A 56,441-nucleotide genomic window follows, 5' to 3' on the forward strand; every position below is an offset into this window, starting at 1 on the left:
GACGACGCGGACCTCGGCAAGGCGGTGGACGGGGCGGTCCGCGCCTGCTTCTCGTCAGCGGGACAGCTCTGCATCGCCATCGAACGACTCCTCGTGCACGAGTCGGTCGCCGACGAGTTCACCAGCAGGTTCGTCGCGGCCGTGGAGGAGATGCGGCTGGGGGCCGAGCTGGCCTACGGCAGCGACATGGGTTCGCTCGTCTCGGCGCAGCAGCTCGAGCGAGTGGCCGCCCACGTCGACGACGCCCGCGCCAAGGGGGCCCGCGTGCTCACCGGCGGGCGGGCGCGCCCCGACGTGGGTCCGTACTTCTACGAGCCCACCGTGATCGAGGGCGTCACCGCCGCGATGCAGCTGCGCGACGACGAGACGTTCGGCCCCGTCGTGTCGATCTACCGCGTGCACAGTGACGAGGAGGCGATCCGGCTCGCCAACGACACCGACTACGGCCTCAACGCCGCGGTCTTCACCCGCGACGTGGCGCGCGGACGCCGCATCGCGACGGCGATCCAGACCGGCACCGTCAACATCAACGAGGGGTATGCCGTCGCGTGGGGGAGCATCGCGTCCCCGATGGGTGGGATGAAGCAGTCGGGCGTGGGTCGCCGTCACGGCAGCGAGGGCATCCTGAAGTACACCGAGTCGCAGAACGTCACGGCGCAGTACGTCCTGCCGATCGCACCGGTCGGCGGCATGGGCGAGGAGACCTACGCCCGACTGATGACGAGTGCGCTCACGGTGCTCAAGGCCCTGGGTCGTCGATGAGGCATGGTCGTCGATGAGGCGGGGTCGTCGATGACCCCGAGCGCGCCGGGCAGCGACTACGACGTCGTGGTCGTCGGGTCGGGCTTCGGTGGCTCTGTCGCCGCGCTGCGACTGGCAGAGAAGGGCTACCGGGTCCACGTCATCGAGTCGGGCCGGCGGTTCCGTGACGAGGACTTCGCCAAGACGTCGTGGGACGTGCGCAAGTACCTGTGGGCGCCCAAGCTGAAATGCTTCGGGGTGCAACGGATCCACCGACTGCCGGACGTGATGGTCCTGGCCGGCGCCGGTGTCGGTGGCGGCTCCCTGAACTATGCGAACACGCTCTATGTCCCGCCGGCGTCGTTCTTCGCCGACCAGCAGTGGAGCGACCTCACCGACTGGGAGACCGAGCTCGCGCCCCACTACGACCTGGCCTCGACGATGCTGGGCGTGGTCACCACCCCGTGCCACGGCGTCGTCGACGACGTGATGCGGCTGGCCGCCCGCGACATGGGCGTCGAGGACACCTTCCGCAAGACGCCCACCGGAGTCTTCTACGGCATGCCCGGCAAGCGCGTCCCCGATCCCTACTTCGGCGGCGCGGGACCAGATCGCACGGGGTGCACGGAGTGCGGCAACTGCATGGTCGGCTGCCGCGTCGGCGCCAAGAACACCCTGGTCAAGAACTACCTCGCCCTCGCGGAGCGGCTCGGGGTCACCATCGAGCCGATGCGCACCGTCGTCCGCGTGGCACCGCGCCGCGGAGGCGGGTATGCCGTGACGCACGAGGCGAGCGGCGCGTGGGTCCGGCGGGCGCGGCATACCGTCACTGCGGACCAGGTGGTCCTCGCCGGTGGCACGTGGGGCACCCAGAAGCTCCTGCACGCCATGCGGCAGACCGGAGTGCTGCCGCGGCTGTCCGGCCGGCTGGGGCAGCTGACGCGGACGAACTCCGAGGCCGTCAACGGGGTGATGATGACGAAGGTCAAGCCGGGGATGGACTTGTCCAAGGGGGTGGCCATCACGTCGTCGTTCCACCCGGCTGCAGACACGCACGTCGAGAACGTGCGCTATGGCAGGGGCTCCAACGCGATGGGACTGATGGCGACGGTGCTCGTCCCGGGAGGGCAGCTGCCGCGGCCCGTCCAGTTCGTCGTCGAGGTGGTCAGGCATCCCGTGACGTTCCTGAGGTCGCTGTCGCAGTACCGCTGGAGCGAGCGGACGGTCATTGGCCTGATCATGCAGACCCGCGACAACTCGCTGCACGTCAACGGCACCTCGAGGCCCTTCGGCGGCCGGGGGCTGACCTCCCGCCAGGGACACGGTGAGCCCAACCCGACCTACATCCCGGCCGGACAGGAGGCGATGAAGGCGATCGCCGTCCGGCTCAGCGAGGCCAGCGGGTTGCGCGCCTTCCCCGGCAGCAGCCTCGGCGAGATCGTCAACATCCCGCTGACCGCGCACTTCCTCGGAGGCGTGACGATCGGCTCCAGCCCGGAGCGTGGCGTGATCGACGGCTACCACCGGGTCTGGGGCTACCCCGACCTGCACGTCGTCGACGGCTCGGCGGTGTCGGCGAACCTCGGGGTCAACCCGTCGCTGACCATCACGGCGCAGGCCGAGCGCGCGATGTCGCTGTGGCCCAACAAGGGCGAGGCCGACCCGCGTCCCGCGCAGGGTGAGGGCTACCGCCGGCTCGAGGCCGTGAAGGCGGCCAACCCCGCCGTGACCCGCTACAGCCACGAGAGCGCCGCGATCTGACGGCAGCTCCGGCTGGGCGGCGCTGGCTGACCGATGCGACTCACCAGCTCTGGGGACCGCTAAGACGGCGGGCGACACAAACCCCTGCCTTGTGCCGACCACCGTCTCAGGTGGTGTGGCTGGAGACGAGCCGGGGGGTGGGTCTCCAGCCACACCACCCAGACAACGACCCCGCTGAGCAGGGGTTACGCGGCGCCGAAAGATTTCTCCGGCCGGTGTCCTTGGTCACACTGAGTCCTCGTTCGGTCGCCGCCCGATGACGCGCGCGGGGGCCCCGACGCGGAGGGCAGATCCACCCGCGTCGACCTCGTCAGCGGGTGTTTGCGGATGGTCGAGTGCATTTGGGGCCGTCCGCCCCACGCTGCTGTCTGGACTCCTGAGGGGCGCAAGACCCGGCTGGAGGCAGGACGATCTGTTGCTTCACGCCCGCCTCGACGGGAAATCTGCCACGCCCGGTCCGGAGCCAGAACCGTTGTCGAGGGTGCGGTCAAACGCCGAGAGGGCAGACCAGAACCCGCTCGGATCGGCCTCGAAATCGTCTCGCGCGTACACCACCCACGGGGACAAGTCCACGGGTTCCCAGGTCTCGGACGGTGACTTGCCGGGCAGGTCTGCGCTGTGAGCAACCTATGCCTCGTCGGATCCACCCAGCCGGGTGGTGGATAACTCCCGGGGGGGAAATGACCATGTCCTTTCTGCGCACTGAGCGCGCCGTGCTCGACCACTACCTGCCAGGGCTCGATGGGTTCCTCGAGGGCCAGGAGCTGAGGGACCTCGAAGCGCCGGGGAGCAAGGCGATCGCCGCCTTCCGCCACCACGGCGGGCCAGGGCTGCTGGTGCCGGCGGAGCACAAGGGGCTCGGCGTCACGGCCCTCGAGGCCGTGCGCATCCAACGAGCGATTGGCTCGCGATCTCCGTCACTGGCCGTGGCCACGACGATGCACCACTTCTCCGTCGCCAGTCTCGTCGCACTCTCCGAGACGTCGGCCGGATTGGAGTGGATGGTCCTGGAGGCCATCGCGACGAACTCCCTCATCGTGGCCAGCGGCTTCGCCGAGGGCCGGACCGACGGAGGCATCCTCAGCCCGACCATGCAGGCCCGCCAGGACAGCGACGGCATCCACATCAGCGGGATCAAGCGCCCCTGCAGCCTGGCCCACTCGATGGACCTGCTCACTGCCAGCGTCCGCGTCCCGCGCACCACGGGAAGCGGCGACCAGCTCGCGGTGGCCCTGATCCCCGTGCCGTCGCCGGGACTCGAGGTCTCACCGTTCTGGAGCACGTTCGCCCTCGCCGGGGCGGAGAGCGACCAGGTCGCGCTGACCGACGTCCTGGTGCGCGAGGAGATGCTCGTGCGCACCGAGGTCGAGCCCGGGCAGCTGCTCGACGATGTCCAGACCAGCTCGTTCATCTGGTTCGAGCTGCTGATGATGGGCTCCTACCTCGGAGCGGCTTCGGCGCTCGTGGAACGCGTCCTGGACAACGAGCGCATTCCCGAAGCCGAGCGGCTGCGGCTCTACGTCGACATCGGTGGGGCAGCGCAGGCGGTCGAGAACATCGCCCGCCAGCTGCCCGAGCGTCAGACCAGTCGAGACCTCCTGGCCGAGTCCCTCATCGCCCGGTATGCCGTGCAGGCAGCCATCGCTCGTGTGGTGCCCACTGCGGTGGAGCTGCTCGGAGGGATGAGCTTCATCAGCTCTGACGACGTGGCCTATCTCAGCGCCGCCGTCAACGGACTGGGTTTCCACCCGCCATCGCGAGCAAAGATGGCCGGCCCGCTGCTTGCGCACCTTGCCGGCGCCCCCCTCGAGATCGTCTAAAGGAGCAGCACATGTTGGTTCACCGGAAAACCGTCCTGCTCACCGGCGCCACCGGCGTGGTGGGCCGCGCCCTCATCGACGAGCTCAGCATCGATCACCGGGTCATCTGCCTTCGGCACCGGACGCCGGTCGCGGACTGGCGGGTGCGCGAGGTGCACGGCGCCGTGGGTGCCGACCTCCTCGGCCTCAGCCCCGCGATCTATGCCAACCTCTCCGGCCGCGTGGACCTGGTCCTGCATGCTGCCGCCACCACCAACTGGAAGGTGGAACCGGAGCAGATCCGCCAGGCAAACGTGTCGGGCACGGCCAACGTGGCGCAGTTCGCCCACGATGCCGCCGCACCGCTGATGTTCGTGAGCACCGCGTTCGTCGCCGACCCGCCCTCCGACACCGACGAGCGGTTCGCGGGTGCGCGGACCTACATCCGGTCCAAGATCGAGGCCGAGCGGATAGTTCGTGACGCGAGTGGCGTCATCATCCGCCCGTCGGTGGTGATCGGTGACACCCGCACCGGGCGGATGAGCGCCTTCCAGGGGCTGCATCGCGTGGCCGGTCAGATCGCCCGCGGGATGGTGCCGATCATCCCGTGCTCCGCGACCTCCCTGACGGACGTCGTTCCGCTCGACGTGCTGGGCGAGGCGATCGGTCGACTGGTCCGCGGTGGAGTGCACAGCGGGGAGTACTGGATCACCGCAGGCGACCAGGCACTGACCGCCGGCGACATGGTCGCGGCCAGCGTGCAGCTGGGCAACGCCCTGGGCGCCGCGCCGCCCACCCCCCGCTTCATCGATGCCGAGGCGGTTGACCGATTGCTGCTGCCCTTGCTCGACGAGGCCCTGACTCCGGCTCTTCGCAAGGTGTTCCTCGAGATGCTCGAGAACACCTGGCTCCTGCAGGCGCCGAGGCCGCTGCCGTCCTCGATGGCGGAACTCGGGATGGCCGACCGGATGGACCACGGCGTGCTGCTCAGGGCCTTCTCCCGCTCGATCGCCTACTGGGCCAAGGCCAAGGGGCTGGACCCCGAGCCGGCTGACTTCACGCTCGAAGAGGAACGCGCATCGTGACCGCAGTCGCGGCGCCCCCAACCCTCGAGGAAACCGTGCTGCGGCAGTACCGGGACCACCTTGGCTCCGGTCGGGCAGCCGTGGGGCAGTTCCTCGGCGGGATGGCGGAGGAGCTGTCCGAGGGCGCATGGATCACCGACACGACTGGTAGGCGCTACCTCGACATGGGTGGGTACGGCGTCTTCATCCTCGGGCACCGCCACCCTGGCGTGGTTGCGGCGGTCGAACGCCAGCTCCACCGGCACCCGCTTGCCACCCGGACCCTGTTCGACCCGGTGACCGCGCAGGCAGCGGAGCTCCTGGCCAGCGTGACCCCTGACGGCCTGGACCTGGTCCACTTCGTCAACTCGGGCGCGGAGGCGACCGAAGCCGCCATCAAGCTCGCCAGGGCGTCCGGTCGCAGCAAGCTCGTCACGACGACTCGCGGATTCCACGGCAAGACGATGGGTGCCCTCAGCCTCACCGCGAACGACGTCTTCCAGGCGCCGTTCCGACCGCTGTTGGATGCGTCGGTGGTGCCTTACGGCGAGGTGGACCCGCTGCGGGCCATCCTGAGCGAGCACCCCGGCGAGGCGGTCGTCATCCTCGAGCCGGTGCAAGGCGAGGCCGGTGTGATCGTGCCGCCAGCCGGCTACCTGCGTGCGGTTGCAGAGGCCTGCCGGCTCCATGACGCGATGCTGGTCGTCGACGAGATCCAGACGGGGCTCTGCCGGCTCGGGACCTGGTGGGGCTGCGACGCCGAGGAGGTCGTCCCCGACGTCCTCCTGGTCGGCAAGGGGCTGTCAGGGGGCGTCATGCCGGTCGCGGCAATGGTGGCCACCCGCGAGGCCTACGCCCCGTTTGCCAAGGACCCTTACCTGCACACGTCAACCTTCGCCGGCTCACCGCTGGCCAGCGCAGCCGCCGCCGCGGCGGTCACCGCCATGATCGAGGAACGCACGGCTGACCGCGCCCGAGACCTCGGCGCCAGGCTGCTTTCCGCGATCCGGGACGCCTGCGAGGTCGCCATTCCGGGGCTGGCGACCGTGCGAGGGCGCGGGCTGCTCATCGGCGTGGAGTTCGCTGATCCCGGCCTGGTGGGCGAGGTTGCCCTCCAGCTGATCGAGAACGGTGTCATTGCCTGCCACTCGCTCAACTCCTCACACGTCCTTCGCTTCACACCACCGGCGCTGCTCGATGACGCGCAGATCGCCTACTTCCAGCACGCGTGGACCACATCACTCGCCGAACTCACCAAGGGGACCTGACCGATGCGATCAATCACACTGCACCTGCACGCACCGCACGTCGCGCCAGATGACGCGTTCGCGCGTCTCGCGGACTTCGAGCGATATCCAGAACTGGCCGACACGGTCCAGAGGGTCGCCATCACGGAGCGCAAAGCCGACGGCACGGTGCTCTCCGAGTGGCTGGTCCGGTTTCGCAACGGGTTGCTCGCCTGGAGGGAGGAGGACACCATCGACCCCGAGTCCCGGACGATCTCGTTCGTGCAGACCGCCGGGGACTTCGACGACTTCCGGGGGAGGTGGGAGGTGCGGCCCGACGACGAGTCCGGCTCTGTGGCGACCTTCGAGGCGACGTTCGACCTGGGCATGGCCAGCCTCGAGGCAATCCTCGATCCCATCGCCGAGGCCGCGCTCCGGTCCAACATCACCCTGATCGCCCAGGGCCTGCTCGGTGGACCCTCGGTGGTGGAGCTCGACCCGCGATGATCGCCGTCGATGAGGCGGCTGCTGAGGCGAGCAGCTGCCTGCGCCTCTACCGCCGGCTGGCGTCCGGGGTGAGCGTGATCTCGGTCGCCGACGGCGGGCAGGCCCGGGGCATGACGGCGTCGTCGGTGACCTCGGTGTCCCTGGACCCGCCGCTCCTGCTCGTGGCGATCGCCAGCACCTCGGCGACCCTGACCCACATCCTGCGTCAGAAGTCCTTCGGGGTGAACCTGCTGAACCAGGACAGCCGGTCGGTGGCCGAACGCTTCGCGACCCGTCGTGCCACCGAGCTGGACTTCCTGCCGCGCCCGGTGCTCGGGGTGCCGGTGCTGGCGGATCCGCTTGCCTGGGCGGTGTGCCTGCTGGAGGACGAACGCCCTTGCGGTGACCACCACCTCGTCATCGGCCGCATCGTGGCGGCCCACACCAGCCCGGGCCGGCCGTTGGTCTGGCACGACAGCGCCTTCGCCGAGCTGCTCGGCTAGGACCGGCCCGCGACGCCCGTCGCGGCGTTGGGCTGGTCGCGCCACGAAGCCCACAGCGCGGCATACGGGCCATCGGCGGCGACCAGCTCGTCGTGCGTGCCGATCTCGCTGACCACACCGTCCTCGACCACGGCGACGCGGTCCGCGTCGTGCGCGGTGTGCAGCCGGTGGGCGATCGCCACCACCGTGCGGCCCTCGACCACGGCCGCCAGCGAGCGTTCGAGGTGGCGGGCAGCGCGCGGGTCGAGCAGCGACGTCGCCTCGTCCAGCACGAGCGTATGCGGGTCGGCGAGGACGAGCCGGGCCAGGGCCACCTGTTGCGACTGGGCCTCCCCGAGGGTGTGCCCACCGCTGCCCACGACGGTGTCGAGGCCCTCGGGCAGGTCGGCGGCCCACTCGTGGGCGTCGACGGCGCGCAGGGCCTCGTCGAGCTCGTCGCGGGAGGCGCCCGGCCGGGCCAGCAGGAGGTTGTCGGCGAGGGTGCCGACGAACACGTGGTGCTCCTGGGTCACCAGCGCGACCTCGCCGCGGAGCCGGCCGAGGGTGAGGTCGACCAGCGGCACGCCGCCCACCGCGACGCTGCCCTCGCGCGGACCGTCGATGCCGGCCATCAGGCGGCCGAGCGTCGACTTGCCGGCGCCCGACGGGCCCACGATGGCGAGGCGTTCGCCCGGTCGCAGGTCGAGCGACACCCCGCGCAGCACGTCGTGACCGGGACGGTAGGCGTAGCGCACGTCGTCGACGGCCAGGTCGGAACCTGACGGCTCCTCGCCGGTGGCGACGCGGTCGGGCGGCACGTCGCCCACTCCGATCACCCGGGCCAGGGACGTCGCGCCCACCTGGATCTCGTCGAGCCAGCCCAGCACCTCGTCGAGCGGGTTGGTCATCTGGTGGATGTAGAGCGTCACGGCCGTCGCCGCCCCGGCCGTGATGTGGCCGTCGATGGCCAGCCAGCCGCCCCAGAGCACCGCCCCGGCGGTGGGGACGTAGTAGCCGAAGACCACCGCCGGGAACCAGTGCAGCCGCAGGCCCAGGGTGTAGCGCTCGGCGTTGAAGCACTCGCGCAGCGCCTCGTGGAACCGCGCCCGCCGCGTGTCGGTGAGCGACAGCGCGTCGATGGTGCGGGCTCCGTCGACGGTCTCTGCGACGACGCCGTTGAGCTGGGCGTAGGTCGCCCGCTCCCACAGGTAGCCGTCCGAGGCGTGGCGCAGGTAGCGCCTGGTCGAGAACCAGTAGAACGGCAGGCCGAGCAGGATCGGCAGGGTCGCCAGCGGCGAGGTGAAGAGCGCTGCCACCGTCGTCATGAGCACCGTCATCGACGCGACGAACAGCGACGGGATGCCGAACCGCACGACGTGTGACAGCGCCTCGACGTCGTTGGTCGTGCGCGCGACGAGGTCGCCCGTGCCGGCCCGCTCGACGGTGGACAGGGGCAGGTTGACCGCGCGCCCGACGAACTGCTCGCGCAGCTGGGCGAAGATCGTCTCACCGAGGATGAACGACCAGCGCCGGGCGGCCCACGTCAGCGCCGTCTGGGCGACGACCGCCGCGGCGAGGCCGATCGCGATCCTGTCGACGGTGCCGGTGTCGCCACGGCCACCGCCGACGACGTCGACGAGCCGTCCGACCAGCCAAGGGGCGGCGAGGGCGGCGAGCGCGGCCAGGGCGTGCAGCCCGAGGACGCGCGTGACCAGGCCTCGGTGCTCGCGCACCAGGCCGCGGGTGTGCTGCCAGACCCCGGCCATGTCGGCGATGGGCAGCGTGCGACGGGCATGGTCGGTGATCACTGGTCGTCCTCCTCTCCGCGGATCACGATGTGTCGGTATGCCGGGTGGGCCAGCAGCTCGCGGTGCGTGCCGGTGGCGATGGCGAGGCCGTCCTCGAGGAGCACGACCTCGTCGGCCTGCCCGAGCAGCAGCGGGCTGACGGTCGTGAGCACCGTCGTGCGTCCGCGACGGCGGGCCGCGAGGCGTCCGGCGATCCTGGCCTCGGTGTGCGCGTCGACCGCGCTGGTCGGCTCGACCAGGACGAGGACCGGCGCGTCGGTGAGCAGCGCCCTCGACAGGGCGAGCCGCTGACGCTGCCCGCCGGAGTAGGAGCGGCCGCGCTCCTCGACGGTGCCGTCGAGCCCGTCGGCCACCGCGTCGAGCACGTCGAGCGCGCTGGCGGTGGTGAGGGCCGCCATCACCGCGCGGTCGGAGTCACCGCCGAGCTGCTCGCGCAGGACACCGGTGAACAGTCGCGGGTCGGGCTCGCTGACGACGATGTGGCGGCGCACGTCGGCGATCGACAGGTCGTCGAGCCGGGTGCCACCCCAGGTCGTCTGGTGCGGGCCGGGACCGTGCCGACCGAGCCGGTCGGCCAGGGCGGACGACTCCTCGGGCCGGGCCGAGACGATGGCCGTCAGCAACCCGCCGCGGATCACGGTGCCGGAGAGCGGATCCACGAGGTCGGCGTCGTCCGCGGGCACGGCGGCGGTGCCGGGCCGAGAGGCGTCGTGGTCGGGCTGGACCGCCATGACCCGCAGCATCTTGCCGGCCGCGATCTGCGCCCGGATGCCGCGGTCGACCACTTCGATCGCTGTCTGCAGCGGCATGGTGAGGAAGGCGGTGTAGCCGTAGAAGGCGACGAGCTGACCGGCCGTGATGTCGCCGGTGACCGCCTCGCGGGCGCCCAGCCAGGTCACGAGGACCACGAAGATGCCGGGGATGAGGACCTCGGCCGAGTCGAGGGCCGCCTGGATGCCCGCCACCTGGAAGCCGCGCTCGCGGACCTTGGCGGACTGCTGCTCGTAGCGGCGCAGGAAGGTCTGCTCGCCACCGATGCCGCGCAGCACGCGCAGTCCGGCGACCGTGTCGGCGCCGAGCGTGGTCAGTCGTCCGGCCTCCTCGCGCTGCCGGGCCTGACGGCGCTGGAGGGGGCGCACGATGAGACTGAGGCTGGCCAGCATGACCGGGCCGCCCAGCAGCACCAGCCAGCCGAGGGCGGGGGAGGCCGCGAGCAGGATCGCGCCGACGACGGCATAGCTGACGACCGCGCCGGAGAACCGTCCCATCACGTCGTAGAGCCCACCCAGGCGCATCACGTCGTTGGCGAAGACCGCGACCACCTCGCCGGAGGGCATGGTGCGGGTCAACGCAGGCCCCGCGCGCTCGGCTCCCTGCGCCGTGAGCTGGGCGCCACGGTAGGACGCGAACAACCAGTTGTAGACGGCGAAGTAGTGCCGGATCGCCGCCGTGACCGCGCAGATCGCTCCGAGTCCGATCAGCACCAGCGACCAGCGGACCAGGCCACCGAGGTCACCCGGGACGATGCCGTCGTCGACGCCCTTGCCGACCGCGGCGGGCACCAGCGCGATCGCCAGCATCCACGCCATGCCCGCCAGCATCCCGAGCACCTGGGTGCGCCACTGCTGCCGACCGACCCAGAGCATGAACCGCGCGGTGCTGCGGGTGTCGGGTCGGCCGGGGTCGGGAAACGGGATCGTCTGCATCAGGGTCCCCACGGTAGGGCGCACCCCCGACGCTCCGACACCGATTTTCCGTCCGCCCGGTCAGTGCTCCTCCAGGCGTCCCGTAGCCTGACCCGGTGCTGCGAACCGCCCTCAAGCCCCGGTGGCTGGGCCTGTTCGCCCTCCTGCTCGTCATCATCGCCGCCTGCACCCAGCTCGGGCTCTGGCAGCTGCACGTCGCCCAGGACAAGGGCCTCGCCGACGCCCTCCGCGAGGCCCACGAGGCACGCCCGGCCCTCATCGACAGCGTCGTCCACCCGCACGAGGCCTTCCCGAACCCCCAGTCCAACCGTGCCGTTACCGCGATCGGCACGTATGCCGCGTCCGACCAGTTCCTCGTCGGTCCCCGGCGGCTCGGGGGACGGACCGGCTACTGGGTCGTGACCCCGCTCGACGTGACCGAGACCGGTGCCCGGCTTGCGGTGGTGCGGGGCTTCGTCACCGACGTGACCCGACCGCTCGAGCCACCGGCCGGCCCGGTCGCCGTCGACGGCTCGCTGGCGCCGGGGGAGGCCCCCGCCGCGGCGCCGACCGGAGTGCCGCCCTGGCCGCGTCCGGCGCGCGGCTCGATCGACTTCTCGCTGCTCGTCAACGAATGGCCCGGCGAGCTCTACAACGCCTTCGTCTTCGCCCAGACGGAGAGGAGCGCCACCGGCGTCGCCATCCCTGCCCCGGCGGGCCTCGGACGGGTGCCACCACCCGAGGTGACGGGCGGGCTGAAGTGGCGCAACGCGGCATACGCGCTGCAGTGGTGGATCTTTGGCGGCTTTGCCGCGTTCATGTGGTTCAGGATGGTGCGAGAGGATGCCCAGCATGACCCAGCCCTCGAAGGAGACCCAGAGCGTGAGTGAGCCAGCCAGCGGGAGCGGCATCAAGGACGTCGAGGCGGCCCGCAAGGCGCTGGGCTTCTTCAAGGTGATGGCGTTCGTCGTCGGCACGGGGTTGTTGATCCTCGTCGCCGAGATGGTGCTGCGCTACGGCTTCGACAACCACGTGCTCGACTGGTGGCCGCAGCCGCACGGGTTCATCTACATCGTCTACCTGGTCGCCACGGCAAACCTGGGTTTCAAGGTGGGCTGGTCGCTCGGCCGGATGGTGCTGGTCATGCTCGCCGGAGTCGTGCCGTTCCTGTCCTTCTGGGCCGAGCGCGTGGTCGCGAGTGAGACCGAGGCGCGGCTGGCAGCAGCCCGCCGGTAACCTGTGCGCGTGAGCGACCCCGCAGCCGCCGACGTGGTGACCCAGGCCCAGGACGACGACCGCGTCGAGGCCCCCGACGCCGAACGGTCGGAGGAGCCGGCCACGCCCCTGCAGGCGCGTCCGGTGCTCGTCGTCGACTTCGGCGCGCAGTACGCGCAGCTGATCGCGCGGCGCGTCCGTGAGGCGAAGATCTACAGCGAGGTCGTGCCGCACACCATGAGCACGGCAGAGCTGCTGGCCAAGGACCCGGCGGCCATCGTGCTCTCGGGTGGTCCTTCTTCGGTGTATGCCGATGGCGCACCTGAGCTCGACCGCGCCGTCCTCGAGGCCGGGGTGCCGGTGTTCGGCATGTGCTACGGCTTCCAGGCGATGTCCCAGGCGCTCGGCGGCACCGTGGCCCACACGGGGCTGGGGGAGTACGGCGCGACCCCGGCCGAGATCTCCGACACCGAGTCGACGCTCTTCAACGGCCAGCCCCTGGAGCAGTCGGTCTGGATGAGCCACGGCGACTCGGTCACCGAGGCGCCCGCCGGCATGGCGGTCACCGCCTCGACCGCCGGTGCTCCTGTCGCGGCCATCGAGGACGACCGGCGCAAGCTCTACGGCGTGCAGTGGCACCCCGAGGTGATGCACTCGACCTTCGGCCAGCGGGTGCTCGAGAACTTCCTCTATCGCGGCGCGGGGCTCTCCGGTGACTGGACCGCCGCGAACGTCGTCGAGGAGCTCGTCGAGTCGATCCGCGACAAGGTCGGCGACTCGCGCGTGCTCTGCGCCCTGTCCGGTGGCGTCGACTCGTCGGTCGCCGCGGCCCTCGTGCAGAAGGCTGTGGGCGACCAGCTCACCTGCGTCTTCGTCGACCACGGCCTGCTGCGCTCCGGTGAGGCCGAGCAGGTCGAGAAGGAGTTCGTGGCTGCCACGGGCGTCGACCTGGTCGTCGTGGACGCGCGCGAGCGGTTCCTGTCGGCGCTCGCCGGGGTGTCCGACCCGGAGGAGAAGCGCAAGATCATCGGGCGCGAGTTCATCCGCGTGTTCGAGCAGGCTGCGCGTGACGTCGTCGGCACGCGCGGCGACTCCGACCACCCGGTGGAGTTCCTCGTGCAGGGCACTCTGTACCCCGATGTCGTGGAGTCCGGTGGTGGCACCGGCGCGGCCAACATCAAGTCGCACCACAACGTGGGCGGGCTCCCTGACGACCTGCAGTTCAAGCTCGTCGAGCCGCTGAGGTCGCTGTTCAAGGACGAGGTCCGCCAGGTCGGGCTCGAGCTCGGGGTGCCCGAGGCGATCGTTTGGCGCCAGCCGTTCCCGGGCCCCGGGCTCGGCATCCGGATCGTCGGCGAGGTCACCGGCGAGCGCCTCGACATCCTGCGCGCGGCAGATGCCATCGCCCGTGAGGAGCTCTCGGCGGCAGGTCTCGACCGTGACATCTGGCAGTGTCCCGTGGTGCTGCTCGCCGACGTTCGCTCGGTGGGCGTGCAGGGCGATGGCCGCACCTATGGCCACCCCGTCGTGCTCCGTCCGGTGTCCTCCGAAGATGCCATGACCGCAGACTGGACCCGAGTGCCCTACGACGTGCTGGCCAAGATCTCGACCCGGATCACCAACGAGGTCCGCGAGGTCAACCGCGTCGTGCTCGACGTCACGAGCAAGCCGCCGGGCACCATCGAGTGGGAGTAGTGCGTGCGGCCAGGTAAGGCGCGCGGCCTGAGCACGGCCAGCGTCAACGACGCTGTGAGCCGGGCTGTGATGCGCTACGTCCTCATCGGGCCGCCGCTCAAGCTGCTGACCGGCCTGCACGTCGAGGGTCGCGAGAACGTGCCGCGCGACGGCAGCCTCATCGTCGCGTCGAACCACCTGTCGTTCATCGACTCCATCGTCATCCCGCTGGCCTCGGGTCGGCAGGTGCACTTCCTCGGCAAGGCGGAGTACTTCCAGGGCTCCGGGTTGCGGGGCGCGGCCGTGCGGTGGTTCCACTCGACGGCTGGGACCATCCCCGTCGACCGATCCGACCCGCGCGCTGCTGCCGCGTCGCTGGAGATGTCCGAGGACGTGCTGCGCCAGGGGGAGGCGTTCGGCGTCTATCCCGAAGGCACTCGCTCACCCGACGGCCGCCTGCACCGCGGCCGCACCGGTGTCGCACGAATGGCCCTCTCGACCGGGGCAACGTTGTTGCCGTGCGCCGTTATCGGCACCGACCACGTCCAGCCGTCCGGCTCCAACGGCTTCCGCCCGGCGAAGGTCACGGTCAAGTTCGGTATGCCGGTCGACGTGGCCGGATTGTCCGCTCGCTTCCAGAAGGCAGCTCTGCTGCGCGCGATCACGGACGCCACGATGGACGCGATCGGTGAGCTGTCCGGACAGGAGCGCTCAGGCCTCTACGCCTCCGACGTCAAGGCGGCCATGGGCGGCTGAGCCCTCCGGCCGGGACGGATGCCGTGGCACCGGCCCCGGTCGGAGGACACCTCGCACCCAGGTGGGTGTCAGAGGCCGAAGGCGTACAGCTTGTTGTTCGGCGTGCTGAAGCCGAAGTTGCTGTAGCCCGAGCCCCAGAACACCTGGCCGTTCGAGATGGAAGCACCCGAGAGGCAGCCGCCCCCGCTCTTGAACGTCCACTTGATCTGGCCGGTCGCTGCGTCCATGGCGTACATCCAGCCCTCGGGGTCGAGGGAGCAACCGAACACCACGCCGTTGGCCGTCGTCACGGGGCCGGACGTGCCGCCACCGTGTGTGGGTCGGGTCTCCCAGAGAACCTGGCCAGTTGTGGCGTCGAGCCCGGTCCACACGCCGTCAGTGGAGCCGTGCCACGGGACCAGGTTGCTGTTGGCGTTGGCCGTGTAGACCCGCTTGCCGTCGACCGCCGAGCCCCACTGGAGCCCGCCGGCGGTGCCGCCGGGGCCGGCCTGGGTCACCCACAGCACCTCACCGGTGTCGGCCTTGACTGTCCAGTACTGGCCGCTCTTCTGGCCAGCGCCCACGACGTCGAGGTTCTTGCCGCGGGCGTCCTTGACAGTGAACAGCGCCGGTGCCTGGCCGAAGTCGTAGTCGGGGCCCGCAGGCTCGGGACAGTTGACCCCGTCACCGAAGAACGGGATGCACCCGACCGTCCAGGCGTCGAAGTCGATCGCCCGGGTGCGCCACTTGATCAGCCCGGTGTTCAGGTCGAGGGCCAGAATCGAGTCGAAGTAGTCATCCGGTGGGAGGCAGGCGGCACGCTGCTCGGACGTCGAGGCGGCCTCGACGCACTGGAGGACGGAATCCGGCACGTCGTAGTTGTTGCCGGTCGCGATGTAGACCGAGTTGCGCTTGGTGTCGATCGCTGGCGAGCTGCCCCACACCGCGTTGCCGGGGTAGCCCACGGGTGCTGTGTAGGTCTTCCAGAGCAGCGCCCCGGTCTGGAGGTTGAGCGCCGCCATGCTGCCGCGGAACGAGCAGCAGGGATAGGTGCCGCTCGCGGAGAGGGCCTCCTCCTGCGAGGCGACACCGACGTAGACGACGCCGTTGTAGATCGTCGCCGACTGGGTGATGATCGCGGCGAAGTGGCTCTCCACCTGGGTCTTCCACAGGAGGGTGCCGGTGTCCTTGTCGATGCCCATGACGGCACCGCCGCCGCCGAACGGTCCCTGGTTGCCGATGACGAGGATGCCCTCGGAGATGGCGGGCGTCGCTCGCGCCTTGTCGCCGGGGATGCCGGTGTACGAGGAGATGGTCTTGGCCCACACCTGCTTGCCGGTCGCGCGGTCCACGGCGTACAGGTTGCCGGCCCAGTCGGGTACGTAGACCCGGCCGCCCTCGACCGCCGGTGTGGCCGACACGTCGCCCCCGGTGGTGAACTGCCAGACCTGCTTGAGGTTTGCCACGTTGGCTGCCGAGATCTTGCTCTCGCTCGCCGCGAACCTCGTGTTCTGCCGGTCGCCGCCGGCGGAGCTCCAGGTATTACCACCCGGCGAGGCGACTGCCGTTCCTCCAACCATGAGGCCTGCCACGGAGGCCAGGGTGACCAGGACCTGCATTCGGCGTCTTCTCATCGGATGTCCTTTCCGGGTGGTGACCCGGGCGCCGTCGACCGGGCCAATCCATCAACGCTAGACGCCTGGGCACGGGCGGTCCATGGCACGAATGGGTCAGCCGCACATCAGGAACACGTCACTGGAGCCACGGGAATGCTCTTCAGCACCAAGGACATTCGCGGTACTGCGCTGTTTGCATCTGCTGTTGGACGGATCAGGGTGGCATGGTGTCTGCGTGAGCGGACCGTTGGGAGCGGGCGACCCGCAAGCCTCGGGCGGATTGCTGGGCAAGCCGCGTGGGGAACTGGGCCGGGCCCTGGTCCTCGCCATGGTGACGTTGCTCGTGTGTGACGTGGTCGGTGGCTTCATTGCCGTCGCAACGGGCGTCGACACGTGGGACCACGCGTGGGGCTTCGACACCGAGTCCACGGTGCCGCTCCCGGTCGGCGTGGTTCAGCTCGCCCTGGCCTGGTTGGCCGGCCGCGAGGTGCGGCCTCCCGTTGGTCTCATCGCGGCCGTGCTACTCAGCACGTTCTGCCTGGCCAGCCTGTTGTTCGGGTCGTTGGATGGTGACCTCAAGGGCAACATCGCGTCGGCTGGGTGGTGGTCCTGGGGGGTGGTCTGGGGATTTGTGCTGCTTTTCGTCACTGGCGGGGTCGGTGTGCTCGCCACAGCCCAGGCGAGGCGGCTTCGCCGGCATCGCTGATGGTCCGAAAATGCACGTTGGCGGCTCAGGTGTCACGCCGTTGGGGAGCTCAACCGTCTTGAGGACAGCTGCCATGGCGACCACCTCCACTCGCCCACCGCGGGCAGCTGTCAGCTGCCCGCGGAGTCCACCAGCTGCAGGTACTGATGCACCTGCTGGATCGCGACGGACCCTTCCCCGGCGGCAGATGCCACGCGCTTCACCGAACCCGAACGCACGTCGCCCACCGCGAAGACTCCCGGCATCGACGACTCGAACACGAAGGGCGCCCGGGCCAGCGACCAGCCGTTGCTCGCGGCCCCGGTCACGACGAAGCCGTAGCGGTCGCGGGCGACCTTTTCGGGCAGCCAGTCGGTGTGCGGCTTCGCGCCGATCAGGATGAACACCGCGTCGGCAGGCAGAGTCTCGCTGGTGCCTCGCCCGGAGTCGTGCAGGGTGAGGCTCTCGAGCTCTCCGTCGCCCGTTCCGTCGACGATCTCGGTTCGGTACCGGACGTCGATGTTGAGCTGTCCCTCGATCTCCTCGATGAGATAGCGCGACATCGTCTCGGCGAGCGTGGTGCGTCGCACCAGGATCGTCACCTTGCGTGCGTGCGCGGCCAAGTGGACAGCCGCCTGTCCGGCCGAGTTGCCGGCCCCGACGACGAAGACCGTGCGTCCGGTGAACCGTTCCGCCTCCGAGGCGGAGGCGCCGTAGAAGACACCTCGTCCGACCAGCTCGTCGAGGGAGGGGATGCCGAGGCGGCGGTAGCTGACCCCCATGGCGAGGACGACGGCGCCAGTCGCGATCTCCGCACAGCTCGACGTGGTCAGGTACAGCCGGTCGGCGTCGCTGCGGATCGCCTGGGTCTGGCACATCTGCAGGAACGTTGTCCCGAACACCCACGCCTGCTGGTGCGCCCGGGTGGCGAGGTCGGCACCGGTCACTCCGCGCTGGAAGCCCAGGTAGTTGCGGATGAGCGAGCTCGACCCGGCCTGCCCGCCGATCGTCTCGCGTTCGATCACCAGGGTGCGCAGCCCTTCCGAGGAGGCGTACACCGCCGCGGCGAGCCCGGAAGGCCCGGCGCCCACAACGGTGACGTCGTACTCGCGGGAGCCCTGCAGGCGGGTGCGCGCGCCGTACGCTTCGGCGATCTCGACGTTGGTCGGGTCGACCAGAACCCGCCCGTTGCGCTGGACGACGACGGGAACGCCTGCGTCGGCCTCGCGGACCTCGTCCAGGATCTGCCTTCCCGCTGGCGAACCTGTGGGGTGGAAGACGAAGGGCACCCGGTTGCGGCTGAGCAGGCTGCGCAGCTCAGAGGCGCGGGCGTTGCCCGCCTCGGCGACGATCGTCAGCTCCCTCGACAGCGACGCGTCTGAGCCGACCCACTCGTGGAGGTTCTCGGTCACCGTCCGGTGGAACAGCTCGTCGGCTGCCCGCCAGGGCTTGATCAGGTAGTAGTCGATCTGCCCGAGGCCGATGCCCTGGCGCAGCGGGTGGGCGGTGGCATCCATCGCCCACTCGCCCCACGAGATCAGGAGGAGCCGTCGTGAGTGGGGGAACAGCTCCCTTGCCTGGGCCAGGAGCTCGCACCCCGTGCCGTCGGGTAGCCACTGGTCGGACAGGACCAGGGCCACCCGCTCGCCTGCCTCCCGAAGGGCGGTCAGCTGGTCCAGCGCCGAGGTGGCCGCCCGGGCGGTCCGGATCTGGTAGGCCCGGCCGTATCGGTCATTCAGCTCCCTGCCCAGGAGCTCGATGGCGTCCGGGTCGTCGTCGACAGCCAGGATGACCGGACGTCGCTCGGGTGGGTCGACGTCGCGCGGAGCCGGAAAGAGGGCCACGGCCCCATTGTGACGTCATGGATTCGTTAGAGACGAGCCCCGGCTTTCTTGGGACACTGAGTTCATGACCGAGTCCTTGACGCTGCCCGAGGCCAGCGAGGCGGTTTCGCGCTACGCGTGGGGCGAGGCGTTCCAGATCTTCGCGGCGGCCGACGCTGTCGCGCCGCTGGGTCCCGATGAGCTCGACCAGATGGCCGAATGCGCCTGGTGGATCGGCAAGATGCGCCACTGCATGGCCCTTCGTGAGCGCGCCTACGAGACACACCGGAAGCAGGGCAACCCGCGCCGGGCTGCTCACGTGGCGATCGACCTTGCCCAGCACTACGGCGACCTCGGTGAGCGCGGCACGGCCACGGCGTGGCTGCAGAACGCCACCCGGCTGCTCGAGGGAGAGCCCGAGAACGCCGAGCACGGGTGGCTCAGCTTCGCGCGCAGCATCGCGGCCCGCGACGATGGCGACCTCGATGCGGCGGTCAAGTGTGCCGAGGAGGCTGAGGCCCTGGGCGCACGTCATGGCGACAAGGACCTGTTCGCACTGGGACACGCTTTCCGGGGCATCGGCCTGGTGTACACCGACGACCCCGACCGAGGCCTGTCCATGGTGGAGGAGGCGACAGAGGGCGCCGTGGCCGGGGACCTCGGTGCCCGGGCGACCGGAATGATCTACTGCATGATGATCGCGGTCAACGCCCAGGTTGCAGACTGGCAGGCGGCGGGTCGCTGGACCGAGGCGGCCACGCGATGGTGCGATCGGCAGGCGATCAACGGCTTCCCCGGTGTCTGCAGGGTCCACCGCGCCGAGATCCTGCGCTTGCGAGGGTTCCTGTTCGAGGCCGAGGAAGAAGCTCTGACAGCCACGACAGAGCTGGGCTCCTTCAACCTGATGTTCTCCGCGCTCGCCTTCCGGGAGCTGGGCGAGGTCAGGCTCAAGATGGGTCAGATCGACGCCGCTGAGGAGGCCTTCCGACAGTCCGAGGAGATGGGCGTGACCCCGCAGCCGGGTCTTGCCCGGGCCCTCGTCCAGCGGGGTCGCCCGGGGGCGGCCGCCACGGGCCTGCGGCGGATCCTCGGCAGCAAGGGCATGGGTGCACTGGAGCGAGCAAAGCTTCTGCCCACTCAGCTCGAGGTCGCCCTGATGCTTGACGATCTCTCGACGGCGCGGACGGCCGCGATCGAGCTGGCCGAGATCGCCGCGAACCACCGGACGCCCGCCTTGCGGGCGATCGCCGACGCCGGCGAGGCCGCGGTCCTCCTCGCCCAGGGCGAGCTCGCCGAGGCCGAGAGGGTGGCACGCAACGCGCACCGGCTCTTCACCGAGATCGACCTGACCTACGAGGCCGCCCGGGTTTCCTCCCTGCTCGGTCGCATCCACGAGTCAGGGGGCGACCTGGGTCGTGCCCGGGCACAGCACGAAGCCGCACTGGAGACGTACGCCAGGATCGGTGCCGTGGTGGACGCCGCGGATGAACGGGCGGTCCTCTCCACCTACGACGTCGCCTAGGTGCTTCAGTTTCACTCGGCACGGGCGGCTTGGATTGGCACGGGCGGCTTGGATTGGCACGGCGGCGGCGTGGTACCGGGACCTACCCAAGGTCGGCCAGCGCCAGGTTCTCGTCGGCTCGACGCTGCAGCACTGCCCGCTCTGCCTCGTTCCTGGTGCGGGAGGCCGCTTCGGTGAAGGCCTCCGCTGCCTCGGCCTGCCGACCGGCCCGCTCGAGCAGGTCGCCGCGCACGCTCGGCACGAGCGGCGAGTCGCCGAGCTGGTCGGCAGGCACGTCCCCGAGCACGGCGAGTCCGGCTCCCGGGCCGAACGCCCGGCCGTGGGCCACCGCGCGGTTGACCTCGACGACCGGTCCCGGGGCCGCCTCGGCGAGGATGTCGTAGAGCCTCGCGATCCCACGCCAGTCGGTGTCCTTGGCCGTCTTGGCCCGGGCGTGCTGCGCGGCGATCGACGCCTGGAGGAAGTACTTCCCGACCGGCTTCCCCCGCGCGGCGAGCACCTCGGCCTTCTGCAGCGCGGCCAGACCACGCCGGATCAGCAGCTGGTCCCACCGGCTCCGGTCCTGAGACTCCAGGAGCACCGGCACGCCGTGCTCGTCCAGCCGCGCGCCCATCCGGGAGCCCTGGATCTCCAGCAGCGCCTGCAGTCCGAGCGCCTCGGGCTCGTGGGGGGTGAGGTCAGCCAGCATCCGGGCCAGTCGGATGCCCTCCGTCGCGAGGTCCGGCCGCATCCACTGCTCGCCGGCGGCGGCGGCATACCCCTCGTTGAAGATGAGGTAGATGACGGCCATGACGTCGTCGAGGCGCTTTTCGCGGTCCGGCCCGGTCGGCAGCTCGAAGTCCACGCGGGCTTCGTAAAGCGTCTTCTTCGCTCGCGAGATCCGTTGGCCCATGGCGGATTCGGCGACCAGGAAGCCCCGGGCGATCTCCCCGGTGGTGAGGCCGCCCACCAGACGGAGGGTCAGCGCCGCCCTCGATTCCGGGGTGAGGGAGGGGTGGCAGGACAGGAAGATGAGGCGCAGCACATCGTCCTCGATGTAGTCGGCCTGGGCGTCGAGGTCGGGCACCTGCTCCTCCTCTCCCGCGACGTGGGCATGCTCGAGTTCCTGGGTCTTGCGGCGCAGGTTGTCGGCGCGACGGAAGTGGTCGATCCCGCGACGCTTAGCGGTGGTCATCAGCCACGCAGCGGGATTGGTCGGCACGCCCGCGGTCGGCCACTGCTCCAGGGCGGCCACGAGCGCGTCCTGGGCGAGGTCCTCGGCGAGCTCGACATCGCGCGTCATCCGGGTGAGCGCGCCGACGAGTCGGGCCGACTCCGCGCGCCACGCGGTGACGACTGCCTCCGCGGTCGTGGTCTCGGCTGACACGTGCCGAGCCTACGAGACCGGGCGCCGCGCTTCGGGTGGCGCCCGGTCTCATGAAGCCCTTGGTATGCCGCGGGGGTCAGGCGTCGGCCGCCTCCGGCGGCGCCTCCGAGATCTGGCGCAGGGTGGCGACCATGCTGCACTCGGGCCAGTACTTCGCGTGCAGGTCGGCGAACTCCTGCTGGCCTGCGATGGCCTCCTCGAGGGTGTCGTACTGCAGGAGGGCCCACCCGCCGACGACCTCCTTGGCCTCGGCGTACGGGCCGTCGACGCGCGAGGTCTCGCCCTTGCGGACGACGAAGTTGACCGCGTCCTCCGTGCCGTACAGGCCGCCCCCGTCGAGGAAGGCACCCTTGGCGGCCTGCTCGCCGATGTAGCCGTCCATCGCGTCGAACAGCGCCTGCGGCGGCGCGCCGATTCCTTCTTCCATCCTCACGAATCCCATGAAACGCGGCATCTGACCTGGTCCTTTCGGGGTGGGTTGTTGCTCTGTCGCACGTACGTCGAACGGCGAACGGCCTCTTCGACATCGGCTCACGAATGTTTCTGTTCACGAATACTGCTTGAACCCGGTACGCCTACAGGGTGGCAGGCCCCCGAGGATCTCGATCGGCTGCAGACCTCGCCCGAGTGCGTCTACTTGATTGCGGTTGGTGGGTTTCCGCGGGACCATCGGGGTGAAGGCGCTGTTGGACGACGAGGCATCCGCCGGCGCCGGGGGAGGGGATCATGGGCGATGGGGACCCAAGCACCACTCGCGAATACATGCGTGGAGACGCGGCTGCCTGGTTGGTCGATGCCGCGGACGGCACGTCGTGGACGCTGCCGGAGGACCTGACGGAGTTGTCCGTGGGTCGGGAGGAAACCGCTGACCTCTGGGTCGACGACCCGAATGTCTCGCGGCGACACGCGACGCTGCGCCGCTACGGCGGGTCGTACGTCTTGGCAGACGAGCGATCGCGCAACGGGACGTTCGTCAACGATCACCAGATCCAGGCCGCGACGTCCTTGCAGGACGGCGACCGCGTGAGGGTCGGAGCGACCACGCTCGTCTTCCGACAACCCGGGGCCAGTGGGGGTCGACAACCCGCGGCCAGTGGGGGTCGTCAACCCGCGGCCAGTGGGGGTCGTCAACCCGCGGGCAGCGAGTTCCGCCAACCGCCTCCGTCCACGGCGCCGCGGGCGAGGCCACGACGCCGAAGAATGGGGAAGGTGCTGGCCATCTCGGCGGTGGTCAGCGTCCTTGGCATCGTCGCGAACTCACTGACCACGATCTTCTCGCACAGCGGCAACCAGTGGTTCCGCTGGCTTCTGGCCCCGGCGGCGACTGTTGTCTTCGGCATGGCAAGCGCCGTGGTGGGCGAGTGGGGTAGCGCGGCGGACGAGACCCAGACTCTCGGCGAAGAGCCCTCCGAGGGATGGCGTCCACCTCCGGCGCCACGGCGTAGCGGCGGTCGGGCCATGGCGGGTGTCCTCACCGTCTTGTTGGTGCTCGGAGTCGGCGGGGTGGCGGTGACCGCAGGTGTCCGCGCCGTCGTCGGACAGTTCAGCAGCGTGAACCGACTCTCGGGAGCCCCCGTGGTGGGAGGGAACAGCAAGGTTCGGCTCACCGTCAGCCAGGTGCTTCAGGGCACCCGCAGCACCTCGGTCGAGCTCACCGGACTCGGCTCGGGCACCCAGGTGGTCCAGCTGCCCGCGGGCTTTGCACATCTCACCGCCGCGGATGGCACCACCCTGGAGGTCGATGTCCTGGGAAGTCACTGGTCGCCCACGCTCACGCCGGGCGTCCCCCAACGTGGAACGCTCAAGTTCGATGGTCGTTTCGACGACACGGTCTCGTCCGTCACGCTGAGCTTCACGTTCGGTGACGCAGTGTCGGTGAAGAAGATCCCGCTCGTCCCTCCGCCGTCCTGACCCGCGGGCGGTCGGGCGGTGCGGGCCTAGCGGACTCAGCGGGTCGTGCCGGCTCAGCGGGCGCTGCGCCAGATGCTCGGTGCCAGCTCGTGGTCGCGTTTGAAGGCGCGGCTGAACGCCTCCTCCGACTCGTACCCCACCCGCGGTGCGATCGCAGCGACGGGCAAGGTCGTCGTTCGCAGCAGGTCCTCCGCGACGTGCATCCGCCAGCCGGTGAGGTAGCGGATCGGAGCGAGCCCGAGCACCGAGCGGAAGCGTTCGTCGAGCACGGTGGACGAGACGGTGGCCTCGCGCGCGAGGTCGGCGAGCGTCCACTTGCGGCCCGGGTCGCCGTGGATGGCCGCCATGGCGGGCGCGACGACGGGGTCGCGCAGGGCGGCGAGCCAGCCGGTGTCGGTCGCGGGCGCGTTGGCCAGGTGCAGCTTGAGCACCTCGCGCAGCAGGAGCTGCGGGATGTCGGTCGGCGCGGCGATGCGGTCGTGGGCGACCTGGCTCGTCTGCTGGAGGACGAGGTCGCTGCTGGCCTTGACCCACTTGCGAATCGGTCCCTCCGGTGGGGTGACGACGAACACCGGCGGAAAGACACCCAGGCTCGGGTCGAACAGCCGGTCGTCACACGCGAGGAAGCCACACACGAGCTCGCTCCGGGCACCCCCGAGGCCATGGACTATGTGTGGCAACGCATTCCACGGCGGCGGGTCGATGAGCTGCATGACCGGCACGATCTCGGCCGTCTCGTGCCCGCCCATCCGGTGCTGGTCGTTGTAGGGCAGCACGATGACGTCGCCCTCGTGCGCCCAGACCCTGTGCGACCCGGCCTCGATCCAGCAGCTCCCCGAGACGACGACGTGGAAGATCACGATCTGCGCGGCACCGGGAGCCAAGACCGCGGCCAGGTCCTGCGACGCCATCGACTCGTACGCCCACGCCTCGGTGTACTCGCTGTGCAGGAAGATCGCGCCCGACAGCTGGACCTTGGCCAGGGCAACGGAAAGGGCGGCGGATCGATCAGCTCCCGCGGCATCCCGGTCATGGTCGGCGCGCCCGATCGTCATGAGACTGAGTGTGTCAGCACGAAGTGCAAAGAAGCCTGAAGGAGATGGCCATGCAGCTCGACCAGCTGGAGGTGGTGAGGTCCCGAGCCGACCGGTTCAACGCGACCACGTTCTCGCAGTGGATCAACGGACCGAGCGGACGCGTGTTCCGGTTCGTCGCCGGCGTCGCGTGGCTCGCCTTCGCGGTGACGTTCCGCGAACACTGGTGGGGGATCGCGGCAGGGGCGTTCGGCCTCCTCCCGCTCACGGCAGGCAGCTTCGACATCTGCTGGATCAGCGCTGCCCTGGGCGGGCCGCTCCAGGGCAAGACCATCCGCCGGAACGCCGCGTTCAGGGGCCGTTGACGGCCTCGAAAAGCGGCGGGAGACTGGGGCTCTGGGGCAAGGAGGGTCCAATGTCGTGGAACCTGACCGGTAGCTATGTCGAGACGTGTTCGTGCGAGCTCATGTGCCCGTGCAACCTGTCCCTGGATCACGGAGCCACCTACGACTTCTGTCGCGTGACTCTCGTCTTCAACGTCAAACAGGGAGCGGTCGACAGCACCGACATCTCAGGGTGCAAGGTCGCCCTGATCGCGGATACGCCCAAGGTGATGACTGAAGGCAACTGGCGCGTAGGGGTGTTCGTCGACGCCGCGTCGGACGCGCAGTTCGAACAGCTCGTGCAGGTCTTCAGCGGCCAGCTCGGTGGGCCGATGGCGGGACTCGCGCCGCTGATCGGTGAGATGTTGGGCGTCGAGCGGGCCACCATCGACATCGAGGACGACGGGCTGCGGCACAGCGTCCGCGTCGGCGACGTCATCGACTTCGAGATCGGGGACATCGTGCCGTTCGGGGTTGAGTCCGGCGAGCCGGTGAAGTTCTCCGGGATGTTCCACCCCGCTGGTTCCGACCTGACCATGGCCGAGGCAAAGCGGTCGAGGATCAACGCCTTTGGCATCGAGTACGAAGGGAAGACCGGGCTCTCGAAGTCCGACTTCGCCTGGACCGCCTGAGCGCATGACCGACTTCGGGTCGGCGACACCGGCAGCCTCCGCGACATTCGCCGCCTCGGCGGCCACCTCCACCCGCGGTGACCTCCGTCCAGCGCTCGCGGCCAGCCGCACCCACTGGGGGTTGGTCGTCGTCCTCTTCGCCCTCGCCGGCGCCGCCTGGTGGTGGACGGTCCAGCAGATGAGCGGCATGGACAACGGCCCCTGGACCGGCCTCGGCACCTTCGGCTGGTTCCTCGGCGTCTGGGTGGTCATGATGGCGGCGATGATGTTCCCGTCGGTCGCCCCGACGATCGCGCTCTACGCCCGCATGAGCGGGAAGTCGCGGCTCAAGCCCCTCGTCTTCACGACCGGCTACCTCCTGACCTGGCTCGGTGCCGGCGTCGTCGCCTTCCTCATCGGGATGGCGGCAAGCCGGGCCGCCGGGGGCGAGCTGGCGTGGGATCACGCCGGGCGCTTCGTCGCGGGAGCCATGCTGATCGTCGCGGCGGGCTACGAGCTCACCCCGCTCAAGAACGTCTGCCTCGGCAAGTGCCGCAGCCCGCTCGGCACCCTCCTCGGCTCCTGGCGCGGCGGCTGGTCGGGGGCGCTGCGCATGGGAGCAAAGAACGGCGCGTGGTGCGTCGGCTGCTGCTGGGCCCTGATGGCGTCGCTCTTCGCGTTGGGCGTCATGAGCGTGACCTGGATGGCGATCGTCGCCGGGTTCATCGCCGTCGAGAAGATCCTGCCGTGGCGCCGCACCGCCACCTACGGCACAGCCCTCGTCCTCCTCACCCTGGGCGTCCTCGTCCTCACCGCCCCCGACGCGCTCCCCGGCCTCACCGTTCCCGCGCCCGCGATGACCACGATGGGCTCCTGAACGCCAAGGCGACGGCGCGGACGTGACCTGCCGCGCGGCATACCTCAAAGCCCTGGGTATGCCGCGTGCTCGCGGCCGCGCCGCGGGCGGTTAGGGTTTGGGGCGTGCTGAGGACTACGGCGGCGGTGGTCGCGGGCAAGGCGGCGCGGGCGGCTTCCCGCCTGCGCGGCGGTGGCTCGGCGCTCCCGGGCCTGGTGGCCGAGCGGATCGACCCCGGGTTCCTCGCGCACGCTCTGGCCGGTGTGCCCGGCGGGATCGTCGTCGTCACCGGCACCAACGGCAAGACCACGACCACGAAGATGCTCGTCGCGGTGCTGCGTGCCCACGGACGCACCGTCTTCACCAACCCGACCGGCTCGAACTTCACCCGCGGGGTGATCTCCTCGATGCTCGGCGAGCTGCCCGTCCGCGGCCGGCTCAAGGCCGACATGGCGGTGCTCGAGCTCGACGAGGCGCACGCGCTGAAGTTCGCTGCCGCCGTCCGGCCGACCCATGCCTTGCTGCTCAACGTCGCTCGTGACCAGCTCGACCGCTTCGCCGAGATCGACCACACCGCCAAGCTGCTCGCGTCGCTCGCCGAGCAGGCCACGGTGGGGGTGGTGCTCAACCTCGACGACTCGTTCGTCTCACGGATCCGTGACCGGGTGGCCGACGGGGTGGCGGTGCACTACTTCGGGGTCGACGCGTCGATCGCCGACCGGCTGCCGGAGCTGCAGGAGCAGGACGTCCGGTTCGACGACGACTTCGTGGCGCCGGTGGCCGGGCCGCAGGACGGGCTGCTCAAACCCTCGGACGAACGCACTTTCGAGGTCGTGTTCGGTGCTGGCGGCGCAGGGGGTGCTGGCCACGGCAGCGTCGGGCCGCTGGAGCTCCAGCAGCGCGGGCTGGCGGCGATGATCAACGCCACGGCTGCCACGGCGACGGCCCGGATGCTGCTCCGCGACGCCTTCGACCCTGCCGTTGCGGCCGAGGCGTTGCGGGCGGTGACGCCACCGTTCGGTCGCGGCGAGGTCGTCATGGTCGACGGCCAGCCCCTCGAGCTGGTCCTGGTCAAGAACCCGGCCGGCTTCACGGTGGCGCTCGGCACCTACGGCTCGACCCCGGTCGCGACGATGATCGCGATCAACGACAACTACGCCGACGGTCGCGACGTGTCCTGGCTCTATGACGTGAGCTTCGAGAGCCTGCGGACCCGCGGCGTCACGATCACCAGCGGCGTGCGTGGCTACGACATGGCGCTGCGGCTGCAGTACGACGACGTGCCCGTGGCGGGCGTGGAGCCCGACCTCGACGGAGCGCTCGACGTGTTCCTCGCCAGGCACCCCGACGGGCCCAAGCGGATCTTCTGCACCTACACCGCGATGATGGCGCTGCGCCGCACCCTGGCCTCCCGCTACGACCTGCCCGACATCGGCGAGGAGGCGTCATGACCACCTCGGGGGACTCCGCGGCATACCCGCAGGACGTGCACATCCCCGGCGAGCCGGCGGGTTCGGCGCGGGTGCCGGACGCCGACCGTGCGGGCAAGGGCGCGATCCACGTGGTGCACCTCTATCCGCGCGAGATGAGCATCTACGGCGACCTCGGCAACACACGGACGCTGGCGGCGCGGATCCGACGCCACGGGTACAGCCCCGTCGTGCACCAGCACCACCCGGGCGGCGAGTTCCCCGAGGTCGCCCATCTCGTGGTCGGAGGCGGTGGTCAGGACTCCGGTCAGGTGCGGGTCGAGGCGGACCTCGAGCAGATCACCTCTCGGCTGCGAGCGCTCGCCGATGCCGGGACGCCGATGCTGATGATCTGCGGGATGTACCAGCTGCTCGGGAACGCGTTCATCACCGTCGACGGCAAGCGGCTGCCCGGGCTGGGCATCCTCGACGTCACCACGCAGGGCAATGCCAAGCGGATGATCGGGCCGGTCGTGCTGACGACCGAGTTCGGTGACGTCGTGGGCTACGAGAACCACTCAGGGTCGACGACTCTCGGTGCGGGGCAGGCGCCGTTCGGGACGGTGCGATCCGGGTTCGGCAACAACGGCACCGACGGCACGGAAGGTGCACGGACGGCCAACGTGTTCGGCTCCTACCTGCACGGACCGATCCTGCCCGCCAACCCGGTCTTCGCCGACGCGTTGATCGGGCTCGCCGCCGAGCAGGCGACCGGCCGCCCCTTCGAGCCGCAGGCCCAGGACGACGTCATCGCCGACGAGGCACGCAACCGACAGGTCCGAAGGCTCGTCAAGCGCTGATCGGGCACCCTTCCAGCTGCGACGTGTTGCCGGCAGGTCGTCACCGGACCCCCCAAACCGGCCCTCCGTGACCACCAGGTGGCAACAAGTCTGAGGCCTCTGCGACGTGTTGCCGGGAGGTCGTCAGCCGACCCGCCAAACGGGGGTCCCGTGACCACCGGGTGGCAACAAGTCGGGAGGGGAGGCGCGGCATGCGGCCCGAGCCCGGTCAGGACGAGAAGTCGTCGCCGGCCTCGAGCCGCAGCCGGATCAGCTCGGACAGCGCGATCGACTCGCCGTCGCGAGCGCCCTCGCCCACCTGCAGGGGTGGGTCGCTCGGGTCGACCTCGACGCCGCGGAACCGGGCCAGCGGGCGTGGGGGCACCAGCAGCACGTAGTAGCGGCCGTCGGAGTCGACGGCGATCGAGCGGTCGATGCGGAGGTACCAGCCACGCACCCCTGTGCTGTAGCGGCGGGGACCGCGCCAGGTGCGCGCCGACAGCTCAGTGGTGGCCAGGCCCCGGTCGCGGGCGGTGCGGACGAACTCGTCGAGCAGCACCTGCGCCTTGGCCGATTCGCGGGCCCGCCGTTGCTTCTGCATGCGCACGTGGTAGTCGGCGCGCTCGCCGGCGTCGTTGGCCTTGCTCACGTCGGCTCCCCGGCGGGCAGACTCGTCGTCCACCGGCCCACCCTCGTCATCCACCGGCCCACCCTCGTCAGCCACCGGCACCATCCCCGACCTTGTCCGCGGCGGCAGACCCGGCAGCCGAGTCCTCGACGTGCGTGCTCTTCGGGCTGACCGTCCAGGCCGCCCACCCGATGGCCCCCAGCGGGATCTCCATGAGGTGAGTGAAGCACGAGAAGAGGACCACGCCGGCGAGAGCATCGGCGGGGTGGGCGCCCCAGGCCACGAGGGCCGCAACGGTGCCGCTCTCGGTGATCCCGAGGCCGCCAGGGGTCAGGCCGACTGCCGTGAGCAGCCGGCCGATGGCATAGGCGGCGAAGAGCTGACCGTAGAAGAGGTCGACGTGCGTCGTGTGCATGCAGACCAGGAACAGGAGGTAGTAGACGCCGAAGAAGCCGACGAGCCCCAGCGTCATGCTGAGCCATCCGGTGCGCACCACGTCGTTGATCCGCAGGCGCAGGTCGATGACGAGCGACTTCACGCTCATCGTGCGGCGTCGCCAGAGCCGGCCGATGACCTTGTCGATGCCCTGCCCGATCGCGATGGCGGCGCGCTCCGAGGCCAGGATCGACACGAACACCGCCAGGATCGCGCCACCGGTCAGGCCCCCCGCCAGGGCGGCGTCGCCCAGCGCGCGCGGCACGTCGGCGTCGCGCCCGGCGAACAACGCGAAGATCGCGATCAGCGGCAGCGCCACGCGGGACAGGACGTTCCAGACGCCGGTGACGATGGCGGACGTCGAGATGTCGCGTCGCGAGAAGCCCCACGAGCGGCAGATCGTGTAGGTCGCCGCCAGACCGGCCGCGCCGCCGCCCGGCAGCAGGTTGCCGACCGAGGAGCCGGCGACGTTGACGATGAGCGCCTGCCAGTGCTTCAGGCCGGGCAACGAACCAGTGAGGGTGAACGTGTAGCAGTAGAGCCCGACGATCACCCCGGCGAGCAGCAGGGCGAACGTCGTCGGCGGCACCTCCGACAGGACCGCCCACACGTCGGACCAGTTGGTCTTGGCCAGGCGCGGCAGGACGTAGACCAGCAGCAGCGCGGCCAGGGCCAGGCCGACCCCCGCCTGCACGACCGTTCGCACCCGCGACCGGGGCTTGCGGGGCTTGGCTGCCGCGTCACTGCGGGCTTCCACCGGCTCGCTCGTCACGACAGCCCCTCGAAGATGTCGTGCGACATCGGCAGCCCGGCAGGTCGGGCCGGGTCGATGAACCACTCGCGCCCGAACACCAGGTCATAGAGCGGCCGCGGGATCCGCAGGAACGCCGCCAGCGTCCGGTCCGCCCCGCCCTCCGCGCTCGACTGGGAGGCGTGGGCGCGCATCGAAGCCCGCTTCGCCACGGCATACCGGCGCACGTCGATGCGGTGCGTGATCGCGGACCGGGCGCTGAACGCACGGGTGAACGCCGCCAGGTCGAAGTCCGGCGGGAATCGGTAGACCTTGGCCGCGAGGCGGACGGCGCGCGCGATCGTGTCACGCGGGACCGTCGCCTCGAGCACGCGTGGCGTGCCCGCGAGGTATGCCGCCCGCTCGCCGACCTCGTGCACGCGGACGTGGTCGCGGTGTCCGTAGCCGCCGTTGCGGTCGTAGGTGGTCAGCACCGAGGCGTCCTCCTCGCGGAGCACCTCGGCCAGCCGGGAGGCGGCCTCCTCGAGCGGCGCCTGGATGAAACGGACCCGCTCAGGCGGGTCGGGGAGCAGCTCGGGACCCATGCCGCTGTCGGCGTAGCCGAGGTAGACCACGCGGGCGACCCCCAGCGCCGAGGCCGAGCGGCGCAGCTCTTCGAGTCGGCGCGCAGCCAACCCGCCGTCGGCAACGAAGGTGTCGGCGGCGAGCCCGAGGGCGCCGTCCGTGGCCACGACGACGACCACTCGGTGTCCCTCCGCAGCCGCCCGCGCCAAGGTGCCCGAGGTGAGCAGTGCCTCGTCGTCGGGGTGGGCGTGGAAGGCCACGAGCGTGTGGCTCCGGGTGTGGGTCATCACGGGCCATCCTGACGCATGGCAGGCTCAGGTCCGTGAAGGTGGCCCTGCTGACGGACTGTTACCTGCCCAGGCTGGGCGGGATCGAGGTCCAGACCCACGACCTCGCGGCCCAGCTGCGCGACCGCGGGCACGAGGTCGAGGTCTTCACGGCGACGGTCGGTGAGCACGGCCAGCGGCACGGTTTCGTCGAGGACGTCGACGACGTGCCGGTGCACCGGATGGCCATTCGGCTGCCGTGGGAGCTGCCCGTCAACCCGTTCGCACCGCCCGAGGTGCGGCGACGGCTGCAGGCCGGTGGGTTCGACGTGGCCCATGTCCACATGGGGGTGGTGAGCCCGTTCGCCACCGATCTGGCCGGGGTCGCGCTGGGGCTGGGGATGCCGACCGCGATCACCTGGCACTGCCTGATGGAGCGTTCGCAGCCTGTCTTCCGCGCCTTGGGCCACGCCCGGCGGTGGGGCGGCCGGGGTGCGGCCCTCTCCGCGGTCTCCGGTGTCGCGGCTGCGTCCGTGCAGCGGGTGGTCGGTCGGGCCAACGAGGTGCGGGTGTTCCCCAACGGCATCGACACGAGTGCGTGGGCGCCGCCACCGCGCGCTGCCCGCGCGGCCGACGCCCCCATCGAGGTGGTGGCGGCCATGCGGTTCGCCGCGCGCAAGCGCCCCCTGGCCGTCCTCGAGGTCGCGGCCCGGGCCAAGGAGCTCGTCACTGCGGCGGGCGGAGGCGGCTCCGTTCCGCCGATGCGCCTCACGCTGTTCGGCGAGGGGCCCGAGCGCGGCCGGCTCGAACGCTTCGCCGCCCACCACGACATGACCGACTGGGTCACGATGCCGGGCCGCGTGGGGCGTGACCAGCTGCGCGAGCGCTACTGGGACAGCGACATCTACCTGACTCCCGCCCGCCTCGAGGCCTTCGGCATCGCCGCCCTCGAGGCGCGAACCGCCGGGCTGCCGGTCGTCGCGCGGCGCGACACCGGTGTCGGGGACTTCGTCGTCGACGGTGTCAACGGACTGCTCGGGGCAGATGACGACGCCCTCGCCCGGGGACTGGCCAGGCTGCTCACCGAGCCCGAACTGCTCGCGGGCATCACCGAGACCAACCGCACCGTCGCGCCGGCCCAGGACTGGCCGTCGGTCGCCGCCCTGGCCGAGGACGAGTACCGCCGGGCAGGTGCCCCGTGACCGAGATCCCCCCTCGCGGCAACGAGCCACCGTCCAGCAACGAAGCGGTGGTCGTCCGGGCCACGGCAGCAGGAGAGCGGCCGGTCGCCGAGTTCGTCCTCGGACACGGTGCCGACCCCGTCCGTGAGCTGGCTCGCCTCGGCTGGTCACGCCCCCGGCTGCGCGGCGCCGAGCGTGACGCCGACGGTGCCCTCGTCTTCAGCTACACCGTCACCGCCTCCTCCGCAGTGGCGAGTGTCGACAGCCCGGTGCCCACCGACCCGGGCCTGGTGCTCGAACCGGGAGAGGAGGCGCGCCCCTACCAGCGCGCCGCGGCATACGGCGTCGTCACGAGCGACCGCGGCGTCCTGCTCACCGAGCTGTCCGCCCTCACCTCCGCCCCGGGGCGGTGGACCCTGCCCGGCGGCGGGCTCGACCCCGGCGAGCCGCCGGTGGCAGCCCTCCACCGCGAGGTGTGGGAGGAGAGCGGCCAGGAGGTCGAGGCAGTCCGCCTGCTCGAGGCGCACACCTCGCACTGGATCGGCCGGGCGCCCAGCGGGCGCCTCGAGGACTTCCACGCCGTGCGGATCGTGTATGCCGCGTGGTGCCCGCAGCCGACCGACCCCGTCGTCCACGACGTGGGTGGTTCGACGGAGGCGGTGCGCTGGGTGCGGCGCGACGAGCTCGACCACTACCACCTGAGCCGCTCGTTCGCGCCGCACATGAAGCGCTGGCTTGCCTCCTGACGGACCCCGGCTCAGGAGGACTTGCGGCGTGAGCTGAGCAGACCCGCGAGCCCGAACAGCACGAGCAGGGCACCGGTCGCCACGATCCCGAGCGGGCCGATGTCACCCCAGTCGACGTTCAGGCTCCCGACCTCCTGGGCCAGCACGATGCCGGCCACGGCGAGGCAGACCAGCCCCAGCACGATGGCTGGCGCGTGCGGGCCGCTCGGCCGTTCCGGGACGGTCGGGGGCCACGGCGCCTCGTCGGCGGCCTGGTGGGCGGGCTGCTGCGCGTCGTCGACCTCGATGGCGCGGGTGGCGTCGGTGGTGTCGAGCTGGTCGGTCTGCTCGGTCTGGGTCGTGTCGGTCTGGGTCGTGTCGGTCTGCACTGGCTGCTCCACCTGTGTCGTGTCGTCCTGGGGTGCTTCGGGGTTGCTCATGGCGGTCACTCCTTGCCGATCAGGATCTGGCCGAGCCCGACGTGGGCGTCCACGATGACGTCGGGGTTCCCCACACCGAAGGTCTCGACCGTGCTGATGTTGCGGCCGTCGCGGCCGTCCAGCGTGACGGGGTCGCCATCGGTGCCGATCCCGGGCCGCGCGATGGGTCCGAGGTCGGGGCTGTCGATGCGGGAGATGTCGCCGGCGGCGACCGAGCTGCGGACCTCGACGGTGAGGTTCGAGGGGATGTAGATCCTCAGTTCGCCGATGCCCACGCGGGCTTCGATCTCGCGGGCCGTGCCCGGGTTGTCCTGGGCGCCGGCGAGGTCGAGCGCCGCCGACCCGATGCCCAGGCGGTAGGAAGCCGCGCTGTCGCTGGCCGACGGACGCCAGGTACGCTCGCCGACGCCTCCGCCCAAGGTGACGTCAGGCACGACCGAGGCGGTCCAGGTGACGAGGGCGAGCACGATGGCCAGGAATCCGGTGAAGCCAGCCCGTCGGCCCAGCAGGCCGAGCGCCAGCGTGCCGGCGCCAAGGACTCCGAGAGCGGCAGCGAGGGCCACCGTCTCGTCGCTTCCGGCCCAGTCGGCTGCCCGGTGGATCGACAGCGTCGCGCCGTAGGCCGCGAGGGCCAGGCCGCCGACGAGCAGCACCGACACGAAGCCACCGCTGCGACGACGGGGCACCTTGGGCGGGCGTGGCGGCCGGGGGGCTGCCGGGGTGGGCGGCGGGAAGTAGCTGCCCCCGGGAGGGGTGTCCGCAGGCGCGGGGGCGTAGGTGGTCGGGGGCACGGCGGCATACTCCTGGGTCTCTGGGCTGAAGGTCGCGGGGGCGGCGCTCGCGGTGGCAGTGGTCTGGGGGTACCCGCCCTCGGCGCCCCAGGTGCCTGCGGGTGCGTAGGGGTTCGGCCCGTACGGCGTCTGCGATCTGGCCTTGCCATCGCGGTTGCGGGTCACCAGCCAGACGACGAGGCCGATCGGGACCACCACCCACCAGATCCAGCCGAGCCCGGGGGTGTCCCCGGCGAGGCCGGTGCCACCGACCAGGGACAGCCCGATGATGACGAGCAGGATGATCCCGAGCACGTCGCCGTCGCGCAGCGCCTTCTCGGCCACGATCTCGTCGCGGTTGTTGGGCAGGAAGGCCCAGGCGATGAGGTAGATGGTGATGCCGACGCCACCGAGGATGACCAGGAGCACGAGGGCTGCCCGGATCACGATCGGGTCCACACCGAGGCGGGTTGCGATGCCGGAGCACACGCCGGCCAGCCACTTGTCGTCGGCGTCCCGGCGAAGGTCCACGGAGCGGATCCAGCCGAAGAACCGGTCGAGGCCGGAGGCGTGGGTGGGGTTCGTCGGGCCAGCGGTCGGCCCAGAGGTCTGCGTCATGTCATCCATGGTGTCCGCGCAACAGGGGCCCTGCCATGAGGGTCGACCCTGAACGGACCCTGAAGCAGGGTCCGCACACCCTGAATCTGCTCGGCATCCACGAGTTCGTGCGTCAGGATGAGGACATGCCGACTCCCTACGAGCGGCCCGTCCCCCCAGCGGAGGCAAGGGCCGCAGAGCGCCGTGCCGCTCGCCCGACCCTCACGCGACCCGTCGAGGGCAAGGTGATCGCCGGTGTGTCGGCCGGACTGGCCCAGCACCTGGGCTGGCCGGTGCGGTGGATCCGCCTGGGGTTCGTGCTGATCTCGATCCCCACCGGAGCCGGGCTCGTGGCCTACATCTTCCTGTGGGCCCTCACGCCACAGTCCCGGGGTGGGATGGTCCGCGCCGGTCGTCGCGCCGTCGACCCGGCCGATGCCGCAGCAGTCGCGGCTTCCGGCCACACCCAACCCGAACCGGTCACGGGCGCCGGCGAGCGGGACGCGACCCGGGTGCTGCTCGTGGGCGGGTTGATGCTCGGCATCGGCCTCGTCGTGGTCGCCCAGAACGCCGGTCTCAACGCGCGCCTCGGCATCCTCGTCCCCCTCCTGGTCGTGGCCGCCGGCGCCGTCCTCGCGTGGTCGCAGCTCGACGACTCCCAGCGCGGGCGTTGGCTCGGATCCGAAACGGGGACAAGGCGATTCAGCGTTGCCCGCCTCGCGTTCGGCGGGGTCCTGGCGCTCACCGGACTCGTCATCATGGCCACTCGCGGCCGTTCCCTCGCGGCCATCTGGGACATCGGCGCGGCGGTCCTCGCGGTCCTTGCCGGCGTCGCCCTCATCTCCGCCCCCTGGGCCCTGCGCTTCTGGTCCGACCTGCGCCACGAACAGGCCGAGCTCGCCCGCGCGACCGAGCGCGCCGACATCGCGGCCCACCTCCACGACTCGGTGCTGCAGACCCTGGCTCTCATCCAGCGCAAGGCCGGCGACGCCGGCGCCGTGACCCAGCTCGCCCGCGCCCAGGAGCGTGAGCTCCGCTCCTGGCTGTATGCCGGTCCCGCCAGCTCCGATGCCACCCTCGCCACCGCGGTGGTCGAGGCCGCCCACGAGGTCGAGGACCTGCACGGCACCCCCATCGAGGTGGTGTCGACGGGGGATCGGCCGCTGGACGACGGCGGCCAGGCCCTCGTCCGTGCCGTCCGCGAGTCCCTGCACAACGCGGTTCGCCACGGCGCCCCACCCGTCTCGCTCTACCTCGAGGTCGGACCCTCGGGGGTGGAGGCCTTCGTCCGCGACCACGGGCCGGGGTTCGAGGTCAGCGAGATCCCCGAGGACCGGCTCGGAGTCCGTCAGTCGATCCTCGGGCGGATGGAGCGGCACGGAGGCGCCGCGAAGGTCCGTCGTCTCGAGCACGGCACCGAGGTCAGCCTGAGCCTGCCGCCGGCCCAACGCGCCCCACAGCCCCAGCCCGACCCAGAGAACGCCCATCCAGTCTCGGAGGAGACCCGTGAACACGCCTGAGAAGAAGCCGGTCGAGGTCGTCCTCGTCGACGACCACCGCATGTTCCGCTCGGGGGTCAGGGCCGAGCTCGGCACCACGGTCTCGATCGTGGGTGAGGCACCCGACGTGGACTCCGCCATCGCGGTGATCCGCCAGACCAAGCCGCCGGTCGTGCTGCTCGACGTGCACCTGCCCGGCGGCAACGGCAACGGTGGGATCGACGTGCTGCACGGCTGCAAGGGCCTGGAGACCGCGGACGGCCAGCCGGTGCGCTTCCTCGCGCTGTCGGTGTCCGATGCGGCCGAGGACGTCATCGCCGTGATCCGGGCGGGGGCGCGCGGTTACGTCACCAAGACCATCAGTGCGACCGACCTGACCCGGGCGATCCAGCGGGTTGCCGACGGCGACGCGGTCTTCTCTCCGCGGCTCGCCGGCTTCGTCCTCGACGCGTTCGGCGCGGCGGCCGGCGAGGTGGCCCAGGTCGACGAGGAGCTCGACCGGCTCTCGGCCCGCGAGCGCGAGGTCATGCGGCTCATCGCGCGCGGCTACCAGTACAAGGAAGTCGCCAAGGAGCTGTTCATCTCGGTGAAAACCGTTGAGACGCATGTGTCCTCGGTGCTGCGCAAGCTCCAGCTGTCGTCGCGTCACGAGCTGACCGCGTGGGCGATGGGCCGTCGCCTGCTCTGAGGACCAGGCCGGGCCGGCCCAGGCGATCCCTCGCAGTCGCGTCGAAAGCAGCGGGCTAGGGTGGCGTCATGGACTTCGTCTACAACCTGGTCGTCGTGCTCCACCTGCTGGGCATGGCCGCGCTGGTCGGCGGCTGGGCGGCCTACGCGCGCAAGGGTCTGGACACCGTCGAGCTGATGTCGATCGGTGCCCGAGCCCAGGTCCTGACCGGTCTGGTGCTGGTGGCTCTGGCCGAGGCGGTCACGTCGCTCGACAAGGACCTCAACCACCCCAAGATCGGGGTCAAGCTGGTCGTCGCCATCGCGGCGGCAGCGTGCATCGAGATCGCCCGGGGGCGGGCCAAGCGTGGCGCGCCGCTCAACCGTGGTCTCGTGATGGCGTCGGGTGCGCTGGGCGTGCTGAACGTCGCGGTCGCCGCTCTCTGGAACTGACCGGTCAGCCTCCTGGCGCGGTGTCCGCAGCGGCGCCTGGCGTGGTGTCCTCCGCGCCGCCGCCCGTGCCCGCTGCCCTGGCGCTCGGCCCCCCACGTCCGGTGGTCCGCGGGTCGACGTAGCCACCCTCGGGCGGCACCATCTCGGCCCGGACCCCGAGCAGCCGGATCGGCCGGTCGTCCTCGAGCGCGTGCAGCAGAGCGAGCGCCGTCTCGGCGATGACGTCGGCATCGAAGGTCGGCTCGGCCAGCTTGCGCACCCGGTTGGTGGTGAAGAACGGCGCGAAGCGCACCTTGAGGAAGACGCGCTGGCAGGCCCGCTCCTCGCGGCGGATGTCCTCGACGACCTGCTCGGCCAAGGAGTGGATGGCCGCGGCGACCTCCTGCGGCTCGACGAGGTTGGCCTGGTAGGTCGTCTCACGTCCGTGGGCCCGGGCGATCCACGGGGTGTCGTCGACCGTCGCGGAGCTCACCCCCCGCCCGAGGCGGCCGTAGTGCGGGCCCATGGTCGGCCCGAACTCGGCCGCCAGGGTCGCGTCGTCGGCCTCGGCGAGGTCGCGCACCGTGTGGTAGCCGTGGGACGCCAGTCGCTGCGAGATCTTCGAGCCCACGCCCCACAACGCGATCGTCGGCCGGTCGCCCATCACCTCGAACCAGTTGTCGCGGGTCAGCTCGAAGACGCCCCGGGGCTTGCCGAAGTCGGTGGCGATCTTGGCCCGCACCTTGGTGTCGCCGATCCCCACCGAACAGTGCAGGTCGGTGGCCTCGAGCACCGCCGCCCGGATCGACTGCGCACAGGCCACCGGGTCGTCGGTGGTCACGCCCACGAAGGCCTCGTCCCAGCCGAGCACCTCCACGACCGCGCCCGGCATACCCCTCAGCACCTCCATGACGCGGGCGGACGCCTCCTCGTAGACCGGGAAGTCGACCGGCAGCAGCACCGCGTCGGGGCACCGGCGCACCGCGACCTTCAACGGCATGCCGGACCGGACCCCGAACTCACGCGCCTCGTAGGACGCGGTCGACACGACGGCTCGCTCGGTGGGGTCGCCCCGACCACCGACGATCAGCGGCACGCCAGCCAGCTCGGGGTGCCGCAGGATCTCGACAGCGGCGAGGAACTGGTCGAGGTCGACGTGCAGCACCCACGGCACGGCGGGCGCGGCGGGAGCCATGCGCACATCCTGCCTTGCACGGCCGACGTCGGCACGGGTCGAGTGGGAGAACGGGCCGCGGCTCAGGGCAGGAGCAGCAGCTTGCCGGTGGTGCGGCGGGCTTCGAGGTCGTCGTAGGCCGTGGCGGCGCCGGTCAGCGGGTAGCGTCCGCCGATCTCGATGGCGAGCCGTCCGGCCGCGATGTCGCCCAGGACCGAGGTGCCGCGCTCCAGCAGCTCCTCGCGGGTCGCGGTGTAGCTGCCGAGGGTCGGTCGGGTCAGGAAGAGCGACCCGCCGGTGTTGAGCCGCTGGATGTCGAACGGTGGCACCTGTCCACTCGCGCCACCGAAGAGCACCATCACCCCGCGGGGTCGCAGCGACGCGAGCGAGGCGTCGAAGGTTGCCTTGCCGACGCCGTCGTAGGCCACGTCGACTCCGTTGCCACCATTGGCTGCCCGCACTTCGGCAGCGAGGTCTTCGGACTCCCGGTAGTTGATCACCGTCTCCGCCCCCAGGCCCCGGGCGATCTCGAGCTTGTCCTCAGAACCCGCGGTCGCGATCACGCGGCCACCCTTGGCGGTGACCATCTGCACGAGCAGCTGCCCCACGCCCCCCGCCGCGGCGTGCACGAGCGCCACTGTCCCCGGCCCCACGGCATACGTCGAGTTGACGAGGTAGTGCGCGGTCATGCCCTGGAGCATCGCCGCGGCCGCCACGTCCAGCTCAACCCCGTCGGGGACGGGCACCAGGGTGTCGGCTGCCCGGTTGACCACCGAGCCACCGGCTCCCAGCCCCGAACCCCAGGCGACCCGGTCGCCGACATCTAGGTCGTCCACCCCCGGTCCGACGACGGTCACGGTGCCGGACCCCTCGGAGCACGAGACGAACGGGGTCGGGATCGGGTAGACCCCCTGTCGCTGGTAGACGTCGATGAAGTTGACGCCGACCGCCTCGACCTCGACCTGCACCTCGCCGTCGCCCGGCGGCCCCACCTCGGTCTCCTGGACCTCGAGGACCGAGGAGTCACCGTTGCGGGGGACGACGAGGGCGCGCGAGGTAGCCATGCCCATCACCCTAGGCGTCGCGGTCAGGTGGCGATCCAGTAGCGCCGCTTGCCGCGGAGCTCGCCCTCGAAGACGCCGCCGTTCGCCTCGATGGTCCGCGCGGACGCCACGTTGTCGAGGTCGCAGGTCACGAGCAGCCTCGGTATGCCGCGTGCCGCCGCCAGCGGCACGACCTGCCGCAGCGCGTCGCTGGCGAACCCGCGCCGTCGGGCGCCGGGTCGCACCGAGTAGCCGACGTGCCCGCCGACGGTGGCCAGCGTCGGGTGGTCGATGTTGTGCCGTAGCGAGATCGAGCCGACGAACTCGTCGGCAAGGTCGGGGTCCTCCATCCACCAGTAGGTCGCGGTCGTCCAGCCGGGTGGCCGCTGGCTGGTCGACTCGGCATCGCCGATCCGGTTGGCCACCAGCCGGGCGAACTCGGCGGGGTCGTCCAGCCCCTCGCGGGTGAACACGACACCCGGGAAGTCGCCCTCGGCCGGCCAGTTGACGACGCCGTCGTGCGCGGACTGTCCATGGGCGCGGAACTCGTCGACGGCCGCCACGAACGACCGGTGGAAGCGGAGGTGGGGCGCCGCGAGCAGCACCATCACGGCATCGGTCCCAGCCGCGCGATCGCCGCGTCGAGCATTGCCTCGGTGAGCTTGCCGGTGAAGGTGTTCTGCTGGCTCACGTGGTAGCTGCCGACCAGCCGGACGTCCCGCCCCCCTGGCGCGCCCAGGACTGCCTCGGCCCCGTGGCCGAACCGCGGCTTGGGCCGGGGCACCTCCCAGCCCAGCCGTCGCGCACTGCCGAGTGTCGCGTCCCAGGCGATCGACCCCAGCGCCAGCATCGACCGCAGACTCGGTGCCGCCAGCTCGAGGTCGCGGTCCAGCCAGTGCGCGCAAGCCTCCCGCTCCGTCGGGGTCGGCTTGTTGGCCGGCGGGGCGCACCGCACCGCCGCGATGATCCGTATGCCGTGCAGCACCAGCCCGTCGCCGCTCGCCCAGGACTGCGGCTGGCTGGCGTACCCGGCGCGGTGCAACGCGGCATACAGCCAGTCGCCGGACCGGTCGCCGGTGAACATGCGGCCGGTGCGGTTGGTGCCGTTGGCCGCCGGGGCCAGCCCGACGACGAGCACCTGCGCGGCGGGGTCGCCGAAGCCCGGTCCGGGCCTGCCCCAGTAGGGCTGGTCGGCGAACGACGCCCGCCGGCCTTGGGTCGCAACGCTTTCGCGCCACTCGACCAGCCGCGGACACGCACGACAGACCGAGACCCGGGCATCGAGCTCAGCCACATCGGGGGAGGTGCACGCGAGCGCGTCGGTCTGGGACGCGTTGCGGGCCACCGGCGTCGCGGCCGAGGCCGGGTCGCCCGGCCAGCCGCTCCCCGGGGGGACCGGCGACTCGAACCGCTCGCCCGTGACGGGGTGCGGGTCGACGTTCACAGCCCGATCCAGTAGCGGCGGGTGCCGTTGCGCGAGTCCTCGTAGACGCCGCCGTTCCGCTCGATGGCGCGTCGCGAGGCCTCGTTGGACTCCAGGCAGGTCAGGAGCACCCGGTCGAGACCGAGCTCGTCGCGGGCGATGGGGAGGGCCAGGCGAAGGGCCTCCCGGGCATGGCCGCGTCGGCGGGCCGTCGGACGGACGCTGTAGCCGACGTGGCCACCTTCGCGCAGGAGGAAGTCGGTCAGCTCGTGGCGCAGGGCCAACGACCCGACATACCAGTCGGTGTCGTCGACGATCCAGCGGAAGGTGCAGGCGGTCCAGCCGGATCTCCGCGGTGCGTCCTCGTCGGCGGCCCGCCGTCGCTGCGCCACGAACCGGGTGAACTCGGCGGGGTCCTCCAGGCCCTCGCGGGTGAACTCGAATCCCTCGTAGCCGTCCTCGGCGGGCTGGGCCAGGTCGCCGTCGCCGTCGCGTTGCTCCCCGGCCACAGCGAACTCGTCGGTGGCCGCCAGGTAGGAGTCCTGGTACCGGACATCCGGGACGACGAGGCGGGTCATCCGGCCAGCCTAGGATGCAATGCTCGGCGCGTCCGTGCGGCCGTCCTGTCGCCGCCGGCGCGCGGTCGTGCCACGCTCGGGACCGTGGCCGAGGCGAACGGGTGGCGAGGGCGCCGGGCCCGGTTGGTGGATGTGCTTTGGCCGGGCCACCCGACCCGGTGGCCGGACGTCCCCGGCCGGCTGCGTCCGACCCTGACCGAGGTGTTGCGGCTGACGTCGGCCGCTGTGATCGCCTGGCTGATCGCGCGGCAGGTGACGGGGATCGCGCTGGACCTCACCGCGTCGCTCACCGCGCTGCTCGTGGTCCAGGCCTCGGCCTACTCGACGGTGCGGATGGGACTGCTGCGCGTGGGTGCCGTGCTCACCGGGGTGCTGGTCGCGGTGGGCTTCTCCGCGGTGGCCGGGCTGTCCTGGTGGAGCCTGGCCGCCGTCATCGCGGCCTCCCTGCTGCTGGCCAAGGTATTCCGGCTGGGGGAGCAGGCGCTGGAGGTGCCGATCAGCGCCATGCTCATACTGGCTGTCAGTTCACCCGACGTGGCCGCGGAGGCCCGGGTGACCCTGACCCTGGTGGGCGCCGGCGTGGGGGTCCTGTTCAACTTCGTGCTGCCCAGTGCTGTCCCGAGCACTCGGGCCGGGACAGCGGTGCTGAGGGTCGCCTACGCCATCGCCGACTGCTTGGACCGCGCCTCCCGTTCGATGGTCGCCGAGCGGCTCGAGCACGAGGAGGTCGCCCGCTGGTCCGACGAGACCAGGCGGGTGTCCGGCCAGGTCGCCGAGGCGTCCAACGCCGTCACCCTGGTCAAGGAGGGCCGTCGGCTCAACCCGAGGGCCCTGGCCAGCACGGATGTCGAGCCGGGGCTGCGTGAGGGCCTCGACCGGCTCGAGGCCAGTTTGCTCGCCATCCGCGCGCTGTTCACCGTGATCCTCGCCGAGCTGCCGATGACGGGTGACCAGGGTGGTCCCGACTCCGAACGACACGACGCTGAACCGCCGGCCGAGGTGAGGGTGCCGAGCCACGCGTTCGACGAGGACGCCCGGCTGGCCTTCTCCGTCGTGCTCAGCGACATCGGTGACTGCCTTCGGGCCTACGGGCGCTTGGTCAACGCGGAGGCGGGCGGCGATGTCGACCGGGCCGAGGTGGCCCTCGCCGAGAGCCTGGAGATCCTGCGCGAGACGCGGGCCATCCTCGCCGAACTGCTGACCAGCCGGCCGGAGAGCTGGGTCGGGCTGTGGCTGCTGAGGGGGTCGGTGCTGGCGGCGGTGGAGCAGGTGCTCGTGCAGCTCGATCTCGAACGGCGGGCCCGGGTCCGTGCCGAGTGGCAGCGGCCGACCGCCCTGGCCGCCATGGTGCCCTTGGTGCGCGAGGCACTGCCGCACCGGCGCCGTCGCGGCGGACGCGGCTGACCCTGCGTCGTGTTCGGTCCTGTCCTCCCCGGCACGTACGCTGGAGCCGACATGAGTACCTTGTTCGATGACCTGTTTCCCTTCGACGGGCGGGGTCCCGCCGACCCCTCGCAGCCCGGCACGCGCCCGACGGCTGCGGCTGCCCGGGCGACGGCGGTCGACGACCGAGGCGTCCCGACGTGGGCCCAGGCGGCCGCAGAGGGGCGCGGCCCCGACGAGGCGAGCACGCGGCATACCGATCCTGAGACCCTGCTCGAGGGGCTCAACCCGCAGCAGCGCGCGGCCGTCCTGCACGAGGGCGGACCGCTGCTCATCGTCGCGGGCGCGGGCTCGGGCAAGACGCGCGTCCTGACCAACCGGATCGCCTACCTGCTCGCGGCCCGCGGGGTGCAGCCGGGACAGGTGCTGGCGATCACCTTCACCAACAAGGCCGCTGCCGAGATGCGCGAGCGCGTCGCCGCTCTGGTGGGGCCGCGGGCCAAGGCGATGTGGGTCATGACGTTCCACTCGGCCTGCGTGCGGATCCTGCGACGCGAGGCAGCGAAGGTCGGGCTCAAGTCGACGTTCTCCATCTACGACGCCGCCGACAGCCAGCGCCTCATGGCGATGGTGATGCGCGACCTCGACCTCGACCCCAAGCGCTACCCGCCCCGGTCCTTCGGCCACCAGGTCTCCAACCTCAAGAACGAGCTCGTCGACGAGGAGACGTTCGCCTCCCAGGTGGTCGAGGGGACCCACCAGGAGCGGATGCTCGCCGAGGCCTACACCGGCTACCAGCGGCGGCTGCGGCAGGCCAACGCCCTCGACTTCGACGACCTCATCATGACGACGGTCAACATCCTGCAGGCCTTTCCCGACGTCGCCGAGCACTACCGCCGCCGGTTCCGGCACGTCCTCGTCGACGAGTACCAGGACACCAACCACGCCCAGTACCAGCTCGTCCGAGAGCTCGTGGGCGGTGCCGCAGGCAGCGCGGGTATGCCGGTCGGTGACGGACCGTCCGTCGGTCCGGCCGAGCTCGTGGTGGTCGGCGATGCCGACCAGTCGATCTACGCCTTCCGGGGCGCGACGATCCGCAACATCGTCGAGTTCGAGGAGGACTACCCGAACGCGCGGACCATCCTGCTCGAGCAGAACTACCGGTCGACCCAGACCATCCTGCAGGCCGCCAACTCGGTCATCGCCAGGAACCCCGAGCGGCGCAAGAAGAACCTCTGGACCGACAGCGGCAGCGGCGCGGCGATCATCGGCTACGTCGGCGACAACGAGCACGACGAGGCAGCCTTCGTCGCCAAGACGATCGACGAGCTCGGCGACTCCGCGGGGGTCAAGCCCAAGGACGTCGCGGTGTTCTACCGCACCAATGCCCAGTCGCGCGCGCTGGAAGAGGTCTTCGTGCGAGTTGGCCTGCCCTACAAGGTCGTTGGCGGCACGCGGTTCTACGAGCGGCGCGAGGTCAAGGACGCGCTGGCCTACCTGCGGGTCATCTCCAACCCCACCGACACGGTCAACCTGCGTCGCATCCTCAACACTCCCAAGCGCGGCATCGGCGACCGGGCCGAGGCGTGTGTGGCGGCCCTGGCCGAGCGCGAGCGGATCCCCTTCATCGCGGCCCTCGGCCGTCCCGAGGACGCTCCGGGCATCGCGACGAGGTCCGTCGCGGCGATCAAGGGCTTCACCGGGCTGCTCGAGCAGCTCGGCACCATCCACGCCGACGACGAGCAGGGCGTGGGTGCCCTGCTCGAGGCCGTCATCGAGAAGTCCGGCTACCTCGCCGAGCTCCGAGCCAGCCGCGACCCGCAGGACGAGACCCGCGTCGAGAACCTCGCCGAGCTCGTCGCCGTCGCGCAGGAGTTCGACGAGACGCGCGCCGAGACCGGTGAGGTCGCCAGCCTCGAGGACTTCCTCGAGCAGGTCTCGCTGGTCGCCGACGCCGACGAGATCCCCGACGGCGAGGAGGCCGAGGACCTCGGGGTCGTCACCCTCATGACGCTGCACACCGCCAAGGGCCTGGAGTTCCCGGTCGTCTTCCTCACCGGCATGGAGGACGGCACCTTCCCGCACCTGCGAGCGCTCGGTGACCCCAAGGAGCTCGAGGAGGAGCGCCGGCTCGCCTACGTCGGCATCACGCGGGCCCGCGAGCGGCTGCACCTGTCCCGGGCGGCAGTCCGGTCGGCCTGGGGTGCGCCCCAGTACAACCCGGCCAGCCGGTTCCTCGACGAGATCCCGCCCGAGCTCGTCGAGTGGCAGCGGGCCGAGGCGGCCACGACCTCGCGTCGACCGGGCATGCCTGCCGTCGCGACCCTGGCCCAGCGGCCCGGCGTACGGTCACCGGGCAACCGCCCGCTCATCTCGCTGCACCCCGGCGACAAGGTGACCCACGACAGCTACGGCATGGGCACCGTCGTCAAGACCGAGGGTGAGGGCGACAAGACGCAGGCCCACGTCGACTTCGGCGGCGACACCGGGGTCAAGCGGTTCCTGCTCCGCTACGCCCCGCTCGAGAAGCTCTGACCAGAGTTCCGACCCTCGCTGACCGCCCGAGATCCCAGCTTTCGGCCTTCCGCCCCCTCGCCAGGCCCGAGAGCTGGGATCTCGGCGGGGCGCGTCGGCGACTGGCCCGCCCGACCGTAGGCGCCACGCGTCGCGACGGCTGGTGCGGCATACGAAAGGCGCCCTTGGTCGAAACCAGTGGGCGCCTGACGTGGGGCTGCTCTGGGCGGTTACTGCAGGCCGTGGTCGTGCAGCCACGGCGCGGGGTCGATCGCCGCACCGCCGTCGGGGTGGATCTCGAGGTGCAGGTGCGGGCCGGTGGAGTGGCCCGTGTTGCCCGACAGCCCCACGACGTCGCCAGGAGCGACCTTGTCGCCGACGCTGGTCTCGAGCTGGCTCAGGTGGCCGAACACCGACACGGTGCCGTCCCAGTACTCGATCTCGATCTTGTTGCCGTAGCCACCCTCCCAGCCGGCGAAGGTGACGGTGCCGGTGGACATGGCCTTCAGCGGCGTCCCGACCGGGGTGCCGAAGTCGTCACCGGCGTGCAGCCGGCCCCAGCGCCAGCCGTAGCCGGAGGTGAAGACGGCGCCGTTGATGGGCATGACCCACTTCTCGCGCGCCTTGCGGGCGGCTTCGGCCTTGCGGAGCGCGGCGGCGGCAGCGGCCTTCTTCGCGACGGACTGGCGCTCGGCGCTGCGGGCGATGCGCTGCGCCTCGAGCACGCGGGCCTGCACGGCCGTGACCTGCACCTCGCGCTGCTGGGCGGCCTCGACCCGGTTGAACTTGGCGGCCGCCTCGTCCTGGGCCCGGGCCTTGGCAGCGCCGTTCAGGTCGAAGTAGGCCGGCGCGGACTCTGCGACGGTGGCGCCGGTCGCGGTCACGACGAGTGCGGCGGCGGCTGCCCCCGGCAGCAGGTACCCACTCTTGGCAAAACGGGGTCCCCGACGAGGCGCGCGGTGGCGACCTGGGGCGCGGTGGCGGCCCGAGTAGGAATCTGAACTCACGAAATGATGACCTTGCGTGCGGGGGGACACGGAGTCACAGAGGGTAGCGTGATCAGTTCGTTATCCATAATCGACTTGGCCAAATCCGCGTTAAATATCCGAAATGTCCGATGTCAGGAACCGCGCCGCCGCAGCTCGGTGACGCCCGGGGTGAGGGTGTGGCCCTCGGAGTCCAGGTGGGCCAGGGTGCTCGAGATGCCGTGGACCACGCTCCCGATGATGGGCAGGGACATGTGGCCGACGCCGTGCAGGTCGATGTTGCGCGCGCTCAGGTCGGGGTGGGTGAGCGCGGCATGGCGCTGCGGGAAGACCATCTGGTCCAGGTCGGACCAGTACACGACGAACCTCGTCTGGCAGTCGGGCACCGGCTGGTCCAGCTCGCGCATCAACCCGCTGCCGGGGCGCAGTTGTCGGGTCAGCTGGTTGTGCCATCCGTAGGCCGTGTAGGTGCCCTGGTGGGGCGTGCCCAGCGTCACGAGCGTGTGCACCCGCTCGTCGCCACCGAGTCGGGTGACGTAGTAGCGGGCGATCAGGCCACCCATGGAGTGGCCCACGACGTGGATCCGCTCGTAGCCGGTCTCGGCCACCAGGGCCTCCACCTCTTCGGCGAGCTGGGCCGCTGCGACGCGCACGTCGGCGGTGAAGGGGGAGTAGTTCATGCTCGTGACCCGGCCGAAGCCGCGTCGACGCAGTCCCAGCCTGAGCAGGGTGAAGATGGACCGGTTGTCGACCATGCCGTGCACGAGCAGGATCGGCGTGCCTGCCGCCTCGACGTCGGAGATGAGCAGGCCGCGCTGGATGGGTGGCAGGTGCTCGACGCCGAACCCGAGCTGGCTGTCGCGTCCGTGGCGACCGACCAGGCCCCACGGATAGAGCGCGAGGTGGGTCGTCACCCAGGCCGCCTCGACTGCGGCGCCGAGGGCGCCGGTGGGAGTGGCCAGGGCCCTGGCCGCGCCTCCCACGATGTCGTCAGCCGCCGCGGCAGCGGCACGGACGCCACGCGTCGCCCGCGACAGGATGCTGGGGCGCGCCGTCTCGGCCGACGTCCGCCGCTGCTGTGCGGCCGGTCGGTGAGGGCGCGGAACGCTCTGCGACATATCTAGGCGAACGTAGCGGTTGGAGGGGCGTGCATGGGGTGTTCAACCGAAGTTTGGCGCGTGTCTGCCCGTGGCGTGCGCCACCCGAGGCGCTGTCGGTGGGCCGGAGTGGCTAGTCTGCGGCCATGAGTGACTCTCCCCTGCGCGTCGTCGTGGCCAAGCCCGGACTCGACGGACATGACCGTGGCGCGAAGGTGGTGGCGCGTGCCCTGCGTGACGCCGGCATGGAGGTCGTCTACACCGGGCTGCACCAGACGCCCGAGCAGATCGTCGAGGCGGCCATCCAGGAGGACGCCGACCTCGTGGGCCTGTCCGTCCTGTCGGGCGCGCACATGACCCTCTTCGCCAAGGTGATGGAGCTCCTCAGGGAGCGCGACGCCGCTGACATCGTCGTCTTCGGCGGCGGCATCATCCCCGAGGCGGACATCCCCGAGCTCGAGAAGATCGGTGTCGCCAAGGTGTTCACCCCCGGCGCCACCACGACCGAGATCGTGGCCTGGGTGCGCGGCGCCGTCAGGCCCGACGAGGACGCCTGACCCTGCTCTCACGCGGCCTGCGCTGCGCACCAGCACTCCTCAGGGCACCACGGGAAGGTTGAGGGTGGCCGGAGCAAGCGGTGACGCGCGCACGGTCACCGGCTGCACGGCATACGCGTTCTTGTAGGCCGCATCGGTGCTGGCCAGCACCAGCTGGAGCCGGTGGCCGGCCTCGACGCGGTGCACGATCGCGGGCAGCTCAATGTGCACCGGCTGGGTCACGTCGGCCACCCGGACCGGGCTGATCAGCTTGTGCACCAACGTCTTCGACCCGTCAGGGGCGACGTCGTAGAGCTTGGCGAAGACCTGCAGCTGACCGCTCGGGCCAGCCGACTGGGTGAGTGCGACGGCGGGGGACTCGAAGCGCACGTCCAGGGTCGGGGCGCCCACGATCGTCAGTGGCTTCGACTGCGCGGCGGTCGACCAGGCGCCGAAGGTGCCAGGGGTGTCGAACGGCGTGGTGAGGCCCTGCGGGAGTGCCACCTGGCCCTCGAGCCCGGAGACCTCGGTGTAGGAGGCAGGTGCGCCCCCTCCCGGGTTGGACCAGGACGTCGAGCCCGGCAGGATCGACGACTTCGAGGTCACCAGCTCGTCGGCAGCCGAGAGGTAGAGCGCCTTGCGGGTCCCCACGGGATAGGTGCTGGAGCCGGCGTAGGCCGGTGCTGCGCTGCCGGTGTAGCCGATCCAGTCGCGGAAGTAGGAGAACGCCGGACCGGTCGAGACGGTGGAGCCCTTGAGGTGGTGGTCGAACCAGTTCTTGATCCGCAGGCCGAGGTAGGTGTCCTCGATGTGCTCCCCGCTCAGGTCGAGCTCGCCCGGGGCGGCGCCGGTGTTCGACCCGGTCCCGCCCGAGTGGCCCCAGGACTGCCACGCCATCGTCACCGGCACGCCTCGTGCCTTGAGCGAGCGGTAGGTCGCGGCAGCCTCCTGCAGGTTGAACAGGGTGTCGTTCTCGCCCTGGATCAGGAAGGTCGGCACCTTCACCTTGTCGATGTAGTGGCCGACCGACACGCGGTCGGTGAGCCGGTACGTCGTGGGGGTGGGGTACCCGAGCGTGTCCAGCGTGGCCTTGGCCTCGCAGGCCTCGAGGACGAAGTTGGGGCAGCCGACGTTGCGGGTCGGGTCGATCGCGGTGCCCTGCAGCCCGTCGGCGATTCCGACGCCGAAGAACAGCCCGGTCCAGCCCAGCTTCTCGGTGCCGGGTGCGGAGTCGGCATAGGTCACGCCGCTCGTGAAGCTCGTGTTGTTGGGCGCGAGGGAATAGCGCAGATCGTTCCAGGTGATCAGCGGGACGAGCGTGTCGACTCTGGAATCCACTGCGGCAGTAGCAAACTGGATCTGCCCGCCATAGGACCCACCGATCATGCCCAGCCGCGGGTCGTGGGTGGCCGGGTTGTCGAGCACCGTGAAGTCCACGGCGACCGTGCCAGTCCCGCCAGCGGTGCCCCCCACCTGCGACGAGGTGTATGCCGCGGAGCCGCCGCCCCCGAGGAAGGTCACCAGGGAGGTGGCGGCGACGCCGTCCACGCCTGGGTCGTCGAGTGAGACCTTGCATCCGCTGTCGGGGAAGCCGAGGCCGGTGTAGGACAGCACTGCGTAGCCACGCTTGGCGAAGGCCTCGCCCAGCCCCGCCTGGTCGGCCTTGCTGCCGCCGAAGCCGTTGGTGGTCAGGATTGCCGGCACGCGCGCGGAGGGGCTCGCGGAGTGCGGCTTGTAGAGGTCCGCGTCGATCGTGCAGGTCTGCGGCTGACCCAAGTCGTTGCTGCCGGCCGGGACGCTGAACTTCAGGCCGGTGTAGGTGTCCACCGAGTCCAGCGAGGTGGTTGGGGCGGTGGCCACGCTGGGCGCTGCTGGAGCCGCCGTGGCTGCACCGGGCGCGGCCAGCCCGAGGCCAGCCAGGGTTGCGGCCGCGAGGACGGCGACGGACCGGAGGGGGGACGGGGTGCGGCGCGACATCGAGCCTCCACGGTGGGCGGGCGGGCCGGGGTGGCGCCGCTGCAGTGGTCTGACAACGACGCCGTGGCCGGGCCGGTTACGTTTCGGGGCCGCGCGGTCCTGCTCCGGGCCGCGCGAGCCTGCCGCCGTGCTCGCCGAGGCGCTCTTCGTGCAGTCGGCAACCCGTCCGCATGGTGAGCGCGGCGATCCACGACGTGGACGCGCGAGGAGCCCGGGCGGCATACGGCTGACGTCGTCTTGGGCAACCACAGACGAAAGGCGCCCGCTATCTGTACGAATCAGCGGGTTCCCACGCATTTGGCAAAGTCTTCGCCAGTTTCATTGACCCGCTCTTCCGGCGGCCGGTTAGGTCAGCACGGCGCGAGGCCCACGGCAACCCTGAGCCGTCCCTGGAGGGGGACTCGACACCACACCAAGCGCGGGCAACCAACACCTGCGCATGTCCGAGAAGAGGATTTTCGTGATCCGTCTGTCTACCGGCGCCGCACTTGGCGTCGCAGTCGCCGCGGCCGTGGCCACCCCACTGTCCGCAGCGGCAGCTCCACAGTCCGCGCCATCGCACTTCCCTGCCAGCGTCGCCTCCGCGCAGTCCGGCGCCGACCAGGACCACGCCGCCCTGGGTCTGTCCAAGGACGAGAAGCTCGTGGTGCGCAACGTCCTCACCGACCGTGACGGCACCCAGCACGTCCGGTACGACCGCATCTACAAGGGCCTCCGGGTCGTCGGTGGCGACCTCATCGTCGAGAAGACAGCAGCCGGCCAGGAAAAGAGCGTGCACTACAACGCCAGCGGGAAGGTCGCCGTCACGTCGACGACCCCGACACTGTCGCGGAGCCAGGCCATCTCCGAGGGGCGGTCCGCGGGCAAGCAGACCGAGTCCCCGTCCGGTGAGCTGGTCGTGTGGGCAGGTGGCGCCAAGCCCGTCCTGGCCTACGACGTGGTGGTGAAGAGCGTTCGTGCCGACCAGGTGCCCTCGCGGATGCACACCCTGGTGGACGCCAAGTCCGGGGCCGCCCTCATCAGCTACGACGAGGTGCAGACCGGCACCGGCGACGGCATCTTCTACAACGCCACCCTCGAGACGAAGGCGCACACCGGGGGTGGCTACGAGATGACCGACACCCACGGCAACAACACTCGCGACGCCCACAACCTGGGAGACCCCAACACCGGCGTCGGCCCGGCGGGCGACCTGTTGCTCGACTCCGACGACGTCTGGGGCAACGGAGCCGTCTCGGACCGGGCCTCGGCCGGCGTGGACGCCCACTACGGCGCCACGACGACGTTCAACTACTACAAGAACATCCTGGGGCGCGACGGCATCTGGAACGACGGCCGCGGCGCTCCGTCCCGCGTGCACTTCGCCAACGCGATGGAGAACGCCTTCTGGGACGGGACCCAGATGTCCTACGGCGACGGAGCGGGCAACGCCGCTCCGCTGACCGAGATCGACGTGGCTGGACACGAGATGTCCCACGGTGTCACCGAGAACACGGCCGGCCTGGTCTACAGCGGTGACGCGGGCGGCCTCAACGAGGCGACGTCCGACATCTTCGGCACGGCCGTCGAGTTCTACGCCAACAACCCGAGCGACCCGGGCGACTACCTCATCGGCGAGGAGATCGACATCAACGGCAATGGGACGCCGCTGCGCTACATGGACAAGCCCAGCAAGGACGGGGCGTCCAAGGACTGCTGGTCCTCGACCCTCGGCCAGCTCAACCCGCACTACTCCTCGGGGCCGCTCAACCACTGGTTCTACCTCGCCTCCGAGGGCAGCGGCGCCAAGACGATCAACGGCGTCAGCTACAACAGCCCGGTCTGCGGCACTGCCCCCGCCGTGACGGGCGCGGGCCGGTCCAACATCGAGAAGGTCTGGTACCGCACGCTCTCGACCAAGCTCACCAGCAACAGCAACTACGCCGCCGCGCGGAACGGGGCGATCGCTTCGGCCAAGGAGCTCTACGGAGCGACCAGCGCCACCTGCACGGCGGTCGCGGCGGCCTTCACGGCGATCGCGGTTCCAGCTGGGACCGAGACGTGTGGGATCACGCCGCCTCCGGCCGGCAACCTGCTGCTCAACCCGGGCTTCGAGTCGGGTGCGGTGAACTGGACCGGCACCGCCGGCCCCATCACCAACAACACCGGGCGTCCGGCCCGGACCGGCAGCTGGAAGGCGTGGCTCGGCGGCAACGGCACGACCACGACCGAGACCGTGCAGCAGAGCGTTGCGATCCCCTCGACAGTGACCGCGGCGACCCTGTCGTTCTGGCTGCGCACCGACACCGCTGAGTCGGGCAGCACGGCGTACGACACGATGAAGGTGCAGGTGGTCGACGGCGCGACGACGACCACGCTGGCGACGTACTCCAACGTGGGTACGAACGCGACCTACACACAGAAGTCCTTCAACGTCACGGCCTACAAGGGCAAGACGATCTCGGTGAAGTTCCTCATGAACGAGGACTCCTCGCTGCAGACGTCCTTCGTGGTCGACGACACCGCGCTGGCGACCAGCTAGCAGACCGGAGCCGGGTCGGCGTTCCCCCTGAACGCCGGCCCGGTTCCTCCTCGATCAGCGGCAGGTCACGGGCAACCTCCAGTCCGTGACCTGCCGCTTCCTCGTGTCGCCTACGTGCAGATCTTGCGGTCGGCCGCCGGACCCGTGACGTCGGCCAGGAGCTGGGTGACGACGGGTTCGGCCTTGGCGACGCGTTCGTCGCCGAGGTGCACCAGTCCCGTGCCGGCCCCGAACAGCACGTCCAGCTGGTCGGCCACCGTGCTCGCTGAGCCCGTGGGGGTGTCGGTGTCGTGGACCTGGAGCGCCGCATCGTTCAGGACGGCCAGGCTGGCCCTGTCGATCGTGCAGGTGACCTTTCCCTGCTTCGTCGTGGCCAGCACGCCGCCGTCGTCCTGGATCGAGATGCTGTCGTTGAAGCCGGCGATCCCCCCGAGCCTGCTCACGGTCAGGGGAAAGCTCGCCTGCCGGGTCACCGTCGGTGAGGGGGCGGTCGGGAGCTGCGGGTCCTTGGTGCCGCAGCCGCCGAGGGCGAGGGCGAGGGTGAGGGACAGGCCGATCAGGCTGGCGGTGGACCCGAAGGACGACTGTGCGGTTCGCGGCATACCGGACATCCTGCCCACACTTGCGGGCCGTCGTCACCCACCTCGGGCAGACTCACGCCCATGACCTTCACCCGTGCCGAGCTCGACGCCGCGACGACGGTCGTGCGCCGTCACTTCGCCGCAACCCCCCAGCTCGAGTGGCCGCTGCTCAGCGAGACCGTCGGCGCCGAGGTCTGGGTCAAGCACGAAAACCACACTCCCACAGGGGCTTTCAAGGTCCGCGGTGGATTGGTCTACGCAGACCGGGCGCGCCGCGAGCGCCCCGAGGTCAAGGGCTTCGTCTCGGCGACGCGCGGCAACCACGGACAGTCCCTCGCGTATGCCGGTCGGGCGGCCGGGCTGCGCGTCGTGATCGTGGTGCCTGAGGGCAACAGCCCCGACAAGAATGCCGCGATGGAGGGATTCGGCGCCGAGCTGATCGTGCACGGTCGCGACTACCAGGAGGCCCGGGAGCACGCCATGAGCCTGGAGACGTCGCTCGGTCTGGAGGCGGTCCCGCCCTTCCACCCGGACCTCGTGGTGGGGGTGGGGACCTATGCGCTCGAGCTGTTCGACGCTGCAGGCCCGCTCGACACCGTCTACGTGCCGGTCGGGATGGGTTCGGGCATCTGCGGTCTCATCGGGGTGCGCGACCTCCTGGGCCTGCCCACCGAGATCGTCGGGGTGGTCTCCGACCGCGCCCCGGCGACGGCCCTGTCCTTCGAGGCAGGAGAAGTGGTCACCACGGCAGAGGCCGCCACCTTCGTCGACGGGGTGGCCTGCCGGGCGCCGATGGCGGCCGCCGTCGACGTGATGGTCCGCGGCGCGGCTCGCATCCTGCGGGTGTCCGAGGACGACACGGCCGAGGCGATGCGGGTCCTGCTGCGCACCACCCACCAGCTGCCCGAGCCCTCCGGCGCCATCGCCCTGGCCGGGCTCCTCGCCGAGCGAGGCTTCCAGGGCGGCGGACGGGTGGGCGTGGTCCTCTCCGGAGGCAACTGCGACGCCGACATCCTCACGACAGTCCTCGCCGACCGCACCCCCGCGGCCTAGGCAGCGCCCCGCAGCCGCCAACGCGGCATACCCGCCGCTTGCCGTGAGATTGGTCCCATTGGGCTGCTGAGCACGGACCCGAGGGAGCCAGCCGGTCCTTACAGGGCTAGTCTCGGCGTCGAACCAAACCCATCCGTAGACGAGGACGTCAGACGTGGATCTGTTCGAATACCAGGCTCGAGACATGTTCGAGAAGCACGGCGTGCCGGTGCTCGCCGGCGCCACCGCCACCACTCCGGAGCAGGCCCGTGCGGCCGCCGAGGAGATCGGTCCCAAGAGCGGCGGCGTGACCGTCGTCAAGGCGCAGGTCAAGACGGGTGGCCGAGGCAAGGCCGGCGGCGTCAAGGTTGCCAAGACGGCCGACGAGGCCCAGCAGCACGCAGAGGCCATCCTCGGCATGGACATCAAGGGCCACACCGTCGGCACCGTGATGATCGCCCAGGGTGCGCAGATCGCCGAGGAGTACTACTTCTCGATCCTGCTCGACCGGGCCAACCGCACCTACCTTGCGATGTGCAGCAAGGAGGGCGGCATGGAGATCGAGCAGCTGGCCGTCGAGCGCCCGGAGGCGCTGGCCCGCCTCGCCGTCGACCCCAACACCGGCATCGACGAGGCCAAGGCGCGCGAGATCGTCGCGGCCGCCGGCTTCGACGAGGAGACCGGCGCCAAGATCGTCCCGGTCCTGCAGTCCCTGTGGACCGTCTACCGCGACGAGGACGCCACGCTGGTCGAGGTCAACCCGCTCGTCAAGACCGTGGCCGGCGACATCGTCGCGCTCGACGGCAAGGTGACGCTCGACGAGAATGCCGGCTTCCGCCACGCCGACCACGAGGCCCTCGAGGACAAGGCCGCCGCCGACCCGCTCGAGGCCGCCGCCAAGGAGAAGAACCTCAACTACGTCAAGCTCGACGGCTCGGTCGGCATCATCGGCAACGGCGCCGGGCTGGTCATGTCCACCCTCGACGTCGTCGCCTACGCCGGTGAGGAGTTCCCGGGCCAGCCCAAGCCGGCCAACTTCCTCGACATCGGTGGTGGCGCGTCGGCCGAGGTGATGGCCAACGGGCTGCACATCATCCTCGGCGACGAGCAGGTGAAGTCGGTGTTCGTCAACGTGTTCGGTGGCATCACCTCCTGCGACGCGGTGGCCAACGGCATCGTCGGCGCGCTGCAGAACCTCGGCGACGAGGCCACCAAGCCGCTGGTCGTCCGCCTGGACGGCAACAACGTGGAGGAGGGCCGGCGCATCCTCGCCGAGGCCAACCACCCGCTGGTGACCATCGAAGAGACCATGGACGGCGCGGCCCGCAAGGCCGCCGAGCTGGCTTCGGCCGCGACGAACTGACCGAAGGAACGGCATACCAAAATGGCTATTTTTCTCGATGAGAACTCCAAGGTCATCGTCCAGGGCATGACCGGATCCGAGGGCATGAAGCACACGCAGCGCATGCTCGCCTCCGGCACCCAGATCGTCGGTGGCGTCAACCCGCGCAAGGCCGGCACGTCCGTCGACTTCGACGGTGGCGTCTCGGTGCCGGTCTACGGCACCGTGGCCGAGGCAATCGCGGAGACCGGGGCCAACGCGTCGGTCATCTTCGTGCCCCCGGCCTTCGCGAAGTCCGCCGTCGTCGAGGCGATCGACGCGCAGATCCCGCTCGCGGTCGTCATCACCGAGGGCATCGCCGTCAAGGACTCGGCAGAGTTCTACAACTACTCCCTCGGCAAGGTGACCCGCATCGTCGGGCCCAACTGCCCCGGCCTGATCAGCCCCGGCAAGTCCAACGCCGGCATCATCCCCGCCAACATCGCCGGCGCCGGACGCATCGGCCTGGTCTCCAAGTCGGGCACGCTGACCTACCAGATGATGTTCGAGCTGCGGGAGTTCGGCTTCTC

Annotated in this window: 52 protein-coding genes and 1 pseudogene (2 of these 53 only partly in view); 32 read left to right on the forward strand and 21 right to left on the reverse strand. The window is 70.7% G+C overall.

The features are described from left to right. The 7 genes from AC1DYG_RS11360 to AC1DYG_RS11390 form a co-directional block, all read left to right on the forward strand. On the forward strand, positions 1-762 hold the end of the coding sequence (locus AC1DYG_RS11360; protein ID WP_477639970.1) for a succinic semialdehyde dehydrogenase. 831 nt of this gene lie to the left of the window's left edge; 762 of the gene's 1,593 nt are visible here — the last part of the coding sequence; its start codon lies beyond the left edge, outside the window; its stop codon occupies positions 760-762. Positions 763-765: 3 nt separating this feature from the next. Continuing rightward, positions 766-2,502 carry a GMC oxidoreductase gene (locus tag AC1DYG_RS11365; protein WP_477639971.1) on the forward strand — a complete coding sequence of 579 codons (1,737 nt, stop codon included), beginning with the start codon at positions 766-768 and terminating at the stop codon, positions 2,500-2,502. Between the two features lie 686 nt (positions 2,503-3,188). Next, the gene (locus AC1DYG_RS11370) at positions 3,189-4,322 is read left to right on the forward strand and encodes a hypothetical protein (protein ID WP_477639972.1); all 1,134 of its coding nucleotides are present in this window, start codon (positions 3,189-3,191) and stop codon (positions 4,320-4,322) included. 11 nt (positions 4,323-4,333) lie between these two features. Continuing rightward, complete coding sequence (locus tag AC1DYG_RS11375; RefSeq protein ID WP_477639973.1) at positions 4,334-5,386, forward strand: SDR family oxidoreductase; 1,053 nt, start codon at positions 4,334-4,336, stop codon at positions 5,384-5,386. Beyond that, complete coding sequence (locus tag AC1DYG_RS11380; RefSeq protein ID WP_477639974.1) at positions 5,383-6,633, forward strand: aspartate aminotransferase family protein; 1,251 nt, start codon at positions 5,383-5,385, stop codon at positions 6,631-6,633. The genes AC1DYG_RS11375 and AC1DYG_RS11380 overlap by 4 nt, the downstream gene beginning before the upstream one ends. A gap of 3 nt (positions 6,634-6,636) precedes the next feature. Beyond that, positions 6,637-7,098 (forward strand): type II toxin-antitoxin system RatA family toxin, encoded by a 462-nt coding sequence (locus AC1DYG_RS11385; RefSeq protein WP_477639975.1) that lies wholly within the window; start codon positions 6,637-6,639, stop codon positions 7,096-7,098. Then, on the forward strand, positions 7,095-7,580 hold the full coding sequence (locus AC1DYG_RS11390) for a flavin reductase family protein (RefSeq protein WP_477639976.1): 486 nt from the start codon (positions 7,095-7,097) through the stop codon (positions 7,578-7,580). The genes AC1DYG_RS11385 and AC1DYG_RS11390 overlap by 4 nt, the downstream gene beginning before the upstream one ends. Here the strand turns inward: AC1DYG_RS11390 and AC1DYG_RS11395 are convergent. Then, entirely contained in the window at positions 7,577-9,325 is a 1,749-nt protein-coding gene (locus AC1DYG_RS11395; protein WP_477640265.1) for an ABC transporter ATP-binding protein, read from the reverse strand. The two genes, AC1DYG_RS11390 and AC1DYG_RS11395, sit on opposite strands and share 4 nt — an antisense overlap. A gap of 38 nt (positions 9,326-9,363) precedes the next feature. Further along, positions 9,364-11,073, reverse strand: coding sequence for an ABC transporter transmembrane domain-containing protein (locus AC1DYG_RS11400; RefSeq protein ID WP_477639977.1), 1,710 nt, complete (start codon positions 11,071-11,073; stop codon positions 9,364-9,366). Positions 11,074-11,168: 95 nt separating this feature from the next. On the opposite strand from AC1DYG_RS11400, the gene AC1DYG_RS11405 reads away from it, so the two are divergent. The 4 genes from AC1DYG_RS11405 (at position 11,169) to AC1DYG_RS11420 (ending at position 14,697) form a co-directional block, all read left to right on the forward strand. Further along, a complete protein-coding gene (locus tag AC1DYG_RS11405; protein ID WP_477639978.1) occupies positions 11,169-11,942 on the forward strand; it encodes an SURF1 family protein in 774 nt (257 codons plus the stop codon). Continuing rightward, complete coding sequence (locus tag AC1DYG_RS11410; RefSeq protein WP_477639979.1) at positions 11,905-12,288, forward strand: DUF3817 domain-containing protein; 384 nt, start codon at positions 11,905-11,907, stop codon at positions 12,286-12,288. Before AC1DYG_RS11405 ends, AC1DYG_RS11410 begins: the two co-directional genes overlap by 38 nt. Before the next feature lie 108 nt (positions 12,289-12,396). After that, complete coding sequence (gene guaA, locus AC1DYG_RS11415; protein ID WP_477640266.1) at positions 12,397-13,962, forward strand: glutamine-hydrolyzing GMP synthase; 1,566 nt, start codon at positions 12,397-12,399, stop codon at positions 13,960-13,962. Between the two features lie 3 nt (positions 13,963-13,965). Then, positions 13,966-14,697 (forward strand): lysophospholipid acyltransferase family protein, encoded by a 732-nt coding sequence (locus AC1DYG_RS11420; RefSeq protein WP_477639980.1) that lies wholly within the window; start codon positions 13,966-13,968, stop codon positions 14,695-14,697. Positions 14,698-14,765: 68 nt separating this feature from the next. Here the strand turns inward: AC1DYG_RS11420 and AC1DYG_RS11425 are convergent, their stop codons facing one another. Then, complete coding sequence (locus tag AC1DYG_RS11425) at positions 14,766-16,295, reverse strand: outer membrane protein assembly factor BamB family protein (protein WP_477639981.1); 1,530 nt, start codon at positions 16,293-16,295, stop codon at positions 14,766-14,768. Between the two features lie 232 nt (positions 16,296-16,527). On the opposite strand from AC1DYG_RS11425, the gene AC1DYG_RS11430 reads away from it, so the two are divergent. After that, positions 16,528-16,998: a hypothetical protein gene (locus AC1DYG_RS11430; protein ID WP_477639982.1), complete on the forward strand. Its 471-nt coding sequence runs from the start codon at positions 16,528-16,530 to the stop codon at positions 16,996-16,998. Positions 16,999-17,108: 110 nt separating this feature from the next. Here AC1DYG_RS11430 and AC1DYG_RS11435 read toward each other — a convergent pair whose 3' ends face one another. After that, the gene (locus AC1DYG_RS11435) at positions 17,109-18,821 is read right to left on the reverse strand and encodes an NAD(P)/FAD-dependent oxidoreductase (RefSeq protein ID WP_477639983.1); all 1,713 of its coding nucleotides are present in this window, start codon (positions 18,819-18,821) and stop codon (positions 17,109-17,111) included. Between the two features lie 64 nt (positions 18,822-18,885). Here AC1DYG_RS11435 and AC1DYG_RS11440 point away from each other — a divergent pair, with 64 nt between their 5' ends. Continuing rightward, positions 18,886-20,322 carry a hypothetical protein gene (locus AC1DYG_RS11440; RefSeq protein WP_477639984.1) on the forward strand — a complete coding sequence of 479 codons (1,437 nt, stop codon included), beginning with the start codon at positions 18,886-18,888 and terminating at the stop codon, positions 20,320-20,322. A gap of 82 nt (positions 20,323-20,404) precedes the next feature. Here the strand turns inward: AC1DYG_RS11440 and AC1DYG_RS11445 are convergent, their stop codons facing one another. Both AC1DYG_RS11445 and AC1DYG_RS11450 read right to left on the reverse strand, forming a co-directional pair. After that, positions 20,405-21,688 (reverse strand): RNA polymerase sigma factor, encoded by a 1,284-nt coding sequence (locus AC1DYG_RS11445; RefSeq protein WP_477639985.1) that lies wholly within the window; start codon positions 21,686-21,688, stop codon positions 20,405-20,407. A gap of 76 nt (positions 21,689-21,764) precedes the next feature. Then, complete coding sequence (locus AC1DYG_RS11450) at positions 21,765-22,115, reverse strand: YciI family protein (protein ID WP_477639986.1); 351 nt, start codon at positions 22,113-22,115, stop codon at positions 21,765-21,767. 335 nt (positions 22,116-22,450) lie between these two features. On the opposite strand from AC1DYG_RS11450, the pseudogene AC1DYG_RS11455 reads away from it, so the two are divergent. Both AC1DYG_RS11455 and AC1DYG_RS11460 read left to right on the forward strand, forming a co-directional pair. Beyond that, positions 22,451-22,738, forward strand: a pseudogene (locus AC1DYG_RS11455) (FHA domain-containing protein); the annotation flags it as partial. A 159-nt stretch (positions 22,739-22,897) separates the two neighbouring features. Beyond that, positions 22,898-23,599, forward strand: a complete 702-nt coding sequence (locus AC1DYG_RS11460; protein ID WP_477640274.1) for a hypothetical protein — start codon at positions 22,898-22,900, stop codon at positions 23,597-23,599. Between the two features lie 53 nt (positions 23,600-23,652). On the opposite strand, the gene AC1DYG_RS11465 is transcribed toward AC1DYG_RS11460, so the two are convergent. Continuing rightward, positions 23,653-24,654: an AraC family transcriptional regulator gene (locus AC1DYG_RS11465; RefSeq protein ID WP_477639987.1), complete on the reverse strand. Its 1,002-nt coding sequence runs from the start codon at positions 24,652-24,654 to the stop codon at positions 23,653-23,655. A gap of 50 nt (positions 24,655-24,704) precedes the next feature. Between AC1DYG_RS11465 and AC1DYG_RS11470 the strand changes: the two genes are divergently transcribed. The 5 genes from AC1DYG_RS11470 (at position 24,705) to AC1DYG_RS11490 (ending at position 28,752) form a co-directional block, all read left to right on the forward strand. Continuing rightward, positions 24,705-24,998, forward strand: a complete 294-nt coding sequence (locus AC1DYG_RS11470) for a YgaP family membrane protein (protein ID WP_477639988.1) — start codon at positions 24,705-24,707, stop codon at positions 24,996-24,998. Positions 24,999-25,048: 50 nt separating this feature from the next. Continuing rightward, entirely contained in the window at positions 25,049-25,648 is a 600-nt protein-coding gene (locus tag AC1DYG_RS11475) for a DUF1326 domain-containing protein (RefSeq protein WP_477639989.1), read from the forward strand. 4 nt (positions 25,649-25,652) lie between these two features. After that, a complete protein-coding gene (locus AC1DYG_RS11480; RefSeq protein ID WP_477639990.1) occupies positions 25,653-26,504 on the forward strand; it encodes a DUF2182 domain-containing protein in 852 nt (283 codons plus the stop codon). A 104-nt stretch (positions 26,505-26,608) separates the two neighbouring features. Further along, positions 26,609-27,934, forward strand: coding sequence for a DUF1727 domain-containing protein (locus tag AC1DYG_RS11485; protein ID WP_477639991.1), 1,326 nt, complete (start codon positions 26,609-26,611; stop codon positions 27,932-27,934). Next, positions 27,931-28,752: a type 1 glutamine amidotransferase gene (locus tag AC1DYG_RS11490; protein ID WP_477639992.1), complete on the forward strand. Its 822-nt coding sequence runs from the start codon at positions 27,931-27,933 to the stop codon at positions 28,750-28,752. Before AC1DYG_RS11485 ends, AC1DYG_RS11490 begins: the two co-directional genes overlap by 4 nt. Positions 28,753-28,960: 208 nt before the next feature. Here AC1DYG_RS11490 and AC1DYG_RS11495 read toward each other — a convergent pair whose 3' ends face one another. From AC1DYG_RS11495 to AC1DYG_RS11505, 3 genes are read right to left on the reverse strand one after another with little or no spacing between them, the layout of a single operon-like run. Beyond that, positions 28,961-29,455, reverse strand: coding sequence for a hypothetical protein (locus AC1DYG_RS11495; protein WP_477639993.1), 495 nt, complete (start codon positions 29,453-29,455; stop codon positions 28,961-28,963). Continuing rightward, a complete protein-coding gene (locus AC1DYG_RS11500; protein ID WP_477639994.1) occupies positions 29,448-30,566 on the reverse strand; it encodes a lysylphosphatidylglycerol synthase transmembrane domain-containing protein in 1,119 nt (372 codons plus the stop codon). Before AC1DYG_RS11500 ends, AC1DYG_RS11495 begins: the two co-directional genes overlap by 8 nt. Then, positions 30,563-31,396, reverse strand: coding sequence for a PIG-L deacetylase family protein (locus tag AC1DYG_RS11505; protein ID WP_477639995.1), 834 nt, complete (start codon positions 31,394-31,396; stop codon positions 30,563-30,565). The genes AC1DYG_RS11500 and AC1DYG_RS11505 overlap by 4 nt, the downstream gene beginning before the upstream one ends. A 35-nt stretch (positions 31,397-31,431) precedes the next feature. Between AC1DYG_RS11505 and AC1DYG_RS11510 the strand changes: the two genes are divergently transcribed. Next, positions 31,432-32,577, forward strand: a complete 1,146-nt coding sequence (locus AC1DYG_RS11510; RefSeq protein ID WP_477639996.1) for a glycosyltransferase family 4 protein — start codon at positions 31,432-31,434, stop codon at positions 32,575-32,577. Beyond that, the gene (locus AC1DYG_RS11515; protein ID WP_477639997.1) at positions 32,574-33,302 is read left to right on the forward strand and encodes an NUDIX hydrolase; all 729 of its coding nucleotides are present in this window, start codon (positions 32,574-32,576) and stop codon (positions 33,300-33,302) included. Before AC1DYG_RS11510 ends, AC1DYG_RS11515 begins: the two co-directional genes overlap by 4 nt. Positions 33,303-33,313: 11 nt before the next feature. Here AC1DYG_RS11515 and AC1DYG_RS11520 read toward each other — a convergent pair whose 3' ends face one another. Further along, the gene (locus AC1DYG_RS11520) at positions 33,314-33,721 is read right to left on the reverse strand and encodes a hypothetical protein (RefSeq protein ID WP_477639998.1); all 408 of its coding nucleotides are present in this window, start codon (positions 33,719-33,721) and stop codon (positions 33,314-33,316) included. 5 nt (positions 33,722-33,726) lie between these two features. Beyond that, a complete protein-coding gene (locus tag AC1DYG_RS11525; protein ID WP_477639999.1) occupies positions 33,727-35,109 on the reverse strand; it encodes a PspC domain-containing protein in 1,383 nt (460 codons plus the stop codon). 35 nt (positions 35,110-35,144) lie between these two features. On the opposite strand from AC1DYG_RS11525, the gene AC1DYG_RS11530 reads away from it, so the two are divergent. The 3 genes from AC1DYG_RS11530 to AC1DYG_RS11540 all read left to right on the forward strand — a co-directional run bounded on the left by AC1DYG_RS11530 (position 35,145) and on the right by AC1DYG_RS11540 (position 37,706). Continuing rightward, complete coding sequence (locus AC1DYG_RS11530; protein ID WP_477640000.1) at positions 35,145-36,608, forward strand: ATP-binding protein; 1,464 nt, start codon at positions 35,145-35,147, stop codon at positions 36,606-36,608. Further along, positions 36,595-37,275, forward strand: a complete 681-nt coding sequence (locus AC1DYG_RS11535) for a LuxR C-terminal-related transcriptional regulator (RefSeq protein WP_477614803.1) — start codon at positions 36,595-36,597, stop codon at positions 37,273-37,275. The genes AC1DYG_RS11530 and AC1DYG_RS11535 overlap by 14 nt, the downstream gene beginning before the upstream one ends. A gap of 68 nt (positions 37,276-37,343) precedes the next feature. Next, positions 37,344-37,706 carry a hypothetical protein gene (locus tag AC1DYG_RS11540; RefSeq protein WP_477640001.1) on the forward strand — a complete coding sequence of 121 codons (363 nt, stop codon included), beginning with the start codon at positions 37,344-37,346 and terminating at the stop codon, positions 37,704-37,706. Between the two features lie 4 nt (positions 37,707-37,710). On the opposite strand, the gene AC1DYG_RS11545 is transcribed toward AC1DYG_RS11540, so the two are convergent. The 5 genes from AC1DYG_RS11545 to AC1DYG_RS11565 form a co-directional block, all read right to left on the reverse strand. Further along, entirely contained in the window at positions 37,711-38,880 is a 1,170-nt protein-coding gene (locus AC1DYG_RS11545) for a DNA polymerase IV (protein WP_477640002.1), read from the reverse strand. 62 nt (positions 38,881-38,942) lie between these two features. Further along, entirely contained in the window at positions 38,943-39,923 is a 981-nt protein-coding gene (locus AC1DYG_RS11550) for a quinone oxidoreductase family protein (RefSeq protein WP_477640003.1), read from the reverse strand. A 23-nt stretch (positions 39,924-39,946) separates the two neighbouring features. Next, positions 39,947-40,510 carry a GNAT family N-acetyltransferase gene (locus AC1DYG_RS11555; RefSeq protein ID WP_477640004.1) on the reverse strand — a complete coding sequence of 188 codons (564 nt, stop codon included), beginning with the start codon at positions 40,508-40,510 and terminating at the stop codon, positions 39,947-39,949. Continuing rightward, on the reverse strand, positions 40,510-41,346 hold the full coding sequence (locus AC1DYG_RS11560; RefSeq protein ID WP_477640005.1) for a uracil-DNA glycosylase: 837 nt from the start codon (positions 41,344-41,346) through the stop codon (positions 40,510-40,512). The genes AC1DYG_RS11555 and AC1DYG_RS11560 overlap by 1 nt, the downstream gene beginning before the upstream one ends. Continuing rightward, complete coding sequence (locus AC1DYG_RS11565) at positions 41,343-41,903, reverse strand: GNAT family N-acetyltransferase (RefSeq protein WP_477640006.1); 561 nt, start codon at positions 41,901-41,903, stop codon at positions 41,343-41,345. The genes AC1DYG_RS11560 and AC1DYG_RS11565 overlap by 4 nt, the downstream gene beginning before the upstream one ends. 84 nt (positions 41,904-41,987) lie before the next feature. Here AC1DYG_RS11565 and AC1DYG_RS11570 point away from each other — a divergent pair, with 84 nt between their 5' ends. Together AC1DYG_RS11570 and pcrA are read left to right on the forward strand one after the other, a co-directional pair. Further along, the gene (locus AC1DYG_RS11570) at positions 41,988-43,307 is read left to right on the forward strand and encodes an FUSC family protein (RefSeq protein ID WP_477640007.1); all 1,320 of its coding nucleotides are present in this window, start codon (positions 41,988-41,990) and stop codon (positions 43,305-43,307) included. Positions 43,308-43,358: 51 nt separating this feature from the next. Further along, the gene (gene pcrA, locus AC1DYG_RS11575; protein WP_477640008.1) at positions 43,359-45,821 is read left to right on the forward strand and encodes a DNA helicase PcrA; all 2,463 of its coding nucleotides are present in this window, start codon (positions 43,359-43,361) and stop codon (positions 45,819-45,821) included. Between the two features lie 209 nt (positions 45,822-46,030). Here pcrA and AC1DYG_RS11580 read toward each other — a convergent pair whose 3' ends face one another. Beyond that, positions 46,031-46,684 (reverse strand): M23 family metallopeptidase, encoded by a 654-nt coding sequence (locus AC1DYG_RS11580; RefSeq protein WP_477640009.1) that lies wholly within the window; start codon positions 46,682-46,684, stop codon positions 46,031-46,033. Between the two features lie 236 nt (positions 46,685-46,920). Further along, positions 46,921-47,904 (reverse strand): alpha/beta fold hydrolase, encoded by a 984-nt coding sequence (locus AC1DYG_RS11585; protein ID WP_477640010.1) that lies wholly within the window; start codon positions 47,902-47,904, stop codon positions 46,921-46,923. 125 nt (positions 47,905-48,029) lie between these two features. Between AC1DYG_RS11585 and AC1DYG_RS11590 the strand changes: the two genes are divergently transcribed. Next, the gene (locus AC1DYG_RS11590; protein WP_477640011.1) at positions 48,030-48,440 is read left to right on the forward strand and encodes a cobalamin B12-binding domain-containing protein; all 411 of its coding nucleotides are present in this window, start codon (positions 48,030-48,032) and stop codon (positions 48,438-48,440) included. Between the two features lie 39 nt (positions 48,441-48,479). Here AC1DYG_RS11590 and AC1DYG_RS11595 read toward each other — a convergent pair whose 3' ends face one another. Beyond that, positions 48,480-50,396 carry a CocE/NonD family hydrolase gene (locus AC1DYG_RS11595; RefSeq protein WP_477640012.1) on the reverse strand — a complete coding sequence of 639 codons (1,917 nt, stop codon included), beginning with the start codon at positions 50,394-50,396 and terminating at the stop codon, positions 48,480-48,482. Between the two features lie 460 nt (positions 50,397-50,856). Here AC1DYG_RS11595 and AC1DYG_RS11600 point away from each other — a divergent pair, with 460 nt between their 5' ends. Then, positions 50,857-52,917 (forward strand): M4 family metallopeptidase, encoded by a 2,061-nt coding sequence (locus tag AC1DYG_RS11600; RefSeq protein WP_477640013.1) that lies wholly within the window; start codon positions 50,857-50,859, stop codon positions 52,915-52,917. Positions 52,918-53,027: 110 nt separating this feature from the next. On the opposite strand, the gene AC1DYG_RS11605 is transcribed toward AC1DYG_RS11600, so the two are convergent. After that, positions 53,028-53,519, reverse strand: coding sequence for a hypothetical protein (locus AC1DYG_RS11605; protein ID WP_477640014.1), 492 nt, complete (start codon positions 53,517-53,519; stop codon positions 53,028-53,030). Positions 53,520-53,579: 60 nt separating this feature from the next. Here AC1DYG_RS11605 and AC1DYG_RS11610 point away from each other — a divergent pair, with 60 nt between their 5' ends. From AC1DYG_RS11610 to sucD, 3 genes are all read left to right on the forward strand, one after another. Continuing rightward, positions 53,580-54,551 (forward strand): threonine dehydratase, encoded by a 972-nt coding sequence (locus AC1DYG_RS11610; RefSeq protein WP_477640015.1) that lies wholly within the window; start codon positions 53,580-53,582, stop codon positions 54,549-54,551. Between the two features lie 154 nt (positions 54,552-54,705). Next, positions 54,706-55,893, forward strand: coding sequence for an ADP-forming succinate--CoA ligase subunit beta (sucC, locus tag AC1DYG_RS11615; protein WP_477640016.1), 1,188 nt, complete (start codon positions 54,706-54,708; stop codon positions 55,891-55,893). Positions 55,894-55,914: 21 nt separating this feature from the next. Continuing rightward, a protein-coding gene (gene sucD, locus AC1DYG_RS11620) for a succinate--CoA ligase subunit alpha (RefSeq protein ID WP_477616338.1) crosses the window boundary here: on the forward strand, positions 55,915-56,441 show its 5' portion. The gene runs 364 nt beyond the window's last position; the window shows 527 of its 891 coding nt (coding positions 1-527); its start codon is at positions 55,915-55,917; its stop codon lies beyond the right edge, outside the window.

The organism is Pedococcus sp. P1_H8 (genome assembly GCF_056405175.1).

Excerpts from the sequence above, each read along its gene's own strand:
- AC1DYG_RS11390 (WP_477639976.1), top strand. The coding sequence starts at position 7,095 with ATGATCGCCGTCGATGAGGCGGCTGCTGAGGCGAGCAGCTGCCTGCGC.
- AC1DYG_RS11395 (WP_477640265.1), bottom strand. The coding sequence starts at position 9,325 with ATGGCCGGGGTCTGGCAGCACACCCGCGGCCTGGTGCGCGAGCACCGA.
- AC1DYG_RS11465 (WP_477639987.1), bottom strand. The coding sequence starts at position 24,654 with ATGACGATCGGGCGCGCCGACCATGACCGGGATGCCGCGGGAGCTGAT.
- AC1DYG_RS11505 (WP_477639995.1), bottom strand. The coding sequence starts at position 31,396 with ATGACCCACACCCGGAGCCACACGCTCGTGGCCTTCCACGCCCACCCC.
- AC1DYG_RS11595 (WP_477640012.1), bottom strand. The coding sequence starts at position 50,396 with ATGTCGCGCCGCACCCCGTCCCCCCTCCGGTCCGTCGCCGTCCTCGCG.
- AC1DYG_RS11555 (WP_477640004.1), bottom strand. The coding sequence starts at position 40,510 with ATGGTGCTGCTCGCGGCGCCCCACCTCCGCTTCCACCGGTCGTTCGTG.
- AC1DYG_RS11520 (WP_477639998.1), bottom strand. The coding sequence starts at position 33,721 with ATGAGCAACCCCGAAGCACCCCAGGACGACACGACACAGGTGGAGCAG.
- AC1DYG_RS11410 (WP_477639979.1), top strand. The coding sequence starts at position 11,905 with ATGACCCAGCCCTCGAAGGAGACCCAGAGCGTGAGTGAGCCAGCCAGC.
- pcrA (WP_477640008.1), top strand. The coding sequence starts at position 43,359 with ATGAGTACCTTGTTCGATGACCTGTTTCCCTTCGACGGGCGGGGTCCC.
- AC1DYG_RS11475 (WP_477639989.1), top strand. The coding sequence starts at position 25,049 with ATGTCGTGGAACCTGACCGGTAGCTATGTCGAGACGTGTTCGTGCGAG.
- AC1DYG_RS11490 (WP_477639992.1), top strand. The coding sequence starts at position 27,931 with ATGACCACCTCGGGGGACTCCGCGGCATACCCGCAGGACGTGCACATC.
- AC1DYG_RS11440 (WP_477639984.1), top strand. The coding sequence starts at position 18,886 with ATGACCGAGTCCTTGACGCTGCCCGAGGCCAGCGAGGCGGTTTCGCGC.
- AC1DYG_RS11400 (WP_477639977.1), bottom strand. The coding sequence starts at position 11,073 with ATGCAGACGATCCCGTTTCCCGACCCCGGCCGACCCGACACCCGCAGC.
- AC1DYG_RS11545 (WP_477640002.1), bottom strand. The coding sequence starts at position 38,880 with ATGGCTCCCGCCGCGCCCGCCGTGCCGTGGGTGCTGCACGTCGACCTC.
- AC1DYG_RS11375 (WP_477639973.1), top strand. The coding sequence starts at position 4,334 with ATGTTGGTTCACCGGAAAACCGTCCTGCTCACCGGCGCCACCGGCGTG.
- AC1DYG_RS11610 (WP_477640015.1), top strand. The coding sequence starts at position 53,580 with ATGACCTTCACCCGTGCCGAGCTCGACGCCGCGACGACGGTCGTGCGC.
- AC1DYG_RS11550 (WP_477640003.1), bottom strand. The coding sequence starts at position 39,923 with ATGGCTACCTCGCGCGCCCTCGTCGTCCCCCGCAACGGTGACTCCTCG.
- AC1DYG_RS11425 (WP_477639981.1), bottom strand. The coding sequence starts at position 16,295 with ATGCAGGTCCTGGTCACCCTGGCCTCCGTGGCAGGCCTCATGGTTGGA.
- AC1DYG_RS11565 (WP_477640006.1), bottom strand. The coding sequence starts at position 41,903 with ATGACCCGCCTCGTCGTCCCGGATGTCCGGTACCAGGACTCCTACCTG.
- AC1DYG_RS11530 (WP_477640000.1), top strand. The coding sequence starts at position 35,145 with ATGAGGGTCGACCCTGAACGGACCCTGAAGCAGGGTCCGCACACCCTG.
- AC1DYG_RS11370 (WP_477639972.1), top strand. The coding sequence starts at position 3,189 with ATGTCCTTTCTGCGCACTGAGCGCGCCGTGCTCGACCACTACCTGCCA.
- AC1DYG_RS11525 (WP_477639999.1), bottom strand. The coding sequence starts at position 35,109 with ATGACGCAGACCTCTGGGCCGACCGCTGGCCCGACGAACCCCACCCAC.
- AC1DYG_RS11585 (WP_477640010.1), bottom strand. The coding sequence starts at position 47,904 with ATGTCGCAGAGCGTTCCGCGCCCTCACCGACCGGCCGCACAGCAGCGG.
- AC1DYG_RS11365 (WP_477639971.1), top strand. The coding sequence starts at position 766 with ATGGTCGTCGATGAGGCGGGGTCGTCGATGACCCCGAGCGCGCCGGGC.
- AC1DYG_RS11540 (WP_477640001.1), top strand. The coding sequence starts at position 37,344 with ATGGACTTCGTCTACAACCTGGTCGTCGTGCTCCACCTGCTGGGCATG.
- AC1DYG_RS11450 (WP_477639986.1), bottom strand. The coding sequence starts at position 22,115 with ATGGAAGAAGGAATCGGCGCGCCGCCGCAGGCGCTGTTCGACGCGATG.
- AC1DYG_RS11470 (WP_477639988.1), top strand. The coding sequence starts at position 24,705 with ATGCAGCTCGACCAGCTGGAGGTGGTGAGGTCCCGAGCCGACCGGTTC.
- AC1DYG_RS11385 (WP_477639975.1), top strand. The coding sequence starts at position 6,637 with ATGCGATCAATCACACTGCACCTGCACGCACCGCACGTCGCGCCAGAT.
- AC1DYG_RS11480 (WP_477639990.1), top strand. The coding sequence starts at position 25,653 with ATGACCGACTTCGGGTCGGCGACACCGGCAGCCTCCGCGACATTCGCC.
- AC1DYG_RS11605 (WP_477640014.1), bottom strand. The coding sequence starts at position 53,519 with ATGCCGCGAACCGCACAGTCGTCCTTCGGGTCCACCGCCAGCCTGATC.
- AC1DYG_RS11590 (WP_477640011.1), top strand. The coding sequence starts at position 48,030 with ATGAGTGACTCTCCCCTGCGCGTCGTCGTGGCCAAGCCCGGACTCGAC.